Genomic DNA, 42,577 nt, shown 5'->3' on the forward strand with positions numbered 1-42,577 from the left:
TTAAGGCCAAATAGACACGATTGCCAAATTTCTCAATCCATGCTTCCAGTAAAGGTTCAGCTTTTTGTGGATTGGAAGAGCAGAGCATTTTGCCTACATCACTATGTTGGCCTAGCAAGACAATCAGGTCTTCTGCCTGTTCAAGTACCCACTCTTTTTGTACGCATGGGATACTTAACTGTTGGCCTTCGATAAAACCGCGAGACACGATTTCAGTCAGATTACGCCATCCAGTATTGCTCATTGCCAGTAAAGTGGCGCGATGTTCAGCATCATTGAGGCGAATCACACTGCCTAAAACAGGCTTAATGCCTTTCTTTAGACATGCTTCGTAAAATTTTACTGCTGCGTGGAGGTTGGATAAGTCTGTGAGTGCAAGAGCTGGCATCTCATCTTTTACGGCAGCCTTGACCAAATCAGGTATGCGAACAATCGATTCTGTAATCGAAAACTCTGTATGGATACCGAGATGAACAAACCGCATAGAAGGACTATCCTTTTTCAAACCAACGCATAGTTTAGCATGCAAACCGAAAATGACATGCTTAATATTTTGGCAAACCGTGTGTTTGCTTTGTTATTTTGCTCAAAAGTTAAAAATTAGTTTTTGATTTTTTCTATGTGTGACCTAGTTTTACATAGCAACTAGATCCAGTGATGGCTTATTTGTCATGTTTAATATGAAAAGCACTTACACGAGTAAAAGATATCCTATTACTCTGAATGTGCTGGAAAACTACATCAAAGTGAAGCTGCTCTGTTTGGAATTTGGCTGTGTAAAAAGATATTTGATTTTTGATTCAAAATCTAGGGCACTGCTGTGGAAAGCGATCTAAAATCTAGACAACGCATCTAAAGATTGAATATAAAAAAATCCCCCTGAATATAGGGGGAGCTTGTATTAACGCATTTTTGCCAAGAAGCGGCCTAAGCGATTGATGGCTTCCCGAAGCTCATTTTCAGCTGGCAGGAACACCACACGGAAATGATCTGGCGTTGGCCAGTTAAAGCCTGTGCCTTGTACCAATAATACTTTTTCCGCTTTTAACAGATCCAGCATTAGTTTTTCATCATCTTCAATTGGATAAACTGCTGGATCAAGTTTAGGGAAGCAGTACATTGCGCCATCAGGTTTAACACAACTAAGGCCGGGGATTTCATTCAGCATTTCCCAAGCAATATTACGCTGTTCGTATAAACGGCCACCTGGGCGAATCAAATCGTTAATTGATTGATATCCACCTAATGCAGTTTGAATCGCATATTGAGCTTGGTGGTTGGCACATAGGCGCATTGAAGCCAGCATATCCAAACCTTCGATATAGTCTGCTGCACGTGCTTTGTTGCCTGTAATCGCCATCCATCCTGCACGATAACCTGCAATACGATAAGCTTTTGATAAACCATTGAAGGAAATACACAGTTGATCGCCAGCCAATGCAGCTACAGCCACATGCTCGATACCGTCATAAACGATTTTGTCGTAGATTTCATCTGCAAATAAAATCAGGTCATGCTTTTTCGCCAATGCAACAATTTGTTCTAATACATGACGTGGATAGACTGAACCTGTTGGATTATTTGGATTGATAATGACAATACCACGGGTATTTGGTGTGATTTTGCTTTCCATATCCGCAATGTCGGGATACCAGTAGTTTTCAGAATCACATTTATAATGCACTGCGCTACCGCCAGACAGATTGACCGCTGCCGTCCATAAAGGATAGTCAGGCATTGGCACCAGCATTTCATCACCATCATCCAGCAAGCCTTGCATTGCCATAACAATGAGTTCAGACACGCCGTTGCCCACATACACATCGTTGACGTGCATATCAAAAACGCCTTTCTGCTGGTAGTACTGGCAGATCGCTTTACGTGCAGGGAAAATACCCTTTGAATCGGTATAGCCAATTGCGTTCGGCAGGTTTAAAGCCACGTCATTAATAATTTCTTGTGGGGCTTCAAAACCAAAAGGTGCAGGGTTGCCAATATTCAGCTTGATAATCTTGTGTCCTTGCTCCTCCATTTCATTGGCGGCGCGCAGTACAGGTCCACGGATGTCGTAACAAACATGCTCAAGCTTAGATGATTTTTTAATTTCTCGGCTTGATTGATGAGACTGGGGAACAACAGTACTTTTAGACATAGCAGGATTCACTTTTGCATATCGGTATAAATAACTTTTAAAGGTTTCAACTGTTACCAGATTCAGATCGTGCTGATCTCTCAGTAATTCAACAATTTTTTCGTGGGTAAAACCTGATTGTTGATATTGTCTGATGGTTGGTAATAAGTTTTGAAACACCACACTTTTTTTCTGAGACATTTTTTGTCCTATACAACCGTGCGGAACAAGAATATCACTATATTTGCTCACGCAAAAGACAATATTGTTAAAATTTGCTTACTTTAAATATTTAATTTGCTTTCTTTTTGCTATTTTTGATTTAGATGCTTAAACTTCAACAAATTATACGATCTGAGACTAGAGTTTTTTTTGCGAATGGCGTAAATATAAAATCTGATCATCATGATATTTTTAACATCAGAATAAAAGGTGCAGGTTATGGGAAAAGTGAATAAAACAGACCGAGAATGGCAACGAGAGTTATCCGCAGAAGAATATCGCATTACCCGTCAGAAAGGCACAGAACCCGCATTTACAGGACAATATTGGAATAATAAGCAACATGGTACTTATGTTTGTCGTTGTTGTGGTGCGGAATTATTTTCTTCCGATACAAAATACGATAGCGGCTGTGGTTGGCCGAGCTTCTTTAAGCCGATTGATAGTGTTGCAATAGAAGAACATGAAGATTTATCGCATGGTATGGTCAGAACAGAAATTGTCTGCCATGATTGCGATGCACATTTGGGCCATGTGTTTGAGGATGGTCCACAGCCGACAGGACTGCGTTATTGCGTGAATTCGGCATCATTACAACTTAAAACAGATGAGAAGAATGACGAGGAAACTTATCCATGAGTAACATTTATCAGTTTGAAGCTGAGTTGTTAGAGGGAGAAACAAAAGCGCTCGCTGATTATAAAGGCAAGGTCATGCTGATTGTAAATACTGCAAGTAAGTGTGGTTTTACCCCGCAGTTTGCTGGATTAGAAAAACTTTATGAAAAATATAAATCTCAGGGACTAGAAGTATTAGGATTTCCTTGCAATCAATTTGGAGGACAGGATCCGGGCACCAATAAAGAAATCGGAACCTTTTGCCAGCGTAATTATGGCGTCAGTTTCCCCATGTTTGCCAAGGTCGATGTGAAAGGGCCTGAAGCACATGTGATTTTCCGTTATTTAACCCGTGAAGCGAAAGGGCTTTTAGGTAGTCGGAATATCAAATGGAATTTTACGAAATTTTTAGTTGGCCGTCATGGTGAAGTGTTAGAGCGTTATGCGCCAACAACTAAGCCAGAAGCGTTAGAAGCAGATATTGAAAAAGCTTTAGCCCAGAAATAATCTGTTTTGGCTTTGAGTTAATCACTTTGAACTCCACCGTTGAGTTTTGGAACCATCCTGACATGCCGTATGTTGAAACGCGTAGGGCATGTCAAAGTCGAATCTGTTATAAATCGCATAGTCATCCCACCTTTTCAATCGGCGCAGTAGATGTCGGGCAGAGCCATTTTTCCAGTTCTTTTGCTTCAGAGCAGTTGATTCAGGCGGGGAGTGTCGTAGTCATTCCTGCTCATGTTGAACATTCATGTAATCCTTTGCCTCAACAGGCTTGGAGTTACCAAATGATGCATCTTGACGCAGCATGGCTTGCTGGACTGATCAATGAATTGCAACAGGAAATGGATTCGCATTTGGATTTAAGCAAATCCTATGTGCCGCAACTCAAACCTATAATTCTCCATGATTTGGATATTTACACCGCATTTACTGGCTTAAATCAGGTGTTGTTTGATCCTCAGATTCCAAGATTAGAAAAAGAACACAGCTTAATTAAGATTCTAACTGAAATGTTAATACCGAATTTTCATTGGGAAAATATTGGGGCGGAAGGTTATTTCCAGCCATATTTACCGCGCTTAATTGAATGTCTGAATAGCAGTATGGATGATTTATCGCTACAGCAACTTGCTGATGAATTACAGATGAGCCGTTATGCGTTAATTCGGCTCTTTAAGCATTATTTGGGTTTAACGCCACATGCCTATCAATTAAATCAAAAGGTGAATCAGGCGCGTTTACGCTTGCGTCAGGGCTGTGATCTGGCTCAACTGGCGCATGAGTTGGAGTTTACTGACCAAAGCCATTTTCATCGTGTCTTTAAACAATATACGGGTGTCACCCCAAAACAATATTCTAAAAAATCTTAGCTCCCGCAATTTTATACAAGAATAAAGTTTTAAGCTTTTTTAAGCTGGCTCTCCTTCATTTGGAGAGAAGGTATGGAGCTTTTTTTAACGATTGTGGTGACTCATTTTATTGCTTTGCTGACGCCGGGTGCTGATTTCTTTTTAATTTTAAAAACACTGATGCAAAGTAAAATAAAGGCAGCACGATTGACTTGTATGGGAATTGCATTAGGCAATGCTATCATTCTGCTGGTGATTTATTGCAGTCTGTTTCTGTTGGGTCAGGTCAATACTGAAATACTGGTCGCGATGAAATGGTTAGGTGTCCTTTATTTTGCTTATCTGGCGGTTCAATGTTTTGGTGCGGCGCGTTCCGCACAGATCATCCCTAACACTGAGCTGGAAGATGTTGCAGCGTCGCAAAATAAGGCTCAATTTACGCACTTTTTACTGGGTTTGGGTTCAAGTCTACTCAATCCCAAAAACCTGATGTTTTATTCGGTCTTGGTGATTCTGGTTTATCCGCAATATAATTTTTTGCAAAACTTTTTGGTCTGCGTCTGGATGGTGGGCTTGGTGCTGATCTGGAATCTGGCGATGGTGAAACTGATGAACGCAACCATTTATCTATCATGGTTAAATCAGCATATTCATTATTTATATTATCTGGCGGGCAGTAGCTTTATCTTTTTTATGCTGGTACTGATTTTATCCTGAGCATAAAAAAGACGATCAAATGACCGTCTTTTTTATTAAATGCTATTGGGATGGTTCAATAGGTTGAGGCTGGGTTTTCCTGAAACTGTGTATCTTGCGATTAATATCGTCAATAAAGGTATACACCACAGGAATCACCAGTAATGACAAGAAGGTACTGGTAATTAATCCACCAATCACCGAGATCGCCATAGGCGCACGGAAGCTCGGATCTGTACCAATGCCTAAGGCGATTGGTAACATACCTGCACCCATTGCCAGCGTGGTCATGATAATCGGGCGTGCCCGTTTATGGCAGGCATCCAGCAGGGCATTGAAGCGGGAATAATGCTTCTCATCTCTAGCAATAATGGCGTAATCGACCAGTAGAATCGAGTTCTTGCTGGCAATCCCCATTAACATAATCAGACCGATCAGGCTCGGCATCGAGAAACTGCTTTTCGCTAATAGTAACATCACGAATGCACCGCCAAGCGATAAAGGTAAGGCCACTAGAATGGTAATCGGTTGCAGGAAGTCTTTGAATAACAGCACCAGCACCACATAGATACACAATACGCCTGTGAGCATCGCCAGACCAAAGCTTGAGAACAGTTCCTGCATGACTTCGGCATCACCAATATTGGTACGTTTCACCGTTGGGGGCAGGTTCTTCATGGTTGGGAGCTGGTCAACTTTTGCCGCGATATCACCCAGCGGCTGATTATTCAGCTCAATGGTAAAGTTGATATTACGTAGGCGGTTAAAGCGGTCAATTTGCGATGGGCCACTTTCAATGTTGACATCAGCAATGGTGCCTAACATGACGGGGCCATGACTGCCTTTGACCATTAAGCGTTTCATCAACTCCTGATCCTGACGTGCTGATAGCGGTAGTTTGATCACCACAGGAATCTGACGTTGTGACAGGTTTAACTTGGCCAGATTCTGGTCAAAATCACCTGCAGTCGCGATACGCAAAGTCTCTGCAATATCATAAGTGGTGACACCTAGATCGGCCGCTTTGGCAAAATCTGGACGAATCACCAATTCAGGACGAATCAGGGCGGCACTTGAGGTGATACTTCCTACATTTGGAACAGTTCGTAATTCACGTTCAAGGCTACGTGCTGTCGCCATTAATGTATCGGGATCATCGCCAGAAAGTGCAATTTGATATTGGCTATTGTTGCCTGCAAGTCCGACTTGGATGCGCGCGCCAGGCAGTGGTGCCAGACGTTGACGCAATTGGTCTTCTATGTCTTGCAAGCTGGCACTACGATCAGAACGCTCCGTGGTTTGAATGGTTAAAGTGGCTTTACGGGGTTCACCTGATGCGCCACCTGAAAATGGATCTGTACCCGCAGCACCGCCACCAATGGTGGTATAGATACTTTTAATTTCAGGATGATCTTTAATCAAGTTGCGTGCGTATTCAGCCGTTTTAAGCGTATCTCCAAATTGAGAACCGGGTGTTAATTCCAGACGAACCTGTGTTTGTCCTGTATCTGGAGGAGGCACAAACCCAGTCGGTAATAAGGGAATCAACATGACCGAGGCAATAAAGAAAGCAATTGCGCCGCCTAAAGTGATCCAGCGATGATTGAGACACCAAGTGACCAGACGCATATAACCACGCATGACTTTGCCATCTTTGGCGCGATCTTTCGCTAAACGTGCTGTGCCTTGATCTGCCGCCGTTTTGGTATCCGAAGCATCGTCCTGTTGTTCGACTTTGCCGATCCAAGGCTTCAGGATATAGGCAGACATCATTGGAGTGAGTAAACGTGCAACCAGTAGGGAAGCAAAAATTGCCAATGCTGCCGTCCAGCCAAATTGAACAAAGAATTTTCCTGCAATCCCACTCATAAAGGCAGTCGGAAGGAATACGGCAATCAGGGTAAAGGTGGTCGCAATCACGGCCAGACCAATTTCATCTGCGGCTTCCATCGCGGCTTCATATGGTGTCTTGCCCATGCGCAGATGCCGTATGATATTTTCAATTTCAACAATCGCATCATCGACCAGAATCCCCACCACCAGTGACATGGCCAGTAGCGTCACGGTATTGAGGGTAAAACCAAAGAAATACATGCCGATCATGGCGGGTAGGATGGACAACGGTAGGGCCGTTGCTGCAATAATCGTGGCACGCCAGTCGCGTAAGAATAACCACACCACCAAGATTGCCAGAATAGCGCCTTCATACAAGAGCGACATTGAGCCTTCGTAATTGTCGACTACAGGATTGACGAAGTTAAAAGCTTCGGTGATCTTGATATCTGGATGTGCCGTTTTCAATTTATCTAGTGCTTCAGCAACACCTTTTTGCACATCAACTTCACTGGCCCCTTTACTACGGGTGATTTCAAAACCAATGACGGGCTGTCCATTCAAGAGTGCAGCCGAACGTCTTTCAGCAATCCCATCCCGAACAGTGGCAACCTGATCCAGACGAATATGCCGACCATCACTTAACGCAATATCCATTACACCAATTTCATCGGCTGTTTTGACTGTGGCAATGGTCCGAATGGATTGTTCACTGCCACCGATTTTGGTTTGACCACCCGAGGCATCTTGCTGGATTAAGCGCAGTTGACGGGTTATGTCGGTTGCCGTTGCATTCAGCGCCAAGAGTTTTTCGGGATCAAGCTCCACATCAACCTGACGGGTGACACCACCCACACGTGCCACTGCACCCACACCTTTGACTTGGAGCATGGCGCGAGCAATATCGTAATCCACAAACCAAGACAGTGCTTCTTCATCCATCTTGGGCGACTGGATGGTATAGGTTAGAATAGGTGAGCCAGACAGGTTAATCTTACTGACAATGGGATCTCGTAAATCAGCAGGTAAATCTGAACGGACTTGTGACACGGCATTACGCACGTCATCCACTGCTTCCTGCAAGGGTTTTTCCAGCTGGAACTCGGCAGTAACGGTGACAACACCATCCTGAATATTGGTGTACTGGTTTCTGAGTCCTTGCAGAGTAGCAATCGAGTTTTCGATCTTACGCGCCACTTCGGTCTCAAGTTGTGGCGGCGCGGCACCTGGAAGGGCAGCGGTTACCGTGACCATGGGCAGTTCAATATCAGGGAACTGCTGGATCTTCATCCATTTAAAGCATAACAATCCTGCCAATCCCAGCATGATAAATAACAGGATGCCAGGAATCGGATTTCGGATCGACCAAGCGGAGAAATTCATATTATTTCTCCTGTGTGGTCACGAGCTGTTTGGTGAGTGGTGTGTCTGGAATGTCTTTGGCAATACTGACAAGATCACCATCTGCCAAGAAACCTGTGCCTGAAGACACCACTTTGACATTCGGGGCCAAATCTAAAATTTCGACCCGATCGCCTAGACGACGCCCAACATTGACTTTCTGTTGAGTCACACGATTTTTGTCATTGACCGTAAATACATAAGAAAAGCCATCGCGTAATAACAGCGCTGTTTGTGGAACAGTTATTGCGGGTTTCTGGCCTAGATCAAATTCACCTTTGACAAACATCCCCATGCGTACAGCCTGCGTGGTTGGAATATCCACATACACCAGTCCATAACGGGTTTGTGGATCAATCACAGGTGCAATCATTCTCACTTTACCTGTCACGGCGGGTTGGGCTGGATCAGGTGAAATGATATGCGCTGTCATGCCTTGTTTGAGCTTATACAAATCAGCGGTGGTCACTTCTGCGCGCCATTCCAGACGATGGTCACGAATCAGACGGAAAAGTTCCTGTCCTGTTTGCGCCAAAGAACCCACCGTAGCCGTTCGTGCTGAAATGACACCATTGTCAGGCGAAACCACTCTGGTTTGAGCTAAACGTAATTGATTGCTTTCAATCTGTGCTCTAGCTGCATCCAGCTTTGCTTGGGCAGTGGCTTGAGACGTTTGATATTGGGTGGCTTCCTGAGCTGAAATGGCGCCTGTATTCTTGAGTTGCTGAATACGTTTGTTATTGGTGATGGCATCGGTAAGAACAGCTTGTGCTTCTGCATAACTGGCTTTCGCTGCTGCGAGATCAGCACGGATGGTTTCACTGTTAATCTCCGCTAAAACCTGACCGCGTCGGACCTCATCACCAACATTGACATTCACCCGAGTCAGACGCTGGCCAGAGAGTTCACTACCAATCACCACTTCTTGCCATGCAGCAATATTGCCATTCGCCGTAAATGTCTGTTTCCAGTTTTGCTGTTGAGGAGAGACCACGGTAACGGTCAGTGCCGCTTTCTGTGCGGTGGTATCGGCATTTTTTTGCTGTTTCGCAGCTGTTGTTTTTTTAGCAGTTCCAGTCTGCCAAACCACGATTACAATAATTAAAAGTACAACAACGATTGCTAAAATGAGCCAACCCTTTTTCTTTATTTTCTTGGGAGTTTGAGAAGTCATCTTTCCATAGTCATCAAGTTTTGATGGCTAAGTATAGACGAAGATTTCAACAGTAGGTCAAGATGCAATGGACAGATAAAAAAATTAATAAAGCTGCCTATTTTGCTTACCTTTTACCTAAGAAAATAAGTGACTTTATTCACATTGATACATTTTAGTTCGACCCAAAATGATAATGCCTTTTTATAAAGGAAGAAGCCGGTTAGACACCACATTTTTCATGACAATGGTCGAGGTCAGACGTTGTACATTTGGCAAGGCAGAGAGACTGTCGTCATAGAGCTTCTGGAAACTTGCCAGATCTTTGGCGACAACATGCAGTAAATAATCAGGATTTCCGAATAAACGCTGCGCCTGAATCACATTGGCAATTTCAGTGACTTTTTCTTCAAAGCTGGACAGGGCAGTTTTATCGCCATCTTTTAAAGTTACAAAGATAATCGCAGAGAAATTGAGACCGATTTTTGAGGCTTCCAGATCAGCGTGATAACCTTTGATCACGCCACTTTCTTCTAAAGCTTTGACGCGACGATGGCACGGAGACAGGCTTAAACCTATTCTTTCCGCCAGTTCGGTGATAGATAATCGTCCATTTGCCTGTAGTTCAGCAATAATTTTCTTATCGATGCGATCCACTTGGAAGAATCTCCCTATTGGCGTTAAATAAATAGAAGTATTTGGAATAACATTTTCACCATTAAAGCATATCCTTTCTCAACAATCTTCACCAAATGGTGAAAAAGAAAGCTATTAAAAATAGCGTTGGTGATGCAGGAAGGGCTTGGCTTATGGAACTCAGTGTGATTTTTGCTTTCTGGTGTGTTTCGATCTTATTTGTGTTAACGCCGGGTGCAGACTGGGCCTATGCCATTCTTGCAGGCATTAAGGGGAATTTTGTCTTAAATGCGGTGACAGGCCTGATTTTGGGACATTTTATTGCAATCTTGTGTGTGGCTGCTGGGGTAGGTGCATTACTGCAACATTATCCAATACTGTTAACCACCATGACGATTTTAGGTGCCTGTTATCTGCTATGGATGGGCGCAAATTTATTGATTCATCCTGCGACCATTTCGAGTGATCATAATGAAACACAAACACTAGATTCGGCACGTTCATGGTTGCTGAAAGGTGTGGGGATTAGTGGGTTAAATCCTAAAGTTTTATTGCTGTTTTTTGCTTTATTGCCGCCGTTTATTCATCCTGAAATGTCTTTTGCACCTACAACCCAGATTATTTTGCTGGGTATGATTCACCTACTGAGTTGTGCAGTCGTTTATGTACTGGTGGGAATTGCAGCGAACAAACTTTTGGCAACGCGTCCAATGGCTGTGAAAGTCGTCAGTCGGGTTTCTGGCGGCCTGATGGTGATGATCTCGATCATTTTATTTATAGGACAGCTTGGCTAAGAAAATAGTGAAATTTCTTAAGAATAGATGGCTTTAAATTTTATATTGATTGAATTCAGTCTGTTAATTTTAATACCGTTTAAGACTGGAAAAATCATGAAATTATGGAATGGCATATATAGATAAAAAATAGTGTAAAACGTATTAATTCTCATTTATTATGCGGTTTTTTTAAAGTCGGCTGAAATAAATCATGGGTAGAAAACTTAAACCATTAGTATTGATGATGACATGCGCTTCGATGGGGACAACGGCTGTTTTTGCAGATGAAGTGCAACAGGGGCAAGCAGCGGATGCAACCGTCACATTAAATACAATTCGTATTACTGCGAGTGCGGATGCATCAGCAGATGGTTTAATGGATCCTTTTGCAGGTGGACAAGTTGCCAGTGGTGGTCGCGTCGGGATCTTTGGTAATCAGAAGAATCTGGATACACCATTCAACTTAACCAGTTATACCAATGAATATATTCAGTCCAAGCAAGCTAAAAGTGTAGGGGATGTATTAAAGGCTGATCCAAGTGTTCGTGTTGGGCGTGGTTTCGGAAACTTTCAGGAATCTTATTACATCCGAGGTTTTAATTTAGGTTCGGATGATACCGCTTATAATGGTTTATATTCGATTCTGCCACGCCAATATATTCCAACAGAGCTATTTGAACGTGTCGAAGTGCTTAAAGGTGCTTCATCTTTCTTAAATGGTGCGATGCCGGGCAACGGCGGGATTGGTGGGGCAATTAATCTATTGCCAAAACGTGCAGGTAATGAACCATTAAATCGTGTTGCGGTTGGTACAGATTTTAACGGTGGCCAAATTGCCAGTGATATGTCTCGTCGCTTTGGCGAAAACCAAGAGTTTGGTGTACGTGTAAACACAGCCTATCATGGTGGCAATACCAGCGTTGATAATGAGAAAAATTCATTAGGTTTAGCTTCTATTGGATTAGATTACCGTGGTGATCGTCTACGTCTATCTGGAGATATGGGCTATAGCAATAATCGTTTAACTGCGACACGGCCTAATATTTCACTTGCAGGTTTGACTGAAGTGCCTGCTGCAATAAAGGCGAGTCGTAACTATGCACAAAAATGGACCTATTCTAATGAAGAGGACGTGTTTGGTAGTTACCGTGCAGAATATGATTTAAGTGATGCAGTGACTGCCTATGCAGCCTATGGCTTCCGTCATGGTGAAGAGCAAAATAGTCTAGCAAATCCGACTTTAACCAATGTCTCTAATGGTGATGCGAAATATTCACGCTTTGACAATGGTCGGGTCGATATGGTGAATACTGGTGAAATTGGTGTTCGCGGTAAGTTACAGACTGGTTCTATCCAGCATAATCTAGTGTTATCAGGCTCTGCATTCCAGCAAAATACCCGTAATGGCTGGGCCATGAGCGGAAGTAACACTACTAATATTCTGCATCCAGATTATAGCAATGCACCTGAATTGACGATTGGTAATCCAGAGCGTGTTAATGATCCTAAGCTTGGCACCCGTACCCGTCTAAGAAGTATCGCGATTGGGGATAATATTTCTGCGCTTAATGATAAGTTGATTGTGATGCTTGGCGCGCGCTATCAAAAGATCATGCAGGAAACTTATAACTATCAGACCGATGGAAGTAAAATCAATCCAGCATATAATGAGGCGAAATGGACGCCTGCTTTAGGTGTGACTTATAAACTGACGCCAGAATTTTCTGTGTATGCAAACTATATCGAATCATTGGCGAAAGGGTTAAGTAATACTACAGTGGATGTCACAACAACACTTAAACCTTTTGTTGCCAAGCAAAAAGAAATTGGTGCTAAATACGAAAATGATCGTTTAGGTGCGAGTATCAGTTTATTTGACATTAATAAGCAGCGTGGTGTCTTGCAAGATGGGGTGTTTAGTGATGCAGGTGAATACGTTCATCGTGGTGTCGAGCTAAATACCTATGGCAAGCTGACTGATTCAATTACGGTATTGGGCGGTGCGTCGTGGCTACACGCCAAGCAAAAGAATACAGGGTCTGCCTTATATGATGACAATAATGAAGTTGGGGTGCCAAAGTTTCAAGCCAATTTAGGTGCTGAATGGGCATTGCCAGTTCCGCAAGATATCTCCTTAAATGCACAATTGACTTATACAGGTTCGACTTATGCAAGTCTGGATAATAAGTTAAAAGTGAATGACTGGACTACGCTGGATATCGGTGCAAACTATAAAACCCAGCTTGGACAAACACCAACCACTTTTAACTTTAAAGTGAATAATGTCTTCAATAAAGATTATTGGTCTTCTGTTGGCTTATCTGACAATATCAATAGCACTTCAAACACCAATAATGGTTATGTGGTTGCAGGTCTACCGCGTACCTTTATGCTCAGTGCAAGTTTTGATTTCTAATTTATAGCGCTAAAAAAATCCCCGAATATTCGGGGATTTTTTATTTATAGAACAGCTTTGAGACGTTTAACCACTTCTTCACACTGGGCTAAATCTGCAACCAGCGCCATGCGCACGTGGCCTTCACCCGGATTTCCTTGTTCTGTGTCACGAGAAAGATAACGACCCGGTAAAACTTTAATATGTGCTTTTTCCATTAACATCTTGGCAAAAGTTTCATCATTATCCACTTTTAACCAATAATAAAAGCCTGCATCTGGTTTTTGTAACGGCAATAAATGACCGAGTTCAGACTGGAATAAATCAAATTTAGCACGGTATTGCTGGCGATTTTCTTCAACATGCGCTTCATCATTCCATGCAGCGATTGAAGCCAGTTGATTTTGTACGGGCATTGCAGCGCCATGATAAGTGCGGTATTGCAAATAAGGTTTCAATAAAGCTGCATCACCAGCAACAAAGCCAGAGCGCATACCCGGCAGGTTTGAGCGTTTAGAAAGTGAATGGAACACGATACAGTTTTTATAATCGTCACGGCCCATTTCAGCACAAACTTCTAGCAGACCAATCGGTGCCTGATCAAACCAGAGTTCTGAATAGCATTCATCTGATGCAATTACAAAATCATATTGATCAGAAAGTGCAATCAGCTTTTTAAACTGTTCTTTTGATAGAACCGTTCCTGTCGGATTACCTGGGGTACAAACAAATAATAATGCTGTTTTTTCCCATACTTCGGCAGGCACTGCATCAAAGTCACCTAAGTAGCCATTTTCTTCGATACAGTTAATGAAATAGGGTTTTGCACCTGCAAGTAGGGCGGCACCTTCATAAATCTGATAAAACGGATTTGGCATCACCACATACGGTGCATCTTCGCGTTTAATCAAGGCCTGTACAAAAGAGAAAATCCCTTCACGTGTTCCAGAAACGGGCAGAATATGATCCTCTGCACTGATCTGGTTCAACTTAAAACGATTGGTGAGCCATTGTGCAATACTTTGGCGCAGTTCTGGCAAACCTTTACTGTTTGGATAGGTCGATAAATGAGCAAAATTATCAATAATTGCTTGCTTCACAAACTCTGGTGCTGGATGTTTCGGCTCACCAATTGATAAGGGAATCAATGGTAAATTGGCAGGTTGTACCTCTTTAAAAAGCTGGTTTAACTTTTCAAAAGGATAGGGATGCAATAACGACAAGCTAGAGTTCATTTAAACAGTTACCAAACAATAAAATTTAAGATGGATTACAAATTTGATTCGATGCTTCATCCAAAGCGGCTTTTAGTGTTTCCACAAAAGTTTTGACTTCTTCATCGGTGAGCAAGACACCATTTTTCTTGGTGACAAAGAAAATATCTTCTGCGCGTTCGCCCAAGGTCGCAATTCTTGCAGAATGGATATCCAGACCCTGTAGCATGAATAAGCCCCCGATACGCGCCAGTAATCCGGGTTGATCCAGCGTTGAAATCTCGACCATATGTTGCTGTAAGGTCGGGTTCAGGACGATATCTACTGTATTCTGCACATCAAAATGACGTAAATGACGCGGGATACGGCGTTGCATAATCCCCGGATATTGGTCTGAATGGCTTAAGGCATCGACCAAGGCTGCTTTCACTTTGCGTTCGCGATCTGGATCAGTCAACAAAGTACCAAAACGATCAAGAACCAAATAGGTGTCTAGGCTGAATGATGTCGAAGCCGTAATAATACGGGCATCCTGAACATCCAGATTCATACGGTCTAATACGGCCACAGTTGTGGCAAATAGATTTGGCTGATCGCGAGTATAGATAAAGATCTGTACCGCATCATCTGCTGCATTACGATGCGCACGTAATAAAACCAAAGGTTCTGGGTTATCACCGTGTTGCAGAATTGCTTGGGTATGCCATGCAATTTCATTGGCTGATTCTTTAACAAAGTATTCATCGCCCAGTTCTTGCCAGACTTTCTCAACTTCAGCTAGAGAGAAGTCATTCACCAAGAGTTCACTGGCAGCAAATTTGGTGTCTTCAATCAGCATTTGATAATCGACTGGACGGCCCAAGCCTGAACGTATCACATCACGCGCATAGGTATACAGCTGACGCATTAATGATGCACGCCATGTATTCCAAAGCTTAGGGTTGGTGGCATTAATGTCGGCAACCGTGAGGGTATAGAGATAATCGAGATGCTCCATATCACCGACTTTTTCAGCAAACTCTCTAACCTCATCTGGGTCGGAAATATCTTTTTTCTGAGCCGTGAGTGACATGAGTAAATGATTGTTGATCAGCCATGCCACCAGTTTGCATTCACGTTCGGTAAAACCATGTGTGCGACAGAATTCAATGGCATCAATTGCACCAAGTTCACTGTGATCACCGCCACGGCCTTTGGCAATATCATGGAAAATCGCAGCCATATACACGATGTCATGGCGGGCAATACGTTGGAACACAGAACTTACGACGGGAAATTCTTTGGCAAATTCGGGTTCTTTAAAGCGGCTCAAATTGCGGAGTAGCAATAAAGTATGTGCATCGACGGTATAAATATGGAATAAGTCGTATTGCATTAACCCTGTAATCTGTCCAAATGCAGGAATGTAATTGCCGAGAACGCCGTAACGTTTCATCGCCACCATGGTGTTATATAAATGCGGTGAACGGATAATCGACATGAACAGGGCTTGATGTTCTGGATTGTCGCGGAAACGCTGGTCAATCCGTTTTGCTGCAAGCACCAGCAGACGTAAGGTACGGGCACGAATTCCCGTAATTTCTGGTCGATTCGCCAACAGGTAAAACAACTCCAGAATTGCGCTTGGCTCTTCTGAAAAGACTTTGTGATGTTGAACCGCAAGCTTGCCATCGACAATTTTAAAACGTTCATTAATATCGATAATGTGACGTTCATAATCAGGCAGGCGAGGTGTAATTACAGACTCATTGAAATAGGCCAGTAGCATTTCATTCAGCGTTGAAACTTGTTGCGCCGTCCGGTAATAGCGCTTCATGAATTGCTCAACTGCAAAATTAACAGGCTGACCTTCTTCACGTACGTAGCCAAATTTTGCTGCAATATCACGTTGATATTCAAATAACAGACGATTTTCATCGCGTTTGGCAAGACGATGCAAATGGGTACGGATTTCCCATAAAAAGCTTTCCGCTTCTTCGAGTACGCCGAGTTCAAATTCGGTAATAAAGCCTAAATGCACCAGATCATAAATACGATTGACACGGAAATGACGTTTGGCAATCCAGCCGATCTGGTTGATATCACGAATACCGCCTGGGGCATTTTTAATATCAGGCTCTAAGTTGCTTTCCGTATTGTTGTGCTGTGCATAGCGCTTGGCTTGTTCAGCCATTTTGGCATCGTAAAAGGTTTGATCTGTCCATGTTTGCGCCACGATACGACGCGGCCATTTTGCAAGTTGTTGATTGCCGGTAATGAGTCGTGCTTCAATCAGCGTCGTAGCAACGGTCAAGTCATTAATGGCTTGTTCAACACAGTTTTGAATGGTACGAACACTGATGCCTGGTTTGAAATTACCGACATCCCATAAAGAAGAAATAAAGGTTGAGATCAGTTTTTCTTGTTCTTCACTGATTTCATCCTCAGATAAAATCATGATGTCGGTATCTGAATAGGGCAGCATTTCATGGCGGCCGTAGCCACCCACTGCAAATAGACCTAGTTCAGTTTGATTTAAACCAGCATGATTCCAGAGAAAGATCAGCGCCTCATCAATCGAATCTGAACGGGCGCCAATCACTTCACGAATCGGTTGCCCATTTTCATAACTCTCCTGTAATTGATTTTCTACATCCGTTCGCCATTGGTTAATGGCTTGAATATCATGATGACTGGTGACGTAGTTCAACAATGGAGAGGTATTGATCATGAAAATGGGTCTACTCAATAGGTTAAGAGTTAGTGTGTACGCTCACTTGGTCTGCGGCTTGTTGTGCCAATTCACGCGCAAGATCTGTGGTCTCAGCACGTGCAGTGGCAACGCCCATACGACGGCGTTTAAAGCCTTCTGGTTTTCCAAAGAGGCGTAAGTCTGTATCTGGATTTGCTAAAGCAAGATTTAAGCCAGCAAAGCTGAGGTTCTTCGCATCGACACCAGCATAGATCACTGCACTTGCTGCCACACTGTGACGCGCAGTATTTACAGGTAAACCTAAAATGGCACGGGCATGCAATTCAAATTCGCTTTGGAATTGTGAAGCCAAAGTCACGAGACCTGTATCGTGTGGGCGAGGTGAAACCTCACTAAACCAGACTTTATCGCCCTTGATGAATAACTCAACCCCAAAAATACCACAGCCACCTAAAGCTGTAGTTACTTTATTGGCAATACGTTTTGCTTCTTCCAGCGCGGCAGGCGTCATTTGTTGTGGCTGCCAGCTCTCGACATAATCACCCGCATCTTGGCGGTGTCCGATCGGATCGCAGAAATGGGTTTCAATTTCGCCCGTTTCTGGATTTTTAGCACGGACGGTGAGCAGGGTAATTTCAAAATCAAAATCAATTTGCGATTCAATAATCACAGTACCTTGATTAACACGACCGCCTTGCATTGCATAATCCCAAGCAGCGTCAACTTCATCAAAGCTCTTGACGCGAGACTGGCCTTTACCTGACGATGACATCACAGGTTTCACGAAGTTTGGATAACCAATGTCGTCACATGCGGCACGGAAACTTTCTAAAGTATTGGCAAAGCGATAAGCTGAAGTCGGTAGACCAAGTTCTTCAGCAGCTAAACGACGAATCCCTTCTCGGTTCATGGTGAGGTTCACCGCTTTAGCCGAGGGGATGACTGTAGCCGTTTTATTCTGTTCGATTTCAACCAAGACTTCAGTGGCAATCGCTTCAATTTCAGGAACAATCAGATTCGGTTTGATCTTTTCAATCAGTTGTTTTAATTCGGCTGGATCGGCCATATTCAGGGTATAAGCAAAATGGGCCACTTGCATTGCTGGTGCGTGATCATAACGATCTGCGGCATGAACCTCGACACCCAAGCGCTGTAAAGAAATTACAACTTCTTTACCAAGCTCTCCAGAACCTAACAGTAAAACCTTAAATGCAGAAGATTGAAGTGGAGTTCCAAGAGTGACGCTCATGCGAATAATCCTATCCTGAGTAATTTGTGTTTAAGCATAGCAGAACTTTTTGCTGAATTAAGCCTATATGACACAAAAAACATGCTTTTTGTTAGACAAAAATATTGTGGGCAAAGCCCTTTGATTTATTTAAACATTGACTTGATAATTTAGTTTTAATTCCTCCGCATTTTGCCCACGAATTCCCCAGTTGACTTTGGGTGTTTCAAAAATCGTGATTTCAACATCTTGGGTGAAATCCCACATTGTTGTTGAATATAAGTAAAAATTAACTGGATTAGGTGTTTTTTTGCTTCTTTACTACGTCCTTCAAACATTGATATTTCGATAATCAGATAATTGTCACTGCGATCCTCTGGATAAATAAAATCGTTGGTCGCAAGACGGATAAAACGCTGGAATTTCTTTTCTACAGGATAATTCAAGCTGTCGACCAGCGCCTTATGAATGGCATGAGAAAGCTGGTTTCTAAACTGTTCAATTGTTTGTTGTAATGCATAAATTTTGATTTGTGACATGGGGGATTTACTTCCTGATGAGGTATTGATTGTTTTATTGAAATTAAGACAGAAAAATTTAGCGCAAGATAAATCTGAAATCTTTCGCTGATATCGCAAAATTCTGTGCACGATAAAACAGTAACAATGATTGAGAATTATTCCCAAATTGACTAGCATAATGGCCTTATGTTTCATCGGCGATCTGATATGTCTAATCTAAACACTCGTGTAACAGCAATCATGTTGTGTAGTGCCTTTTTCTTGGCTGCTTGCGGGAACTCAGGTGATGAGCCAAAAGAGAAGGTAGAGATCAAGCCAGCGCCAAAACTCAATAATGATGCAACGACCTATGCCAATGCTGCCTGGAAACTGATTAATGAAATTGATCCGATTGTTTATAACAAGCAAACGGCTGAAATTGAAGAGAAGGTTAGAAAACCATTACGCCAGCTCAGCACTGATTGGCGGATCAATGTCAAAATGACAGACTCGGTGACTGAAGGGAAATATGCGCTTTGCCGTAAGGCATTGACCAGTCTGGATACTTGGGCGCGCGATGTCAAAGATAAGGAAAATGTATCTGCCCAAAAGCAGGCAGACTACGAGCGTGATAAAGCACAATGTAAAGATGCGATTGATAACCCCGCGTTAGGAAATACCTCTCCTAAATAATGAGGTGCATATAAAAAAGCGAGATCATTGATCTCGCTTTTTCATGGTTAAAGCTATCGTTGGATTATGAGGTTTTGACTGTTTTTGCCGCTTCCTGTTTGGCTTGAGTCGCTGTGGTACTCGCTACTTTTTTGGTTGCCGAAGCAGCCTTCATCGCTTCATGTTTAGTGGTGTCTTTGGCTTTAATGGCATCATGTTTTACGGTATGGGTTGCTTTGGTGGTTTCTTTTTTGGCTTTCACGACGCCAGCTGCGACACATTTTCCACCTTTATGATTTGGGCCAGTGCCACCCTGGAGTTGAGTTCCTTTTGGACATGCAAATGCGCTAGCGCTTAATACGGTAAATAAGCCTGCTGTTAGAATTGTTGCGATTTTTCTCATGATTATCATCTGCGAGGATAAGCGATAGTGCTTAGCTTTAATGTAGACGTGTTGAGATAGGGAAAGCAGACTGATTTTGTGAAATATTTTAGAGCATGCGTAGCATTTTATAGTGAGAGTTTGTCTTTTAATTTAGCGTTAAGTTTAAAAGCATATTGCAATCCAGACCTTAATCGTTAAGACACAATTGCTACCTCTTAATCTTAGGTTTTTAGATCACTCACTGTTGCGAATTGTCTTAATCTGTCCAGATCAATTACTGTAATTTTCTTGAATCCTAATTGAATCACCCCTTGCTTTTCAAACTGGTTCAGTTCGTGGTTGATCGTTTGTCTGGAGACGGTCAGCATATTGGCCAGTTGATCCTGAGAGATTTGAATATTCAAGTCCTGAATCGTTGAACGGTTGCCATATCCTTCCAGAATAAATAACAGACGCTGTGCCAAACGTTGGCTAATGCTTTGGGTTTGAATCGCGATTTGCTCTAAAAATACGTAACGTAGTTTTTGGCTGGTGAGCAGGGCAAAGTAATACCAGTAATAGGGATTGTTTAGCAAAAAATCATTGAGCGCTTGGGCTGGAATTTGCAGTACGACACTCTTTTTTAAGGCAATGGCATCATGCGAACGGGGTTGCTGGTCAATCAGGGAAATTTCACCAAACCACATGATCGGCTCAGCAATGGCGGCAATCGCTTCATTGCCATTCACATCGATATATCCCAGGCTAATCGAACCTTCCAGCACGCCATATACGCCATCAAAGCGATCTTGAGCATGAAAAACTGCCGCATTTTTCTCAACGCTGTACTTTTTGCCATGCTCGATAATAAAGTTTTGAAAAGGTTCAGCTAAATGGCGGAACCATAAATTTTCTTTTAAATGCTGAATATAAAGCGGCTCTAACACGATTTTTCCTTGTTTAAAAAGACATCCATTTGTCAGCTACATGACAACTTGATCACGCTATTTCTTATAGATTAACAGCATAAACGAATGATATGAGGAAAGAAAAATGACAAATCTGGAACGTTTACTGAGTCAATATGCAGCTTATCACTTAGATCGAAATAATATTGTGACTCATTTTGTGGGAATTCCTTTAATTGTATTTTCCATTTTATGCTTAACGGCCCGTGCTGGCGTAGAAATATCGGGTGTTTCAGTCACATTAGCTTCCGTGCTGATTGTACTCAGTATTCTCTATTATATTTCACTAGATAAGCTGTTTGGCATCCTGATGCTGATCATCATGATCGTTGCCTATCCCTTCGCTGTAAAAATTGCCGCACTACCTATGTGGAGCTGGCTGGGCGCAAGTATTGGTATTTTTGTCGTGGGTTGGGTGTTTCAGTTTGTCGGACATTATTTTGAGAAGAAAAAACCAGCCTTTGTGGATGATCTAATCGGTTTGGCCATTGGCCCTTTATTTGTTTTGGCTGAATTTGTTTTCTTACTGGGTTTCCGTAAGCCGTTGCATCAACGGATTTTAAAAGAAGCACAAATGAAACGTGCTGAAATGGATATGAAGCCGCAAACAGTCGCTTGATGAGCTGGACTCATATATACAAGGCCAAGTTAATCAAACTTGGCTTTTTCATTTATTGGATTCAAAGATTCTAAAAGACTCATTCAGTTGTTAAGCTATCACTATTCAAATGTGGTGGTCAGAATTAAAAAACACATGACAGGAATTTACGAATATTGGTCATTACCTTGCAAATTAAACATTAAATGTCCCGCATGTCAGGCTAAGGCGGATTTTGAATTTGCCCGATTGGCGAAGATTCCGCTGAAAAAAGATGTCGATTATTTTCAGCAGCATGTAGATTTTGAATATGCGCGTTTTCAGGATGCTTGTGGCGGTTTCTGGCATGCTGCATTTTATTATCCGAATCTTTCTAATGGTATTGACCAGATCCATGACTTGCCAGAGGGCTATGGTTCAACGGCTTGGAGTACACGCTATTCAGTGCAAAGTCGGGGTGGGGTGATATGTGAATCTTGTGGTTATCAGCAGAAACATGAATTGAACTGGCCGAATGATGCCTATTATGTGGTGCTGTATCGGCAACAGCCTTTATGGGCCTTTCACCGTGAAGCTGCAATCGAGCTCTATCATTATTTGAGTGAAGCCTTACGCGACCATAAAAAATATCGTTATTCGTTCTTTTTATTGCATATTCCCACACTCTTCAAGCAGAAAAAAGCACGGCAACATGTGATTCAGCAATTGCAAAAATTATTGAGTTAATAGGCTGTTAAAGTTGCGTTATCTTTGAGCAAATAAAAAAAACCGCCAATAAGGTCATTACTGGCGGTTTGGAAATCAAAAAACTGATTTATACGTTAAAGCGGAAGTGTAATACATCGCCGTCTTGAACAACATAGGTTTTACCTTCTAAACGCCATTTTCCTGCTTCTTTGGCGCCATTTTCACCGTTATATTGAATGAAGTCGTCATATGCCACACATTCAGCACGGATAAAGCCTTTTTCAAAGTCAGTGTGAATCACACCAGCGGCTTGTGGCGCAGTTGCACCGACTTTAACTGTCCAAGCACGAACTTCTTGTACGCCCGCGGTGAAATAGGTTTGTAGGCCAAGTAATTTATAACCTGCACGAATCACCACGTTTAAACCTGGCTCTTCCATACCCATTGCTTCAAGGAATTCAGCACGATCTTCATCTTCAAGTAATGAAATTTCTGCTTCGATCTGGTTGCAAAGCGGTACAACAATCGCATTTTCTTCAGCAGCCAATTTTTTTACTGCGTCAAGATGTGGGTTATTTTCAAAACCATCTTCTGCCACGTTGGCAATGTACATGGTTGGTTTAAGCGTCATTAAACCGAAACCACGAACTGCTTTACGTTCGTCATCAGAAAGGTCAGCCGCACGTGCTGGTTTGCCTTCATCAAGTAAAGGCTGAATTTTTTCTAAAACTGCTTTGGTTGCAACTGCTTCTTTGTCGCCGCCTTTTGCTGCTTTAGTTAAGCGTAATAATGCTTTTGCAACGGTATCAAGATCCGCAAGTGCCAGTTCAGTGTTGATGGTTGCGATGTCATCTAATGGGTCAATTTTACCATTCACGTGAATGACATTTTCATCTTCAAAACAACGAACTACGTGTGCAATGGCATCTGTTTCACGGATGTTGGCAAGGAACTGGTTACCTAAGCCTTCACCTTTTGATGCACCTGCAACAAGACCTGCGATATCAACGAATTCCATTGTGGTTGGTAAAATACGTTGTGGTTTTACGATTGCAGAAAGTTTGTCCAAACGTGGATCTGGTACGGGTACGATGCCTGTGTTCGGTTCAATGGTACAGAACGGAAAGTTTTCAGCAGCAATGGCTGCCTTTGTTAATGCATTAAATAATGTAGATTTACCTACGTTTGGCAGACCAACAATACCGCAATTAAAACCCATGAAACCACTCACAAATGTGTAATATAAAAATTGCTGCTGATTTTACATGAAAGCCATGACAAAGTCATGGCTAGAGCGGATTATCAATTCGACATTAAACTTTGCGTTTATCGAACTGTTGGGCAATATGATCACCTGTGGTTTGAACCAGCATCACCAAAACAATCAGTACCACGATCACCGCCAGCATGACTTGCATATCAAAACGCTGATAACCATAGCGGTAGGCAATGTCTCCGAGCCCGCCTGCTCCGATCGCACCAGCAATGGCTGAAGAACTGATCATGGTCACAATGGTCACGGTAAAGCCTGCAATGATGCCTGGTAATGCTTCGGGAAGGAGTACGTGCCAAAAAATCTGTTTGCGGTTACAGCCCATGGCTTGTGCGGCTTCAATTAGACCTTGATCGACTTCGCGTAAGCTGACTTCTGCAATACGGGCAAAGAAGGGAATTGCGGCAATGGTTAAGGGTACAATTGCAGCTAATACGCCATAGCTTGTTCCGACAATCCAGCGGGTAAATGGAATCAATGCCACCATTAAAATCAGGAAAGGGACAGAGCGGGTAATGTTAATGACCCAACCTAAGGACTGATTAATTTTCTTGGACGGATAGATGCCAAAATCTGCGGTACTCACTAAAATCAAGGCAATCGGTAGGCCAATCAAAAAGGCAATAAAGGCAGAAACCCCTACCATGACTAAGGTATCGATAGTGCCTGTTAACAATAGATCAATGAGTTGATTGTACATAACCGATCACCTCAAGTTGTGTAATGGCAGGATGTTGTTCAAATTGTGCATCATTTAAGTCAAATCCGAGATGACCAATGCCAATCACCAGTGAGCCAATGGTTCGCTGTTGAATAGTATCTACCTGACTATGATAGACCTGAACGGGGCTATTAAAACTGCCCAGCAATTCATACAGATCAGGAACCGATTTCGATTCACTTACATATTTGAGTTTTAAAATCTGCTGTGTGCTGTGCTGATCAGCAGATTGGCTCAGTTCAAAGGGTAAATTCACCTGTTCAAAATTGAGTAATTCTTGCGTGATCGGTTGTTGTGGATTCGAAAATACCGACCAGACTTGCCCAGACTCGATGATTTCACCATGATCAATCACCACCACTTGATCGCAGATTTCCTGTATGACCTGCATTTCATGCGTGATCAAGACAATGGTTAAACCCAAGTCTTGATTGATCTGTTTTAACAAAGCGAGGATATTGGCGGTACTTTCGGGGTCGAGTGCCGAGGTTGCTTCATCACAGAGCAGAATTTCAGGCTGAGAAACCAAGGCACGGGCAATACCAACACGTTGTTTCTGCCCACCTGAAAGTTGGGACGGATAATCCTGATGCTTGGCACTTAATCCAACCAGCGTCAGTACATCATTCACCCGTTGTTCAATTTCAGCCTTGCCATAACCCGCAATACGTAGCGGTAAAGCCACATTTTCCCACACTGTCTTTGCAGACATTAAATTGAAATGCTGAAAAATCATGCCAATTTTTTGTCGTGTTTTGATCAGTTCAGCATGACTCAACTCAGCAATATTCTGCTGGTGAATCAAAATACTGCCTGTATCAATCGCTTCCAGACCATTCAAGGTACGGATCAGTGATGATTTACCCGCACCACTTTTTCCGATAATACCGACAATCTGCGCTTTAGGAATATCGAGGTTAATGTCTTTTAAGGCATGTAAGCGTTGGCCCTGTACTTCATAAAATTTATTTAAACCGCGTATTTTCAGATGGGGAACTGAAAAATCGACCTGTGAACCAAAACTCACCATCATTGTTCTCCTTATTTCCAACCAGGGAACCAGAGCGTTGGGCCGAAATCGCTGTCTAATGCGGCTTTGACCTTCGGCGAGTTTTGATAAATCTCGACAAATTTCTGTAGCTTGTTGTCTTTGTCCTGATAGTCATCACGCACCACAAATAAAATGGCATAACGCTTATTGGTGTTGTCATCAAACAGTAGGGCACTTTCAGGATCAGCCGTTTTAGCCAAGCGTAAGTAATGTGGATAGCCAAAAGCTAAATCAACATCATCAATCGCACGTGCAGTTTGAGGGCCTTCAACTTCGGTAAATTTCAGATTTTTCGGATTTGCAGTAATGTCTTTTAGTGCAGAAAGATGATTGTTGCTGTCTTTCAGTTCAATCAGCTTAGCTTGTTGTAAAAGCAGTAGGGCACGGCCTTGATTCACGGGATCATTGGGGATGGCAACCGTTGCGCCATTTGGAAGTTCATCAAAGCTTTTATATTTTTTCGAATACAGTCCTACATGAGAAGCCGCACCCGCAGCAAAGGATTTTAGCTTGAAGCCAGTTTCCTTAATCGCATTATCCAAGAAGGGTTGATGCTGGAAAAAGTTCGCATCAATGTCACCATGATTTAAGGTAATGTTTGGCGTATTCCAATCGGAAAATTCCACCAATTTCACATTTAAACCCTGTTGTTTGGCTTCATCTACAGCGACTTGTAGTGGATGTGCAAAAGAAGGGCTAATCCCAATCACCAATTCACTGCTACTACTGTGTCTTTGTTTATTCCAGATGAATAACGCGATAATCGCGATAACAACGACAAGGCCAATACCTAACCATTTTTTTGAGGCAGTTTGAGCCATTTATTTCTCCAATTCTATTCTTAAATGTTTAAATGCTAAGCACTAATTTCTTCAATTCTTTTTAGATCATCTATGTTGTTATGCGTTCTACATCGGAACTGATCTGCAGGATGGCTTGCGGCTAAATGATCGCCTTGAGCAAACAGTTTGTTACGCAGTGAACCTGTTGCATATTCAGTTTTATAACGTCCACGTTGTTGTAACTCTGGAATCACCAATCGAATAAAATCATGATGTGATTCAGGGGCAACGGTACGGGTCAGGTTAAAGCCATCAATGCCTGTCTGATCAAGCAGCTCAATCAGATATTCAGCAACTTCAGTACCATTGCCGACGATGAGAGGATAACGTCCACCGAGAACATGTTGGGCTTTCAGGTCATTTTTACTGATACGCTGTTCTTTAAATTTTTCATTGACGGAAGCAATGCTGTTGCTTTTTTGATAGGGGATTGCCTCATCATCAGCAAACTTGGCAAGGTCAATACCGACTGAGCTGGCATAATGGGCTAAACCTGCTTCTGGGCTGGCATATTGGCGATATTCAGCCAGTTTTTGCTGTGCGAGTTCGTGTGTTTCAGCGACAACAACAGTAATCCCGACAAAGATCTTAATGCCATGTGCATCACGACCTTGTTGCGTAGCCTGCTGACGTATTTTATTAACTTGCTGACGAATCTTCTCAGGTTGATCACCACCAATAAAAATACATTCTGCATGACGTGTAGCGAACTGTAATCCTTTTGGCGAAGCACCGGCCTGAAATAAAGTTGGGGTGCGTTGTACTGATGGCGCCACCTGAAACACACCTTGGCTTTGGTAATATTGACCTTGATGATTGATCGTGTGGACTTTGTTTGGATCAGTAAAAATACGCTGTTGCTTGTCTTTCCTTAAAGCATCATTTTCCCAAGAACCTTCCCAATATTGATAGCAAAGTTGTAAAAACTCCTCGGCCTGATCATAACGCGCATCATGATCTTTTAAGCCTTTTTGTCCAATCAGGCGTTCAGCACTATCCAGATAACCTGTGACAATATTCCAGCCCAGACGACCTCGGGTTAAATGATCAAGACTGGCAAAACGGCGTGCAAATTGGTAGGGCTGTTCATAGCTGAGATTGACAGTCACGCCAAAGCTTAAATTCTGTGTCACCAAGGCCATTGCCGAAATCAAGGTCGAAGGATCATGACTAGGCAACTGGATCGACTCTTTTAAGGTCAGATCGATCCCATTTTGGTAGACATCATAAACGCCCGTAATATCTGCGAGGAATAAACCATCAAACAAACCTTGTTCTAAGGTTTGTGCCAATTCAGTCCAATAATTCAGCTCATTAAAACGATGTGATTGATCGCGTGGATGCGTCCATAAGCCATGATTGATATGGCCAACACAGTTCATATCAAAGGCGTTTAGTAAAATTTTCTTTGGGAGATTTTGACTCATCACAGCGTCCCCCGGCGTGGTGGTAAGATACCGTTCAGGACATAATTGCCAATAAAGTAATATTTCCAGCGCGCGGCATCGTGCAAGGTATGTACACGTGCATTACGCCAATGACGATCGAGACCATCAGCACGTTGACTACCGCGGCTGCCTGCCAATTCAATGAGTTTTGATGATGCTTTTAAGGCGATTTCTGTACTATGCGCACGAACTTTGGCGACATCAATTGAGGCTTTGGCTAAGTTCTCTGCATTGAGTTCCTGCTTAGCGATATCAACTGATTGAGCTGCTTGTTTGAGTAGGAGTTCACTGGCTTTAACATCAGTTGCTACGCGACCCAATTCAGACAGTGTTAATGGATCTTGAGTTGCGGACTCAATATTGGCATCAATCCAGGGACGCGCCACACGCACGCGTTGTAATGTTTCCTCAAATGCAGCACGGGCAATCCCAACCTCAATCGCAGCATGCATGATTTGCGCAAAGGGGCCAACCAAAGACAGTTGTTTAAACGCGGTATCAAAAGGAATCACATCTTCTTTGGCAACAAAGACCTGATTAAACTTGACTGTGCCACTACCTGTGGTGCGTTGACCAAAACCAGACCAGTCATCAATCAGCTCAAGGCCTTGGCTGTCGCGTTGTACAAAAGCCAGAAACTCATTACCCGCTTCATCCAGCACTAAGGTTGGAATACGATGGGCGAATAAACTGCCTGTGCAATAAAACTTTTCCCCTTGAATCAGATAACCGTTTTCGCTTGGAATCAATGTGGTTTGCTTATGCGCAGAAGTACGTGTTTTAAATTCAGCCAGTGCATTGCCAAAACGAGCGCCTTGTAAAACTTCTTGATAGAGATGTTTCTTTTGTGCGTCTGTGCCTGTATTACGCAGTACTTCCAATGCGTAGAAGTGATTTTGTGGAATTTGCCCAATCGAACCATCCGCACCACTAAATAGGGCAATGACTTTGGCTACGGTGAGGCTGGAAACCTCTGCACCGCCATACTGTTTAGGTACGGTAATTGCCCATAAACCTGATTGGCTATACGCTTCGATTTCTGTAAAAGGTAAGTCCCGATTTGCGTCGCGTTCCACTGCATTTTGCTTAAACTGCTGACTCAGTTGGGTCGCAATATCCAGTGCTTCTGCATCACTCTGAATAACATGTGCTGCTTTAAAATGAGTTTTGGCAAAACCTTGTAATTCTTGATATGAAGTCATGATGATTTACTCCTTAAATCCAAGCATGGCGGGCAGGGTGCGTACCATTGAGGTAATAGTCACCAATGGCATGGAATTTCCAACGCACAGGATCGTGTAAGGTATGCACACGGGCATTGCGCCAGTGTTGATCAAGATTATGCTGGCTCAGACTGGCACGGCTGCCGCCAAGTTCCAGTAATTTTTCTGAGATATGCAGGGCCGCATCATTGGCATAGATTTTTGCTTCAGCTACCAGAATCGAGGCATGTGCAGCTTGCTCGGCAGAGATTTCCGTGAGTTGATCCAGTTCATCCAGATATTCGGCAGCATCATCGAGTAATAAAATGGCTGCATCGAGTAAGATATTGAGTTTGCCAACTTCTTGCAGGGTGTAATGTTCTTCACTGGCTTTTTCTACCCCTGAATCGATGATCGGTCTTGCCTTACGGATGCTGGACAACGTGTCATCAAATGCCGCTTCTGCAATGCCTACATCAATCGCGACTTGTAGCAATTGTGAGTAAGCACCACGCACATTCGGCGTATCGGCAATAATGCGTTCATCAAAAAATAATGAAGGATCAACCTCAACATTGTTTAATTTAACTGTGCCGCTGGCAGTGGTTCGTTGCCCAAAGCCATTCCAGTCATTAATCACTTCCACGCCTTTGGCATGACGATCAACAATTACCAATACGGTATAACCTTCAGGATGGAGTGCGCGGATGGCTAACCAGTCTGCAAAGCTAGTTCCTGTGGAGTAAAATTTTTCACCGTTTAAAAAATATTTATTATGTTCAAAATTTAGCTTCGTTTGAATGGCTTTGGTATCTCTAGAATTTTTCTCAGGGCCACCATTGGCAATGCGTTTGCCGGCAAGAATTTCAGAATAGATAAATTGCTTTTGTGAATCTGAACCTGTGATATTGATAAAATTTAAAAGACCAAACTGGTTTTGTGGAATTTGTCCGACATTGGCATCGGCCTTAGTTAAAATACGAAATACATGTGCCAAAGTTTTGTTGGAGACAAATGCACCGCCATATTGTTGCGGCACACGGATTCCACCGAGACCTTTTTGGCTAAATTGAACGATTTGTTCGGTGGGTAAGACACGATTTTGATCTCGATTATTTCGATCTTCTAATGCAAAGTCAGCAACTTGATAGGCAGCATTAATGGCCTGCTGATCATTTGAAATCAGTTGTACTTGCGCTTGGATCACTGATTGATTACTGGACATGTGAGCACCTCTAATAGATAAGAGGAACTTTACAAAAGTTTTACTTTTCCACTAAACCATCAGTTATGGCTTAGTTATCACAATAATTCTTAAGCATTTTTTATGGTAAAAATAACAAAAAAATGAATATTAAATTTCCAGTTAAAATAATGGGTTATGATTATTTGGACTTGAATGAACGGTACAAAAAATCTTTTGCTATGAAAGAAATGAATAATCTCACCAAGAATATTGATAAAGAAAACTTCGCCAAAATTAAAAAAGATAGGCAGAAAAGGACATTGTATTCATTAGCTTTTACTTCTAAAGTATGAAAAACCTTATGTTTGATCGAGTAGAAAAATAAATCTGGAGAGTCTATGCGGGTTTTATACCAATTTCCTTTATCTCACTATTGTGAAAAAGCTCGCTGGTTGTTAGATCATAAGGAGTTGGACTATGTTGCACATAATTTGATTCCTGGCTTCCATCGTGCATTTACTTTCCTAAAATCAGGGCAATATTTATTGCCAATGTTGAAGGATGATAAACACTGGATTGCTGATTCCACCCAAATCGCTTTATATCTTGATACGACATATCCTGAGCATGCGTTATTAAGACGTGATGAGCAGTTACGTGAGCAAGCCTTAGAGATTGATAAGCTTGCTGATGAGTTAGGTGTGCATGTTCGTCGCTGGTCTTTGGCCCATGCATTATCAGTCGGTGATCATCCACTTGAAATCATGATGGGTGAGCAGGGCTATTTACGTCAGTTTGAAAAAATTTCTAAGCCGATCTTAAAAAGTCTGGTTTCAACCAATTATAAGTTGAGCCCTGAAAAAGTCGCGCAATCCAAGTTGCGTATGACGGAACTGATTACAGATCTCAACCAACGCCTGATCGATAATCAAGGACGTTATCTGGTCGGTGACCGTTTAGGTCTGGCCGATATTGCAGTCTGTTCAATTCTCGCGCCTTTATTAGTGATTAAGGGAACGCCGTGGGAATTGGAAAATGACGATATTGAACAGTTTAACGGTGAACTGAAACAGTATTATGACTATTTATCCGACTTGCCGCTTGGACAATATGTACAGCGCATTTATGCCACTGAGCGTAATGCACGTGTCGACTGGCGTGGTTTATAAATAATTTTTCTGTAAAAAAGCCCTGATTGAAACAGTCAGGGCTTTTTTATGAGAAAGAAAATAGAAAAATTGCCAGAAAAGTAAAAAATTATTGGTGAATAAAATTAATTTTTAAAAGAAAATTCGTTTTAAGCAGAAAATAGTAGAAATAATTACCAAATTTACTTTAAAAAAACTGAAAAGAGGGAAATAATTGTAAAAAGGCTTTGTTATCTTATGTTTCAGGGTGTGATGGGGATCGAAACGAGTTGTTCAACTATTGGGAGATCAGTTGAACAGTTGCTCAAAAGGTCTTGTTTCGGCTTTGAGACAAAGATGAACCAAAAGTTTATCGGAATCATGTTTGCGTTATCCATGCAGCATCGTCAAAAGTTAAACGAATGTTTTCCCTTGACCCTTAAAAATTACTGAGTGTAGACAGTTCCGAAAAAACGTAGATAAATTATGAGGACTGTAAAAATGGAATTGGACCGTTTTGATAAACAAATTCTAGAAATTTTAACCCATGAAGATGTCAATCTGAATGAACTATCAGAACGTATTAATCTTTCGGTCAGTTCAGTGCATCGCCGTATTAAAAATCTGATTGAATCCCAAGTGATGGGACAGCTCAAACGAGAAATTAATTTTAATAAGCTGGGGTTTAGCCTACATATTCTGTTGCAGGTTTCATTAAGTAAACACGACAGCGAAACTTTTGATAAGTTCTTACAAGAACTAGAAGATATTCCGGAAGTCACCAATGCATTTCTAGTAACAGGGCAGAGTGCTGATTTTATTTTGGAATTGGTGGCCCGTAATATGGATGACTATAGTGAAATCTTGTTACGCCGTATTGGTAAGATTGACAGTGTTGTGGCGCTGCATTCAAGCTTCGTCATTAAAGAATATAATGTTTTTAACTGCTATAAACTTTTAAACAAGCTATAAAAAAATGCATCTAAAAAGATGCATTTTTTACTCAGCAGAAATGTTTAAGCATCAAGTTGCGTTAAAACATCTTCAGAGAATTCAACGTTGGTATAAACGTTTTGAACATCATCAAGATCTTCAAGCATATCGATCATTTTCATGATTTGTTTCGCTTGATCAATATCATTGATTTCAGCTTTAGTTGATGGGCTCATTACAACTTCGGCATTGTCAGATTTTAAACCTGCTGCTGTAAGTGCATCCTGAACATCACCAAAGCTCTCTGGGCTGGTGATTACCAAGATACTATCTTCATCGATCTCGATATCATCAGCACCCGCTTCTAAAGCGACTTCCATAACTTTATCTTCTAAAGACACATCTTCAAAAGAAATTTCGCCACGTTTAGTGAACAGGTACGCAACCGAACCATTGGTACCCAAGTTACCATTGGTTTTAGAGAAACAATGGCGAACGTCTGGAACGGTACGGTTCAGGTTATCTGTCATTGTTTCAACAATAACGGCAACCCCACCAACACCATAACCTTCATAGGTTACTTCTTTTAAATCATCATTATCTTCGCCGCCAGCACCACGCTGGATCGCACGGTTAATGGTGTCACGTGTCATATTCACAGAAAGTGCTTTTTCGACAACAGCACGTAAACGTGGGTTGCTTGCAGCATCTGGTCCGCCTAAACGTGCAGCGGTTACGATTTCACGGATATATTTAGTAAAAACTTTACCGCGACTTGCATCTTGTTTAGCTTTACGATGCTTAATATTGGCCCATTTAGAATGACCCGCCATGGAAGTAACTCCAAAAAATTAAAACTCAAAAAAGTGCAGGAATATTAGCATAGCGAAGGTTTTGTTGAAAACTGCCCTAACTCATATTCAAAATTTAAAATCTTGATCAAGCATCAAAGATTGATCAAATAGATTGAATCAATTAATTAATTTTTACATCAATATCGTATTCCGCATACAGCGCTTTGATTTTTTCCAGATCTTGCTGTAGATCGGTTGGGTAGATTTTACCCAAGATGCCGCCTTGTTTGGTACGTGCATTGGCATACATCAGAATGATGGGCACATTGGCAGCTTTGGCGATATGCCAGAAACCGGTACGGATCGGTTTACGCGCCTCACCATCTTTAGCGCGGGTTGCTTCTGGTGCAATGACCAAATTAAAACGCTCATTCTGGTTAAAAAGCTCAACCATTTGCGTGACAATATCTTTACTGGCTTTACGGTCAACAGGGATACCGCCTAAATGCTCTAAAATAGGCTTTAAAGGGCCTTTGAATAATTCTTTTTTAATTAGTGTATGAATTTTAATCTCTAAAATTTCAAATAAAGCCAGAGAGAGGATGGTATCGAGATTGGATGTATGTTCAAAACCGATAATGACTTGTTTCTTTTCTAAGATTGCTGGATCAACGTTATATTTCCAACCTGTTGCTTTAAAAATAGATTTTCCTAAAAACTTTTTCATATCCGTGATCATTCGCAATGTGAGGTCGCAGTGTAATACGAGTTTTGAGGAAAATACATATCCGAAAAGTTCAGATAAGAGAAATCTGGGTGGCTTTTAAATGATCAAAACCGTGCAATATTTGCTTTACTCATTATATAGAGATCAGATAGAATCAGCGCAGTTTATGATTTTTAACACTATTTTGGTGGTTTGATAAAATCATCTGCTTGTAATTTAAGTTAAATTTAACTAAGATCAGGCAGCATTGATCATATCGATATGATTGAAATTTATAGGGCCTATAGCTCAGTTGGTTAGAGCAGCGGACTCATAATCCGTTGGTCCCGTGTTCAAGTCACGGTGGGCCCACCATATATATCAAGCACTTACATGCATTAATTGTAAGTGCTTTTTTAATGCTTAAATTTATGTAATCACCATGTAAGCAGATTCACTTTATTAGCATCCTCAAACAAAAGATCGATTAAAAATATCTTCGCAAGGGTTGACTCTACTATCGCTAAAAGCTTAGTTTTCTTGAGACTACTATTAGCAGTATCTATGATGATTGATCTCAATTTAGTAAAAGTATTTATAACAATTTACGATACGCAAAGTGTCAGTATCGCAGCAGAGCGCTTGAATATTACACAGCCATCTGTGAGCCATAATTTGTCGAGATTGAGATATATATTTAAGGATCAGCTATTTACAAGAACAAAAGATGGCATGATTCCTACAGCGTATTCAACTCAGCTCTATGAGTCTTTAAATCAGCCATTCATTGATATTGAAAATACGATTAGTAAAGTCACCAATTTTGATATCGCCAATAGTGAACGCTGTTTCAAAATTGCGTTAACCGATATTGGGGCAATGTACTTTTTGCCAAAAATCTATGAAAGTCTGGAAAAAATAGCACCCAATATTTCTCTGGAAGTCGTTACTGTGGATATGAATAAGCTCACGGACTGGCTGATTACGGGAAAAGTTGATGCTGCGATCTGTAATAGAAATTTAGAAGATAGAAATTTAAATACCCTGAGATTATTTCAAGAAAAATATGTCTGTTTGCTCAGTAAAGATATCCAGCTAGTCAATCATCAGTTAACGCTGGAAACCTTTTTAAAAGAAAATCATGCAGTTGTTTTGGCATCTACAGGACATAACCTGATTGAAAACTATTTAAACCAAAAAGGTCTGCGACGTAAAATTAAATTAAGGGTTCCTCAATTTAGTATTTTGAATGAACTGATTGAAAAGCATAATCTCATTGTGACTGTACCCATGAGAATTGGTGCTTTTTTTAAGTCAAATACCAATATTAAAATTTATGACCTGCCATTTGAGTTACCTGAGATTGATGTCACCTTACATTGGTATAAAAAAGCTGGCGATATAACGGCTCAGAAATGGTTTATTGATTTCTTACAGGATACGCTTTCGCAGAGCTGACTGAATGATTGAGACTTTTCGTTTTCGCTTAAAGGTTATGTTGAACAAAAAGTTACTCTACATAGATGAGGGCTATAAGAGATAATATTTATTATTAATTTGATCTATATTTTGGCTGATTCTAAGATTTGTAGTGAATCACACAATCAAGGAAATATTGTGAAAACAGTTCAGCAGTATACTTATGATATTTTAAGAAAAAATAAAATTAACAAGGTGTTTGGAAACCCTGGTTCGAATGAGCTTCCTTTCTTAAAAAATTTTCCAGCTGATTTCCAATATATCTTAGGTTTACATGAAGGTACGGTGGTTGGTATTGCCGATGGTTATGCTCAGGCAACAGGGCAGCCTGCATTTGTAAATTTACATTCAGCGGCAGGAACAGGCAATGCAATGGGGGCCTTAAGTAATGCATGGAACTCGCATACGCCTCTAGTGATTACATCGGGGCAGCAAACCCGTGCCATGATGGGGGTAGAAGCTTTATTAACCAATTTAGAAGCAACCCAATTACCCAAACCTTTGGTGAAATGGAGCCATGAGCCAGCAAGTGCCAATGAAGTTCCGCATGCGATCAATCGTGCTATTGATCTTGCAAAAACTGAAGCTGCTGGGCCTGTGTATGTCTCCATACCTTATAGTGATTGGGATATAGAGGTCGATGAACAAAGTGAGCATTTATTAAGGAAGAATGTCGTATCTTCACAATGTTTATCCGATCATGATTTAAAAACAATTGCTCAAAAAATTAATTCTGCTAAAAAAGTTGCTGTGGTTCTCGGAACAGATGTTGACCGTCAATATGCAAATGAAAATGCACTTCAATTTGTAGAATCCTTAAATGTTCCCGTATGGATTGCACCGTCTTCACCGCGCTGTCCTTTTCCAACCATGCATCCTTATTTTCAGGGAATCTTGCCAGCAAGTATTGCGGGGATTTCAGCAATTTTTAAAGATTATGATTTGGTACTGGTTTTCGGTGCACCTGTATTTCGCTATCACCAATATGAACCTGGGCTGTATCTCGGAGAAAATACCGAATTAATTGCTTTTAGCTGTGATATTCATGAAGCTGCCAGAGCAGCAATGGGAATAAGCTATATTTGTGATTTAAAGGATAGTTTGGCGCGTTTAAGTCAGGTGGTAGAGAAAAAACAAGGTGAGGTTACGCCTCGACCACGGGCTAAATTGGCAGAACCTAGCCAAGGAAATTATATTAAGCCAGAACGATTATTTGATTTGCTCAATGATCTGGTGCCTGAGGATACGATTTTTACCAATGAATCTACCTCAACCATGAGCATTCTCTGGGAGCGCTTGAATATTAAAGGGCAAGGTAGCTATTTCTTTGCTGCTGCAGGTGGACTTGGATTTGGTATGCCTGCTGCTGTAGGGATTCAGTTGGCACATACACAACGTAGAGTTGTAGCGATTATTGGCGATGGTTCCGCCAATTACAGTATTACGGCATTATGGACTGCCGCTCAATATAAAATTCCTGTTATTTTTATTGTTTTGAAAAATGGAACCTATGGTGCATTACGTTGGTTCGCTGATGTTTTAAAAGCAGAAAATGTCCCTGGAATGGATGTGCCTGATATCGATTTTACTCAGATTGCACAAGGTTATGGTGTTGAGGCGCATCGCATCAGCAATGATGAGGAATTTATTAACCGATTTAAACAGGCGCTTGCCTCTGATCAACCGACTTTACTGGAGATTGTCACAGTAGAAAATTAACGGCTCGAGGCATATTTAAAATTACAAGATAGGATGCTGTTACATGCAAGAAAACCCAGTTATTGATGCATTTCGAGATTTGCTTAAATCCCGTCAGATTTTGCTGAAAGAATCTGCCAAAGCCCCTTATTTAAAAGGATTTCGGATTGGAAAAGGTGATGCAATTGCTGTGGTCATTCCTGAAACCTTATTGGAACTATGGAAGGTATTAGAGATTTGTGTGCAGCATGATGTCATCATGATCTTGCAGGCATCGAATACTAGTGTAACGGGCGGAGCTACGCCTGATTTAAATAATTATGACCGTGATGTGGTAGTCATAAGTACGAGCAAATTGAAGGGTTTGCAATTGTTGGAGCAGGCAACACAGTTAATTGCTTTTCCTGGTACCACGTTAACAGAGCTGGAAAATGCGTTAAAACCTTATGGTCGTGAACCTCATTCAGTTATCGGTTCTTCTTGTATTGGTGCCTCAGTCATTGGCGGTGTTTGCAATAACTCGGGAGGTTCTCTGATTCAAAGAGGGCCTGCATATACCGAAAAATCTCTATTTGCCCAAATTGATGAGAATGGAAGTTTAATTCTCGTCAATCATTTAGGCATTGATTTAGGTGCTACACCCGAAGAAATTTTCCAAAATTTAGAACAGAAAAACTATTTAACCGCGCACTCACAACATTGGGAAGGACGTATCTGGGCAGATGATTATGCCGCAACCTTAAGAGATACGACTTCTGCAATGCCAACAAGATACAATGGCAATCCTGAATATCTACATGACAGTGCTGGATGTTCGGGTAAATTAGCGGTTTTTGCTGTGCGTTTACCGACTTTTGCCGCAGCTGCTGAGGCAAGTACCTATCTGATAGGGAGTAATGATGAAGTGCAGTTCATTCAATTACGTAAATATTTATTAGAACATTTATCGGAACTGCCTATTCAAGCTGAATATATTCATAAAAATGCATTTGAGATGACACAACGCTATGCAAAACATATGTATAAGGCGATTGATATCTGGGGTGCTGAGAAAATCCCGAATTTATTTGCATTTAAATCAAAGATTGATCAATTTTTCAAACAAGTTCCTTTCTTGCCTAACAATACTGCTGATCGCTGTATTCAGTTGTTTAATCGTCTTTCGCCGTCATGGATTGAGCCGCGTATACAAGAATTTCATCAAAAGTATCAGCATTTATTGATGATTAAGATTGATGCACAACAGAATGACGAATTGCAAAAATTATTAAATGATTTCTTTACTGGAAAGAAAGCGCATTTTTTTCTATGCGATAAAAAAGAAGAAAAGAATGTATTTCTGATCCGTTTTGCTGTCGGTGGTTGTGTTGTTTACTACTGCGAAAGTCGATCAATTGATCCGAATCAGCGTTTGGTGTCGTTTGATGTCGCATTTAGACGAAATGACCAACAGTGGTTAATTCGTTTACCCGAGCATCTACAAAAACAGGTGATGATGGAAAGCTGCTGTGGGCATTTCTTTTGTCTGGTATCACATCAAGATTATCTGCTTAAAGATGGTGTGGATGCCAAACAATTTAAAAATGAGGTTCTCTCTTATCTCGAGGCACGCGGTGCAAAATATCCAGCAGAACATAATGTTGGTCATCTCTATCAGGCTTCGCCAACGTATCAGGCGCATTTAAGGCAACTGGATCCGACCAATAGTTTCAATCCTGGTATTGGTAAAACCAGTAAAGCGAAACATTGGCATTAGAAAACCACAAGGATCTGTCTAAAAAACCAATAGAAGGGAAACTGTTGTGTCACGTCAATTCATCAATGTTGAAGACTATCGACGTCAAGCGAAAGCTCAACTGCCACGGATTATTTTCGATTATTTAGAGGGTGGTGCTGAGGATGAAAAAGGTCTGCAGCATAATCGATCCGTTTTCGATCAATGGCGATTTAAGCCACAGCGTTTCGTTGATATCAGTCACCGTGACATTTCTTGTGAACTCTTTAATAAGAAATGGGATGCGCCTTTTGCAATTGCACCCACAGGTTTAAATAGCTCCTTTTGGCCTAAAGCAGATGCTTTACTGGCAAAAAGTGCAGCCCGCGCGAATATTCCTTTCATGCTCTCGACAGCTTCAAATATGTCGATTGAAGACGTTGCTCAAGCATGTGATGGTGAAAAGTGGTTTCAGCTCTATGTTGTACACGAAGAATTAGCAGTTCAAATGGTTCATCGAGCGCTAAAAGCGGGATATACCACTTTGGTCATTACTCTGGATGTTGGAGTAAATGGCTATCGAGAACGAGATATTCGTAATGAGTTTGCGCTTCCGCTACGATTTTCACCAAGTTTGGTGCTGGATGGTATGTTGCATCCTGCTTGGTCATTGCGATTTCTTCAACAGGGAATGCCACAATTGGCTAATTTTGTGACTTCGGAGGCGCAGAGTCTGGAAATACAAGCTGCGTTGATGAGCCGTCAGATGGATACCTGTTTCAATCTGGAAAGTTTAAAAAAGCTTCGTGATATCTGGCCACATACTTTATTGGTCAAAGGTATTGTTCGTCTGGAGGATGCTCAAAGCGCCATTCAATGTGGTGCAGACGGGGTCATTCTTTCCAATCATGGTGGACGCCAACTCGATTGTAGTATTTCTCCGATGGAAGCCTTATACGATATTTCCAGTTCTATTCATCAACCCATCTTTATCGATAGCGGTTTTAGACGTGGTTCCGATATTGTCAAAGCCTTATGTCTGGGAGCGAATATGGTATGTTTGGGCCGTGCGACTTTATATGGGCTGGCTGCAAAAGGAGAGGTTGGGGTTAATGAAGTGATTGCATTGTTAAAACAGGATGTCGATCGTACTTTGGCACAAATCGGATGCCCATCGGTAAAGCAACTGGATACACGCTATATTACCCGAAGCTCATAAATTTAGAGGTTCAAGCCGTTTAATAAAGTACTCAGCGAGCAATAAAAAACCTAACTGAAGCGTTAGGTTTTTTATTGTATTTAAAGGAATGTTTAAAGGGGATATTGAATCCCTTTATCTAAAATACTGACCCATTGGCGCTGACTGAATTCATCAAAATTTGCTGGCCCGCCGAAGCGCCCACCATATCCTGATTCCCCCATTCCTCCAAACGGGACATGATATTCATTGTTGACGGTTTGGTCATTGATATGAATCATGCCGCTTTTAATGTCCTTAGCTAAGTCATAGGCCCAAGCGGTGCGCGCCGTATGAATGGCAACAGCTAGACCATATTTAGATGAATTTACGATTTCAATCGCTTCTGCAATATCATCAAAAATCAGGATCGGTGCGACAGGGCCAAAAATTTCATGTGTAAAAAGAGGATTGTCTTTACTGATATTGGTCACAACGGCTGGATGGAAGAATAATTGATTTCCTTGACCACCGCATTCCAGAGTCGCGCCTTGTTCAACCGCAGTTTCAACCATACGGCAGACTTTCTGATGCTGATTGGCATTAATTAACGGGCCCAATTGAGTTTCTGGTGAAGACGGATCGCCAACCTTGAGAGATGACGCCTTTTCTTTTAATTTTTGAATATATTCATCTGCAATACTGCGATGTACTAAATGGCGACCTGTTTGCATGCAAATTTGCCCTTGATGCAGAAAACTACCCCAAACGGCATTGTTTACAGCAGTATCAATATCTGCATCTTCGCAGATAATCATGGCGTTATTACCGCCTAATTCCAGCACACATTTTTTCAATTGTTTGGCACAAGATTCAGCAATTTTTTTGCCTACAGCGGTTGAGCCAGTGAAAGAAATCAGATTAACAAGCGGATGATTTACCAATGCTTCACCGATCTCACTTTCGCCGCTGATTACCTGAAAATTCCCCTCAGGTAATCCTGACATCTGGAAAAGCCACGCCAGCAAGGCTCCACCAGTAACATTACTAAATTCTGAAGGCTTAAGAATTACGCTATTACCCATTGCCAAAGCAGGTGCGATTGAGCGAATGGATAGCAATAAAGGGAAATTCCACGGCGAAATGACACCTACAACGCCTAAAGGAACACGCTGCCAGACGTTTGTTCTGCCTGGAATGGAAGATGGGAAAATTTCTCCTGCTGCTGCCATCGGCATGGAGGAAGCCATATATAACTGTTCTATGCAGGCATTCGCTTCCCAGCCAGCTTTTAACAATGTTGAACCACACTCCTGAACATTCCAGTCAATGAAGGTTTGAATATTCTCTTCAAAAAATTGCGCTGCTTTTCTGAGTATCTTGGCACGGCTTTCAAAGCTGGTATTTTTCCACGATTTTTGTGCTTCTACAGCGATTTCGACGGAACTGTTCACGTTATCTAGTGAGGCAAGTTGCACAGTTGAGATCATTTCGCCTGTTGCTGGATTGATAATGTCTCTTGATAAGTTATTTGTTTTAATCCAGTTTCCCTGAAAAATATATTCTTTCCAAATCTGTTCAACAATATTGGCTTGAGTATTCATCGTATTATCCTTTAACGATTTGTTGTACTGGGTTTAATTTCTGATGTGTAAAGAGGGCGATCGTAATTGCACCGATGATGCCGGGAATAGCAAATACCAAGAAGTTTTGCTCAAAAGGAAGATTAAGGGCGAGCAAGAAGCCACCAAATAATGGGCCAGCAATTGCGCCAAAACGACCGATGGCAGCGGCAAAACTGACGCCTGTGGAACGAATATTGGCAGGATAAAAATCTGCTGCGAGTGCATGTATCACCGCCATTGAGCCCACAGTTGCACCGCCAGCGATAATCAATAACAGGGTCAGAATGAGCTTGGGTGGATGAAAGCCGAGGCAACTAATCGATAGCGCAGCCAATATGTAGCCTAAAACAAGCGTTTTCTTGGCACCAAGTTTATCGGCAATGACGCCAAATACTAATGTCCCTAAAATTGCACCGATATTGAGTGTGACCAAAAAAGTAATACTAGAACCTAAAGAATAGCCACCAACATTCATAAGTTTTGGCAACCATGTATTCAGGCCATAAACCATTAACATCACCATCGCAAAGCTAGACCAGATCAGGAACGTCCTGAATGCTTTGCCTTCGGTAAATAGGCCTAGAACAGGGTTCTTCTGGGTATTGCTTGTCATCTCAACCACATAGTGCATTTGAGGTTGATGGATGTGATGAGGATTCAGCTTTTTTAATGTCTGGACGACTTCAGTCTGACGATTTTTATGAATCAGGTAGCTGATGGATTCAGGAAAGGTTTTCATCATAAAAGGGACGATGACAATACTGCTCCCCGCAATCCAAAAGGCAATTTTCCATCCAAAAGTAGAGATCAAGAACAAGCCTGCCAGACCTGAAATAATTGCGCCAACGCCATAAAAGGCGAGAACAAAATTGATTAAGCGGTTGCGATGAGTACTTGGCGACATTTCCTTCACGATCGTGACCAGATTCGGAACTGCCCCCCCTAAACCCAAACCCGTTAGAAATCGGCATATAAAAAAACTGATGACATCATGGGTAAAGCCATTCATGGTGACAGCAAGGCTCGACAGAATCGTACAGGCAATAATGACGTTTTTACGGCCAAATTTATCAGCTGCCATGCCGAGAGTAATCGCACCGACCATCATACCCATTAATGATGCTGCGCCCAGCAATCCTGCTGTCTGGGGGCTAAGCTGCCATTCAGTCATCAAATGAGGTAATACCGAACCGTAAATAACCAGATCATAGCCATCAAAAAGCATAATGATGGAACACCAAAAAACCAGAATTTTATGGTGCTTATTTAATGAAGCTTGATCAATCAACCTTGCAGCATTGATATTTTGCATTGAGTCCTTCCTTTGGATAATGAAAAATTTCCTTTTCAGTTATTTTCCTTTAAATTTTAATAACATGTCGAACTCATCCTTGAATTCTTGTTTTATAGCGCTCAATGTTAAGCTTAGATTTATTAGTAGTATTGATCAAATTGATAAATAATAT

The 42,577-nt window shown here is 41.7% G+C and carries 36 protein-coding genes, 1 tRNA gene and 1 pseudogene; 16 read left to right on the plus strand and 22 right to left on the minus strand.

The annotated features are described in order from the left end of the window. Positions 1–484, minus strand: a 484-nt coding sequence (locus A9Z07_RS00440; RefSeq protein WP_139126616.1) for a PHP domain-containing protein, incomplete at its 3' end; no start/stop codon positions are given. A 417-nt stretch (positions 485–901) separates the two neighbouring features. Next, entirely contained in the window at positions 902–2,332 is a 1,431-nt protein-coding gene (locus A9Z07_RS00445; protein ID WP_069576166.1) for a pyridoxal phosphate-dependent aminotransferase, read from the minus strand. Between the two features lie 240 nt (positions 2,333–2,572). On the opposite strand from A9Z07_RS00445, the gene msrB reads away from it, so the two are divergent. From msrB to A9Z07_RS00465, 4 genes are all read left to right on the plus strand, one after another. Further along, positions 2,573–2,992: a peptide-methionine (R)-S-oxide reductase MsrB gene (msrB, locus tag A9Z07_RS00450; RefSeq protein ID WP_004771736.1), complete on the plus strand. Its 420-nt coding sequence runs from the start codon at positions 2,573–2,575 to the stop codon at positions 2,990–2,992. Then, positions 2,989–3,477 carry a glutathione peroxidase gene (locus tag A9Z07_RS00455; RefSeq protein ID WP_004771737.1) on the plus strand — a complete coding sequence of 163 codons (489 nt, stop codon included), beginning with the start codon at positions 2,989–2,991 and terminating at the stop codon, positions 3,475–3,477. Before msrB ends, A9Z07_RS00455 begins: the two co-directional genes overlap by 4 nt. 62 nt (positions 3,478–3,539) lie before the next feature. Beyond that, positions 3,540–4,343 (plus strand): AraC family transcriptional regulator, encoded by an 804-nt coding sequence (locus tag A9Z07_RS00460; RefSeq protein ID WP_069576168.1) that lies wholly within the window; start codon positions 3,540–3,542, stop codon positions 4,341–4,343. Positions 4,344–4,415: 72 nt separating this feature from the next. Further along, entirely contained in the window at positions 4,416–5,039 is a 624-nt protein-coding gene (locus tag A9Z07_RS00465) for a LysE family translocator (RefSeq protein ID WP_069576170.1), read from the plus strand. A 42-nt stretch (positions 5,040–5,081) separates the two neighbouring features. On the opposite strand, the gene A9Z07_RS00470 is transcribed toward A9Z07_RS00465, so the two are convergent. From A9Z07_RS00470 to A9Z07_RS00480, 3 genes are all read right to left on the minus strand, one after another. After that, positions 5,082–8,234, minus strand: coding sequence for an efflux RND transporter permease subunit (locus tag A9Z07_RS00470; RefSeq protein ID WP_069576172.1), 3,153 nt, complete (start codon positions 8,232–8,234; stop codon positions 5,082–5,084). 1 nt (position 8,235) lies between these two features. Further along, positions 8,236–9,426: an efflux RND transporter periplasmic adaptor subunit gene (locus tag A9Z07_RS00475; RefSeq protein ID WP_069576173.1), complete on the minus strand. Its 1,191-nt coding sequence runs from the start codon at positions 9,424–9,426 to the stop codon at positions 8,236–8,238. Between the two features lie 183 nt (positions 9,427–9,609). Continuing rightward, positions 9,610–10,062, minus strand: a complete 453-nt coding sequence (locus A9Z07_RS00480; protein WP_047432711.1) for an Lrp/AsnC family transcriptional regulator — start codon at positions 10,060–10,062, stop codon at positions 9,610–9,612. A 152-nt stretch (positions 10,063–10,214) separates the two neighbouring features. Here A9Z07_RS00480 and A9Z07_RS00485 point away from each other — a divergent pair, with 152 nt between their 5' ends. Both A9Z07_RS00485 and A9Z07_RS00490 read left to right on the plus strand, forming a co-directional pair. Then, complete coding sequence (locus tag A9Z07_RS00485) at positions 10,215–10,835, plus strand: LysE family translocator (protein WP_005257070.1); 621 nt, start codon at positions 10,215–10,217, stop codon at positions 10,833–10,835. Positions 10,836–11,028: 193 nt separating this feature from the next. Then, complete coding sequence (locus A9Z07_RS00490) at positions 11,029–13,233, plus strand: TonB-dependent receptor (RefSeq protein WP_069576175.1); 2,205 nt, start codon at positions 11,029–11,031, stop codon at positions 13,231–13,233. A gap of 44 nt (positions 13,234–13,277) precedes the next feature. On the opposite strand, the gene dapC is transcribed toward A9Z07_RS00490, so the two are convergent. The 4 genes and pseudogenes from dapC to A9Z07_RS00510 all read right to left on the minus strand — a co-directional run bounded on the left by dapC (position 13,278) and on the right by A9Z07_RS00510 (position 18,885). Beyond that, positions 13,278–14,447, minus strand: coding sequence for a succinyldiaminopimelate transaminase (gene dapC / locus A9Z07_RS00495; RefSeq protein ID WP_069576177.1), 1,170 nt, complete (start codon positions 14,445–14,447; stop codon positions 13,278–13,280). Positions 14,448–14,472: 25 nt separating this feature from the next. Beyond that, positions 14,473–17,136: a [protein-PII] uridylyltransferase gene (glnD, locus tag A9Z07_RS00500; RefSeq protein ID WP_005257074.1), complete on the minus strand. Its 2,664-nt coding sequence runs from the start codon at positions 17,134–17,136 to the stop codon at positions 14,473–14,475. 22 nt (positions 17,137–17,158) lie between these two features. Beyond that, positions 17,159–18,376 (minus strand): formate-dependent phosphoribosylglycinamide formyltransferase, encoded by a 1,218-nt coding sequence (purT, locus tag A9Z07_RS00505; RefSeq protein ID WP_171258933.1) that lies wholly within the window; start codon positions 18,374–18,376, stop codon positions 17,159–17,161. Positions 18,377–18,496: 120 nt separating this feature from the next. Further along, a pseudogene (locus A9Z07_RS00510) lies at positions 18,497–18,885 on the minus strand (tautomerase family protein). Positions 18,886–19,074: 189 nt separating this feature from the next. On the opposite strand from A9Z07_RS00510, the gene A9Z07_RS00515 reads away from it, so the two are divergent. Next, entirely contained in the window at positions 19,075–19,539 is a 465-nt protein-coding gene (locus A9Z07_RS00515) for a hypothetical protein (protein WP_032810570.1), read from the plus strand. Between the two features lie 64 nt (positions 19,540–19,603). On the opposite strand, the gene A9Z07_RS00520 is transcribed toward A9Z07_RS00515, so the two are convergent. After that, a complete protein-coding gene (locus tag A9Z07_RS00520) occupies positions 19,604–19,921 on the minus strand; it encodes a hypothetical protein (RefSeq protein WP_069576181.1) in 318 nt (105 codons plus the stop codon). Positions 19,922–20,124: 203 nt separating this feature from the next. After that, a complete protein-coding gene (locus A9Z07_RS00525; RefSeq protein ID WP_069576183.1) occupies positions 20,125–20,829 on the minus strand; it encodes a Crp/Fnr family transcriptional regulator in 705 nt (234 codons plus the stop codon). A 106-nt stretch (positions 20,830–20,935) separates the two neighbouring features. Between A9Z07_RS00525 and A9Z07_RS00530 the strand changes: the two genes are divergently transcribed. Both A9Z07_RS00530 and A9Z07_RS00535 read left to right on the plus strand, forming a co-directional pair. Further along, complete coding sequence (locus tag A9Z07_RS00530) at positions 20,936–21,469, plus strand: DUF962 domain-containing protein (protein WP_004771756.1); 534 nt, start codon at positions 20,936–20,938, stop codon at positions 21,467–21,469. A gap of 135 nt (positions 21,470–21,604) precedes the next feature. Continuing rightward, a complete protein-coding gene (locus A9Z07_RS00535) occupies positions 21,605–22,174 on the plus strand; it encodes a hypothetical protein (protein WP_069576186.1) in 570 nt (189 codons plus the stop codon). An 88-nt stretch (positions 22,175–22,262) separates the two neighbouring features. On the opposite strand, the gene ychF is transcribed toward A9Z07_RS00535, so the two are convergent. From ychF to A9Z07_RS00570, 7 genes are all read right to left on the minus strand, one after another. Continuing rightward, complete coding sequence (ychF, locus tag A9Z07_RS00540) at positions 22,263–23,354, minus strand: redox-regulated ATPase YchF (RefSeq protein WP_004771759.1); 1,092 nt, start codon at positions 23,352–23,354, stop codon at positions 22,263–22,265. A gap of 94 nt (positions 23,355–23,448) precedes the next feature. Next, positions 23,449–24,108 (minus strand): methionine ABC transporter permease, encoded by a 660-nt coding sequence (locus A9Z07_RS00545; RefSeq protein WP_004771760.1) that lies wholly within the window; start codon positions 24,106–24,108, stop codon positions 23,449–23,451. Continuing rightward, on the minus strand, positions 24,089–25,159 hold the full coding sequence (locus A9Z07_RS00550; RefSeq protein ID WP_069576188.1) for a methionine ABC transporter ATP-binding protein: 1,071 nt from the start codon (positions 25,157–25,159) through the stop codon (positions 24,089–24,091). Before A9Z07_RS00550 ends, A9Z07_RS00545 begins: the two co-directional genes overlap by 20 nt. A gap of 11 nt (positions 25,160–25,170) precedes the next feature. Further along, complete coding sequence (locus A9Z07_RS00555) at positions 25,171–26,001, minus strand: MetQ/NlpA family ABC transporter substrate-binding protein (RefSeq protein ID WP_069576190.1); 831 nt, start codon at positions 25,999–26,001, stop codon at positions 25,171–25,173. A gap of 35 nt (positions 26,002–26,036) precedes the next feature. After that, a complete protein-coding gene (locus A9Z07_RS00560) occupies positions 26,037–27,449 on the minus strand; it encodes an LLM class flavin-dependent oxidoreductase (RefSeq protein WP_069576191.1) in 1,413 nt (470 codons plus the stop codon). Next, on the minus strand, positions 27,449–28,672 hold the full coding sequence (locus A9Z07_RS00565) for an SfnB family sulfur acquisition oxidoreductase (RefSeq protein ID WP_069576192.1): 1,224 nt from the start codon (positions 28,670–28,672) through the stop codon (positions 27,449–27,451). Before A9Z07_RS00565 ends, A9Z07_RS00560 begins: the two co-directional genes overlap by 1 nt. A 13-nt stretch (positions 28,673–28,685) precedes the next feature. Further along, positions 28,686–29,897, minus strand: coding sequence for an SfnB family sulfur acquisition oxidoreductase (locus tag A9Z07_RS00570; protein WP_069576193.1), 1,212 nt, complete (start codon positions 29,895–29,897; stop codon positions 28,686–28,688). A 359-nt stretch (positions 29,898–30,256) separates the two neighbouring features. Here A9Z07_RS00570 and A9Z07_RS00580 point away from each other — a divergent pair, with 359 nt between their 5' ends. Next, a complete protein-coding gene (locus A9Z07_RS00580) occupies positions 30,257–31,027 on the plus strand; it encodes a glutathione S-transferase family protein (protein WP_005257103.1) in 771 nt (256 codons plus the stop codon). Positions 31,028–31,486: 459 nt separating this feature from the next. Further along, the gene (locus tag A9Z07_RS00585) at positions 31,487–31,957 is read left to right on the plus strand and encodes an Lrp/AsnC family transcriptional regulator (protein WP_004771770.1); all 471 of its coding nucleotides are present in this window, start codon (positions 31,487–31,489) and stop codon (positions 31,955–31,957) included. Between the two features lie 44 nt (positions 31,958–32,001). On the opposite strand, the gene A9Z07_RS00590 is transcribed toward A9Z07_RS00585, so the two are convergent. Both A9Z07_RS00590 and A9Z07_RS00595 read right to left on the minus strand, forming a co-directional pair. Then, positions 32,002–32,751 (minus strand): YebC/PmpR family DNA-binding transcriptional regulator, encoded by a 750-nt coding sequence (locus tag A9Z07_RS00590; protein WP_004653079.1) that lies wholly within the window; start codon positions 32,749–32,751, stop codon positions 32,002–32,004. Positions 32,752–32,893: 142 nt separating this feature from the next. Next, positions 32,894–33,439 (minus strand): 1-acyl-sn-glycerol-3-phosphate acyltransferase, encoded by a 546-nt coding sequence (locus A9Z07_RS00595; protein ID WP_032863876.1) that lies wholly within the window; start codon positions 33,437–33,439, stop codon positions 32,894–32,896. A 277-nt stretch (positions 33,440–33,716) separates the two neighbouring features. On the opposite strand from A9Z07_RS00595, the gene A9Z07_RS00600 reads away from it, so the two are divergent. The 5 genes from A9Z07_RS00600 (at position 33,717) to A9Z07_RS00620 (ending at position 39,528) form a co-directional block, all read left to right on the plus strand. Continuing rightward, positions 33,717–33,793, plus strand: a tRNA-Ile gene (locus A9Z07_RS00600). A gap of 192 nt (positions 33,794–33,985) precedes the next feature. Next, positions 33,986–34,876, plus strand: coding sequence for a LysR family transcriptional regulator (locus A9Z07_RS00605; protein WP_050560179.1), 891 nt, complete (start codon positions 33,986–33,988; stop codon positions 34,874–34,876). Positions 34,877–35,035: 159 nt separating this feature from the next. Next, the gene (gene mdlC, locus A9Z07_RS00610) at positions 35,036–36,616 is read left to right on the plus strand and encodes a benzoylformate decarboxylase (RefSeq protein ID WP_069576195.1); all 1,581 of its coding nucleotides are present in this window, start codon (positions 35,036–35,038) and stop codon (positions 36,614–36,616) included. A gap of 43 nt (positions 36,617–36,659) precedes the next feature. Then, positions 36,660–38,351 carry a D-lactate dehydrogenase gene (gene dld, locus A9Z07_RS00615; RefSeq protein ID WP_069576196.1) on the plus strand — a complete coding sequence of 564 codons (1,692 nt, stop codon included), beginning with the start codon at positions 36,660–36,662 and terminating at the stop codon, positions 38,349–38,351. Positions 38,352–38,397: 46 nt separating this feature from the next. Beyond that, positions 38,398–39,528 carry an alpha-hydroxy-acid oxidizing protein gene (locus A9Z07_RS00620; protein ID WP_069576197.1) on the plus strand — a complete coding sequence of 377 codons (1,131 nt, stop codon included), beginning with the start codon at positions 38,398–38,400 and terminating at the stop codon, positions 39,526–39,528. Positions 39,529–39,620: 92 nt separating this feature from the next. Here the strand turns inward: A9Z07_RS00620 and A9Z07_RS00625 are convergent, their stop codons facing one another. Together A9Z07_RS00625 and A9Z07_RS00630 are read right to left on the minus strand one after the other, a co-directional pair. Next, positions 39,621–41,090, minus strand: a complete 1,470-nt coding sequence (locus tag A9Z07_RS00625; RefSeq protein WP_069576198.1) for an aldehyde dehydrogenase family protein — start codon at positions 41,088–41,090, stop codon at positions 39,621–39,623. Between the two features lie 4 nt (positions 41,091–41,094). Continuing rightward, positions 41,095–42,423, minus strand: a complete 1,329-nt coding sequence (locus A9Z07_RS00630) for an MFS transporter (protein ID WP_004771781.1) — start codon at positions 42,421–42,423, stop codon at positions 41,095–41,097. Between the last annotated feature and the right edge of the window lie 154 nt (positions 42,424–42,577).

This window comes from Acinetobacter sp. YK3 (assembly GCF_001729365.1).
Lineage (GTDB): Bacteria > Pseudomonadota > Gammaproteobacteria > Pseudomonadales > Moraxellaceae > Acinetobacter > Acinetobacter vivianii.

Bases quoted from the DNA above. Each gene is read 5' to 3' on its own strand.
- A9Z07_RS00590 (WP_004653079.1), bottom strand. From the start codon at position 32,751: ATGGCGGGTCATTCTAAATGGGCCAATATTAAGCATCGTAAAGCTAAA.
- dld (WP_069576196.1), top strand. From the start codon at position 36,660: ATGCAAGAAAACCCAGTTATTGATGCATTTCGAGATTTGCTTAAATCC.
- msrB (WP_004771736.1), top strand. From the start codon at position 2,573: ATGGGAAAAGTGAATAAAACAGACCGAGAATGGCAACGAGAGTTATCC.
- A9Z07_RS00545 (WP_004771760.1), bottom strand. From the start codon at position 24,108: ATGTACAATCAACTCATTGATCTATTGTTAACAGGCACTATCGATACC.
- A9Z07_RS00515 (WP_032810570.1), top strand. From the start codon at position 19,075: ATGTCTAATCTAAACACTCGTGTAACAGCAATCATGTTGTGTAGTGCC.
- A9Z07_RS00555 (WP_069576190.1), bottom strand. From the start codon at position 26,001: ATGGCTCAAACTGCCTCAAAAAAATGGTTAGGTATTGGCCTTGTCGTT.
- A9Z07_RS00520 (WP_069576181.1), bottom strand. From the start codon at position 19,921: ATGAGAAAAATCGCAACAATTCTAACAGCAGGCTTATTTACCGTATTA.
- A9Z07_RS00560 (WP_069576191.1), bottom strand. From the start codon at position 27,449: ATGAGTCAAAATCTCCCAAAGAAAATTTTACTAAACGCCTTTGATATG.
- dapC (WP_069576177.1), bottom strand. From the start codon at position 14,447: ATGAACTCTAGCTTGTCGTTATTGCATCCCTATCCTTTTGAAAAGTTA.
- A9Z07_RS00605 (WP_050560179.1), top strand. From the start codon at position 33,986: ATGATTGATCTCAATTTAGTAAAAGTATTTATAACAATTTACGATACG.
- A9Z07_RS00550 (WP_069576188.1), bottom strand. From the start codon at position 25,159: ATGGTGAGTTTTGGTTCACAGGTCGATTTTTCAGTTCCCCATCTGAAA.
- A9Z07_RS00445 (WP_069576166.1), bottom strand. From the start codon at position 2,332: ATGTCTCAGAAAAAAAGTGTGGTGTTTCAAAACTTATTACCAACCATC.
- A9Z07_RS00580 (WP_005257103.1), top strand. From the start codon at position 30,257: ATGCGGGTTTTATACCAATTTCCTTTATCTCACTATTGTGAAAAAGCT.
- A9Z07_RS00535 (WP_069576186.1), top strand. From the start codon at position 21,605: ATGACAGGAATTTACGAATATTGGTCATTACCTTGCAAATTAAACATT.
- A9Z07_RS00625 (WP_069576198.1), bottom strand. From the start codon at position 41,090: ATGAATACTCAAGCCAATATTGTTGAACAGATTTGGAAAGAATATATT.
- A9Z07_RS00595 (WP_032863876.1), bottom strand. From the start codon at position 33,439: ATGAAAAAGTTTTTAGGAAAATCTATTTTTAAAGCAACAGGTTGGAAA.
- A9Z07_RS00530 (WP_004771756.1), top strand. From the start codon at position 20,936: ATGACAAATCTGGAACGTTTACTGAGTCAATATGCAGCTTATCACTTA.
- A9Z07_RS00490 (WP_069576175.1), top strand. From the start codon at position 11,029: ATGGGTAGAAAACTTAAACCATTAGTATTGATGATGACATGCGCTTCG.
- A9Z07_RS00585 (WP_004771770.1), top strand. From the start codon at position 31,487: ATGGAATTGGACCGTTTTGATAAACAAATTCTAGAAATTTTAACCCAT.
- A9Z07_RS00470 (WP_069576172.1), bottom strand. From the start codon at position 8,234: ATGAATTTCTCCGCTTGGTCGATCCGAAATCCGATTCCTGGCATCCTG.
- ychF (WP_004771759.1), bottom strand. From the start codon at position 23,354: ATGGGTTTTAATTGCGGTATTGTTGGTCTGCCAAACGTAGGTAAATCT.
- A9Z07_RS00460 (WP_069576168.1), top strand. From the start codon at position 3,540: ATGCCGTATGTTGAAACGCGTAGGGCATGTCAAAGTCGAATCTGTTAT.
- A9Z07_RS00465 (WP_069576170.1), top strand. From the start codon at position 4,416: ATGGAGCTTTTTTTAACGATTGTGGTGACTCATTTTATTGCTTTGCTG.
- A9Z07_RS00630 (WP_004771781.1), bottom strand. From the start codon at position 42,423: ATGCAAAATATCAATGCTGCAAGGTTGATTGATCAAGCTTCATTAAAT.
- A9Z07_RS00570 (WP_069576193.1), bottom strand. From the start codon at position 29,897: ATGTCCAGTAATCAATCAGTGATCCAAGCGCAAGTACAACTGATTTCA.
- A9Z07_RS00485 (WP_005257070.1), top strand. From the start codon at position 10,215: ATGGAACTCAGTGTGATTTTTGCTTTCTGGTGTGTTTCGATCTTATTT.
- A9Z07_RS00455 (WP_004771737.1), top strand. From the start codon at position 2,989: ATGAGTAACATTTATCAGTTTGAAGCTGAGTTGTTAGAGGGAGAAACA.
- A9Z07_RS00565 (WP_069576192.1), bottom strand. From the start codon at position 28,672: ATGACTTCATATCAAGAATTACAAGGTTTTGCCAAAACTCATTTTAAA.
- A9Z07_RS00475 (WP_069576173.1), bottom strand. From the start codon at position 9,426: ATGACTTCTCAAACTCCCAAGAAAATAAAGAAAAAGGGTTGGCTCATT.
- glnD (WP_005257074.1), bottom strand. From the start codon at position 17,136: ATGATCAATACCTCTCCATTGTTGAACTACGTCACCAGTCATCATGAT.